The 54,482-nt window shown below is 67.2% G+C and carries 56 protein-coding genes, 1 tRNA gene and 1 riboswitch (1 of these 58 running past the window's edge); of the genes, 27 read left to right on the forward strand and 30 right to left on the reverse strand.

The window, feature by feature from the left end; translation table 11 throughout:
* Positions 1-103: 103 nt before the first annotated feature.
* Positions 104-1,081, forward strand: a complete 978-nt coding sequence (gene moaA, locus L1087_RS10120; RefSeq protein WP_038043234.1) for a GTP 3',8-cyclase MoaA — start codon at positions 104-106, stop codon at positions 1,079-1,081.
* Here the strand turns inward: moaA and L1087_RS10125 are convergent.
* The gene (locus L1087_RS10125; RefSeq protein ID WP_135260408.1) at positions 1,059-1,889 is read right to left on the reverse strand and encodes a DMT family transporter; all 831 of its coding nucleotides are present in this window, start codon (positions 1,887-1,889) and stop codon (positions 1,059-1,061) included. The two genes, moaA and L1087_RS10125, sit on opposite strands and share 23 nt — an antisense overlap.
* Before the next feature lie 17 nt (positions 1,890-1,906).
* Here L1087_RS10125 and L1087_RS10130 point away from each other — a divergent pair, with 17 nt between their 5' ends.
* Genes L1087_RS10130 through dusA form a run of 5 tightly spaced genes read left to right on the forward strand, consistent with a single transcriptional unit; the run spans position 1,907 to position 5,727 of the window.
* Positions 1,907-2,899 carry a polyprenyl synthetase family protein gene (locus tag L1087_RS10130; protein WP_234558778.1) on the forward strand — a complete coding sequence of 331 codons (993 nt, stop codon included), beginning with the start codon at positions 1,907-1,909 and terminating at the stop codon, positions 2,897-2,899.
* A gap of 7 nt (positions 2,900-2,906) precedes the next feature.
* Positions 2,907-3,098, forward strand: a complete 192-nt coding sequence (locus L1087_RS10135) for a hypothetical protein (RefSeq protein ID WP_015716379.1) — start codon at positions 2,907-2,909, stop codon at positions 3,096-3,098.
* Positions 3,086-3,682 carry a hypothetical protein gene (locus L1087_RS10140; protein ID WP_234558779.1) on the forward strand — a complete coding sequence of 199 codons (597 nt, stop codon included), beginning with the start codon at positions 3,086-3,088 and terminating at the stop codon, positions 3,680-3,682. The genes L1087_RS10135 and L1087_RS10140 overlap by 13 nt, the downstream gene beginning before the upstream one ends.
* Position 3,683: 1 nt before the next feature.
* Positions 3,684-4,703, forward strand: coding sequence for a 4-hydroxy-3-methylbut-2-enyl diphosphate reductase (gene ispH / locus L1087_RS10145; RefSeq protein WP_234558780.1), 1,020 nt, complete (start codon positions 3,684-3,686; stop codon positions 4,701-4,703).
* Entirely contained in the window at positions 4,696-5,727 is a 1,032-nt protein-coding gene (gene dusA, locus L1087_RS10150) for a tRNA dihydrouridine(20/20a) synthase DusA (RefSeq protein WP_234558782.1), read from the forward strand. Before ispH ends, dusA begins: the two co-directional genes overlap by 8 nt.
* Here the strand turns inward: dusA and L1087_RS10155 are convergent.
* From L1087_RS10155 to glgC, 6 genes are all read right to left on the reverse strand, one after another.
* Positions 5,620-6,249, reverse strand: coding sequence for a tetratricopeptide repeat protein (locus tag L1087_RS10155; protein WP_234558783.1), 630 nt, complete (start codon positions 6,247-6,249; stop codon positions 5,620-5,622). The two genes, dusA and L1087_RS10155, sit on opposite strands and share 108 nt — an antisense overlap.
* On the reverse strand, positions 6,246-7,574 hold the full coding sequence (locus L1087_RS10160; RefSeq protein WP_234558784.1) for a glycogen synthase: 1,329 nt from the start codon (positions 7,572-7,574) through the stop codon (positions 6,246-6,248). Before L1087_RS10160 ends, L1087_RS10155 begins: the two co-directional genes overlap by 4 nt.
* Before the next feature lie 288 nt (positions 7,575-7,862).
* Positions 7,863-8,234, reverse strand: a complete 372-nt coding sequence (locus L1087_RS10165) for a gamma-glutamylcyclotransferase family protein (protein ID WP_038040223.1) — start codon at positions 8,232-8,234, stop codon at positions 7,863-7,865.
* Positions 8,234-8,908: a response regulator transcription factor gene (locus tag L1087_RS10170; RefSeq protein ID WP_135260401.1), complete on the reverse strand. Its 675-nt coding sequence runs from the start codon at positions 8,906-8,908 to the stop codon at positions 8,234-8,236. The genes L1087_RS10165 and L1087_RS10170 overlap by 1 nt, the downstream gene beginning before the upstream one ends.
* 20 nt (positions 8,909-8,928) lie before the next feature.
* Positions 8,929-9,615: a SagB/ThcOx family dehydrogenase gene (locus tag L1087_RS10175; RefSeq protein WP_135260400.1), complete on the reverse strand. Its 687-nt coding sequence runs from the start codon at positions 9,613-9,615 to the stop codon at positions 8,929-8,931.
* Positions 9,616-9,617: 2 nt separating this feature from the next.
* Entirely contained in the window at positions 9,618-10,862 is a 1,245-nt protein-coding gene (gene glgC / locus L1087_RS10180) for a glucose-1-phosphate adenylyltransferase (RefSeq protein ID WP_234558785.1), read from the reverse strand.
* 70 nt (positions 10,863-10,932) lie between these two features.
* Here glgC and L1087_RS10185 point away from each other — a divergent pair, with 70 nt between their 5' ends.
* Complete coding sequence (locus L1087_RS10185) at positions 10,933-13,026, forward strand: AAA family ATPase (RefSeq protein WP_234558786.1); 2,094 nt, start codon at positions 10,933-10,935, stop codon at positions 13,024-13,026.
* A 73-nt stretch (positions 13,027-13,099) separates the two neighbouring features.
* On the opposite strand, the gene L1087_RS10190 is transcribed toward L1087_RS10185, so the two are convergent.
* Positions 13,100-15,406: a penicillin acylase family protein gene (locus L1087_RS10190; RefSeq protein WP_234558787.1), complete on the reverse strand. Its 2,307-nt coding sequence runs from the start codon at positions 15,404-15,406 to the stop codon at positions 13,100-13,102.
* A gap of 26 nt (positions 15,407-15,432) precedes the next feature.
* Between L1087_RS10190 and L1087_RS10195 the strand changes: the two genes are divergently transcribed.
* Genes L1087_RS10195 through L1087_RS10205 form a run of 3 tightly spaced genes read left to right on the forward strand, consistent with a single transcriptional unit; the run spans position 15,433 to position 17,128 of the window.
* Positions 15,433-15,906, forward strand: coding sequence for an AbrB family transcriptional regulator (locus L1087_RS10195; protein ID WP_234558788.1), 474 nt, complete (start codon positions 15,433-15,435; stop codon positions 15,904-15,906).
* A 9-nt stretch (positions 15,907-15,915) separates the two neighbouring features.
* Entirely contained in the window at positions 15,916-16,125 is a 210-nt protein-coding gene (locus tag L1087_RS10200; protein WP_234554474.1) for a CDGSH iron-sulfur domain-containing protein, read from the forward strand.
* Positions 16,126-16,168: 43 nt separating this feature from the next.
* Positions 16,169-17,128 (forward strand): aldo/keto reductase family protein, encoded by a 960-nt coding sequence (locus tag L1087_RS10205; protein WP_234558789.1) that lies wholly within the window; start codon positions 16,169-16,171, stop codon positions 17,126-17,128.
* A gap of 6 nt (positions 17,129-17,134) precedes the next feature.
* Here the strand turns inward: L1087_RS10205 and L1087_RS10210 are convergent, their stop codons facing one another.
* Positions 17,135-17,755, reverse strand: a complete 621-nt coding sequence (locus tag L1087_RS10210; protein ID WP_234558790.1) for a helix-turn-helix domain-containing protein — start codon at positions 17,753-17,755, stop codon at positions 17,135-17,137.
* 58 nt (positions 17,756-17,813) lie between these two features.
* Between L1087_RS10210 and L1087_RS10215 the strand changes: the two genes are divergently transcribed.
* The 7 genes from L1087_RS10215 (at position 17,814) to L1087_RS10245 (ending at position 22,293) form a co-directional block, all read left to right on the forward strand.
* The gene (locus L1087_RS10215; protein ID WP_234558855.1) at positions 17,814-19,058 is read left to right on the forward strand and encodes an MFS transporter; all 1,245 of its coding nucleotides are present in this window, start codon (positions 17,814-17,816) and stop codon (positions 19,056-19,058) included.
* Between the two features lie 9 nt (positions 19,059-19,067).
* Positions 19,068-20,426 carry an FAD-binding oxidoreductase gene (locus L1087_RS10220; protein WP_234558792.1) on the forward strand — a complete coding sequence of 453 codons (1,359 nt, stop codon included), beginning with the start codon at positions 19,068-19,070 and terminating at the stop codon, positions 20,424-20,426.
* Between the two features lie 27 nt (positions 20,427-20,453).
* Positions 20,454-20,530, forward strand: a tRNA-Met gene (locus tag L1087_RS10225).
* Positions 20,531-20,581: 51 nt separating this feature from the next.
* On the forward strand, positions 20,582-20,821 hold the full coding sequence (locus tag L1087_RS10230; protein ID WP_135260393.1) for a 4a-hydroxytetrahydrobiopterin dehydratase: 240 nt from the start codon (positions 20,582-20,584) through the stop codon (positions 20,819-20,821).
* A 12-nt stretch (positions 20,822-20,833) separates the two neighbouring features.
* Positions 20,834-21,211: an acyl-CoA thioesterase gene (locus L1087_RS10235; RefSeq protein ID WP_234558794.1), complete on the forward strand. Its 378-nt coding sequence runs from the start codon at positions 20,834-20,836 to the stop codon at positions 21,209-21,211.
* The gene (locus L1087_RS10240; protein WP_234554480.1) at positions 21,195-21,506 is read left to right on the forward strand and encodes a DCC1-like thiol-disulfide oxidoreductase family protein; all 312 of its coding nucleotides are present in this window, start codon (positions 21,195-21,197) and stop codon (positions 21,504-21,506) included. Before L1087_RS10235 ends, L1087_RS10240 begins: the two co-directional genes overlap by 17 nt.
* A complete protein-coding gene (locus tag L1087_RS10245; RefSeq protein WP_234558796.1) occupies positions 21,499-22,293 on the forward strand; it encodes a DNA-formamidopyrimidine glycosylase in 795 nt (264 codons plus the stop codon). Before L1087_RS10240 ends, L1087_RS10245 begins: the two co-directional genes overlap by 8 nt.
* Positions 22,294-22,316: 23 nt before the next feature.
* Here the strand turns inward: L1087_RS10245 and L1087_RS10250 are convergent, their stop codons facing one another.
* From L1087_RS10250 to L1087_RS10285, 8 genes are all read right to left on the reverse strand, one after another.
* Complete coding sequence (locus L1087_RS10250; RefSeq protein WP_234558798.1) at positions 22,317-23,798, reverse strand: ABC transporter permease; 1,482 nt, start codon at positions 23,796-23,798, stop codon at positions 22,317-22,319.
* A 71-nt stretch (positions 23,799-23,869) separates the two neighbouring features.
* Positions 23,870-24,904, reverse strand: a complete 1,035-nt coding sequence (locus tag L1087_RS10255) for a thiamine ABC transporter substrate-binding protein (protein WP_234558800.1) — start codon at positions 24,902-24,904, stop codon at positions 23,870-23,872.
* A gap of 33 nt (positions 24,905-24,937) precedes the next feature.
* A riboswitch (TPP riboswitch) is annotated at positions 24,938-25,031 on the reverse strand.
* Between the two features lie 41 nt (positions 25,032-25,072).
* Positions 25,073-25,927 (reverse strand): alpha/beta fold hydrolase, encoded by an 855-nt coding sequence (locus L1087_RS10260; protein ID WP_135260387.1) that lies wholly within the window; start codon positions 25,925-25,927, stop codon positions 25,073-25,075.
* Positions 25,897-26,136, reverse strand: coding sequence for a hypothetical protein (locus tag L1087_RS10265; RefSeq protein ID WP_234554484.1), 240 nt, complete (start codon positions 26,134-26,136; stop codon positions 25,897-25,899). The genes L1087_RS10260 and L1087_RS10265 overlap by 31 nt, the downstream gene beginning before the upstream one ends.
* Complete coding sequence (locus tag L1087_RS10270) at positions 26,133-26,711, reverse strand: fuculose-1-phosphate aldolase (RefSeq protein WP_135260385.1); 579 nt, start codon at positions 26,709-26,711, stop codon at positions 26,133-26,135. The genes L1087_RS10265 and L1087_RS10270 overlap by 4 nt, the downstream gene beginning before the upstream one ends.
* A 79-nt stretch (positions 26,712-26,790) precedes the next feature.
* On the reverse strand, positions 26,791-31,368 hold the full coding sequence (gene rpoC / locus L1087_RS10275; RefSeq protein WP_234558802.1) for a DNA-directed RNA polymerase subunit beta': 4,578 nt from the start codon (positions 31,366-31,368) through the stop codon (positions 26,791-26,793).
* A gap of 26 nt (positions 31,369-31,394) precedes the next feature.
* Positions 31,395-34,754 carry a DNA-directed RNA polymerase subunit beta gene (gene rpoB, locus L1087_RS10280; RefSeq protein WP_234558804.1) on the reverse strand — a complete coding sequence of 1,120 codons (3,360 nt, stop codon included), beginning with the start codon at positions 34,752-34,754 and terminating at the stop codon, positions 31,395-31,397.
* A 185-nt stretch (positions 34,755-34,939) separates the two neighbouring features.
* The gene (locus tag L1087_RS10285; RefSeq protein WP_234558805.1) at positions 34,940-35,578 is read right to left on the reverse strand and encodes an RNA-binding protein; all 639 of its coding nucleotides are present in this window, start codon (positions 35,576-35,578) and stop codon (positions 34,940-34,942) included.
* A gap of 25 nt (positions 35,579-35,603) precedes the next feature.
* Here L1087_RS10285 and L1087_RS10290 point away from each other — a divergent pair, with 25 nt between their 5' ends.
* Both L1087_RS10290 and hepT read left to right on the forward strand, forming a co-directional pair.
* Positions 35,604-36,098, forward strand: a complete 495-nt coding sequence (locus L1087_RS10290) for a nucleotidyltransferase domain-containing protein (protein WP_234558807.1) — start codon at positions 35,604-35,606, stop codon at positions 36,096-36,098.
* Positions 36,091-36,552, forward strand: a complete 462-nt coding sequence (hepT, locus tag L1087_RS10295; protein ID WP_084584750.1) for a type VII toxin-antitoxin system HepT family RNase toxin — start codon at positions 36,091-36,093, stop codon at positions 36,550-36,552. Before L1087_RS10290 ends, hepT begins: the two co-directional genes overlap by 8 nt.
* Here the strand turns inward: hepT and fabZ are convergent.
* The 7 genes from fabZ to L1087_RS10330 are packed head-to-tail and all read right to left on the reverse strand — an operon-like array spanning position 36,479 to position 43,192.
* A complete protein-coding gene (fabZ, locus tag L1087_RS10300; protein ID WP_038040269.1) occupies positions 36,479-36,910 on the reverse strand; it encodes a 3-hydroxyacyl-ACP dehydratase FabZ in 432 nt (143 codons plus the stop codon). The two genes, hepT and fabZ, sit on opposite strands and share 74 nt — an antisense overlap.
* 3 nt (positions 36,911-36,913) lie before the next feature.
* The gene (mreB, locus tag L1087_RS10305; protein WP_038040271.1) at positions 36,914-37,945 is read right to left on the reverse strand and encodes a rod shape-determining protein; all 1,032 of its coding nucleotides are present in this window, start codon (positions 37,943-37,945) and stop codon (positions 36,914-36,916) included.
* A 16-nt stretch (positions 37,946-37,961) separates the two neighbouring features.
* Positions 37,962-39,686, reverse strand: coding sequence for a ribonuclease Y (gene rny, locus L1087_RS10310; protein WP_234558857.1), 1,725 nt, complete (start codon positions 39,684-39,686; stop codon positions 37,962-37,964).
* Between the two features lie 6 nt (positions 39,687-39,692).
* Entirely contained in the window at positions 39,693-40,715 is a 1,023-nt protein-coding gene (gene recA / locus L1087_RS10315) for a recombinase RecA (protein ID WP_135260379.1), read from the reverse strand.
* Positions 40,666-41,259 (reverse strand): RNA 2',3'-cyclic phosphodiesterase, encoded by a 594-nt coding sequence (gene thpR, locus L1087_RS10320; protein WP_234558808.1) that lies wholly within the window; start codon positions 41,257-41,259, stop codon positions 40,666-40,668. Before thpR ends, recA begins: the two co-directional genes overlap by 50 nt.
* A complete protein-coding gene (locus tag L1087_RS10325) occupies positions 41,256-42,440 on the reverse strand; it encodes a CinA family nicotinamide mononucleotide deamidase-related protein (protein ID WP_234558810.1) in 1,185 nt (394 codons plus the stop codon). Before L1087_RS10325 ends, thpR begins: the two co-directional genes overlap by 4 nt.
* Entirely contained in the window at positions 42,413-43,192 is a 780-nt protein-coding gene (locus tag L1087_RS10330; RefSeq protein WP_234558812.1) for a YgfZ family protein, read from the reverse strand. The genes L1087_RS10325 and L1087_RS10330 overlap by 28 nt, the downstream gene beginning before the upstream one ends.
* Before the next feature lie 38 nt (positions 43,193-43,230).
* On the opposite strand from L1087_RS10330, the gene L1087_RS10335 reads away from it, so the two are divergent.
* Together L1087_RS10335 and L1087_RS10340 are read left to right on the forward strand one after the other, a co-directional pair.
* A complete protein-coding gene (locus L1087_RS10335; RefSeq protein WP_234558814.1) occupies positions 43,231-44,295 on the forward strand; it encodes an MFS transporter in 1,065 nt (354 codons plus the stop codon).
* A complete protein-coding gene (locus L1087_RS10340) occupies positions 44,273-44,899 on the forward strand; it encodes an HAD family hydrolase (protein WP_234558816.1) in 627 nt (208 codons plus the stop codon). Before L1087_RS10335 ends, L1087_RS10340 begins: the two co-directional genes overlap by 23 nt.
* Here the strand turns inward: L1087_RS10340 and L1087_RS10345 are convergent.
* Both L1087_RS10345 and L1087_RS10350 read right to left on the reverse strand, forming a co-directional pair.
* Positions 44,891-45,970 carry an enolase C-terminal domain-like protein gene (locus L1087_RS10345; RefSeq protein WP_234558818.1) on the reverse strand — a complete coding sequence of 360 codons (1,080 nt, stop codon included), beginning with the start codon at positions 45,968-45,970 and terminating at the stop codon, positions 44,891-44,893. The two genes, L1087_RS10340 and L1087_RS10345, sit on opposite strands and share 9 nt — an antisense overlap.
* A 111-nt stretch (positions 45,971-46,081) precedes the next feature.
* Positions 46,082-46,795 carry an AAA family ATPase gene (locus L1087_RS10350; RefSeq protein WP_234558820.1) on the reverse strand — a complete coding sequence of 238 codons (714 nt, stop codon included), beginning with the start codon at positions 46,793-46,795 and terminating at the stop codon, positions 46,082-46,084.
* A gap of 39 nt (positions 46,796-46,834) precedes the next feature.
* Here L1087_RS10350 and L1087_RS10355 point away from each other — a divergent pair, with 39 nt between their 5' ends.
* Together L1087_RS10355 and L1087_RS10360 are read left to right on the forward strand one after the other, a co-directional pair.
* Positions 46,835-47,326, forward strand: a complete 492-nt coding sequence (locus L1087_RS10355; RefSeq protein WP_234558822.1) for a bioflim formation protein — start codon at positions 46,835-46,837, stop codon at positions 47,324-47,326.
* Positions 47,327-47,329: 3 nt separating this feature from the next.
* Complete coding sequence (locus tag L1087_RS10360; protein ID WP_234558823.1) at positions 47,330-48,166, forward strand: carbohydrate ABC transporter permease; 837 nt, start codon at positions 47,330-47,332, stop codon at positions 48,164-48,166.
* Here L1087_RS10360 and mltG read toward each other — a convergent pair.
* Genes mltG through alaS form a run of 4 tightly spaced genes read right to left on the reverse strand, consistent with a single transcriptional unit; the run spans position 48,151 to position 52,915 of the window.
* Positions 48,151-49,164, reverse strand: coding sequence for an endolytic transglycosylase MltG (gene mltG / locus L1087_RS10365; protein ID WP_234558824.1), 1,014 nt, complete (start codon positions 49,162-49,164; stop codon positions 48,151-48,153). The genes L1087_RS10360 and mltG overlap by 16 nt on opposite strands.
* Positions 49,148-49,555 (reverse strand): Holliday junction resolvase RuvX, encoded by a 408-nt coding sequence (ruvX, locus tag L1087_RS10370; protein WP_234558825.1) that lies wholly within the window; start codon positions 49,553-49,555, stop codon positions 49,148-49,150. The genes mltG and ruvX overlap by 17 nt, the downstream gene beginning before the upstream one ends.
* Complete coding sequence (locus L1087_RS10375) at positions 49,536-50,219, reverse strand: hypothetical protein (protein WP_234558858.1); 684 nt, start codon at positions 50,217-50,219, stop codon at positions 49,536-49,538. Before L1087_RS10375 ends, ruvX begins: the two co-directional genes overlap by 20 nt.
* 47 nt (positions 50,220-50,266) lie before the next feature.
* On the reverse strand, positions 50,267-52,915 hold the full coding sequence (gene alaS / locus L1087_RS10380; protein WP_234558826.1) for an alanine--tRNA ligase: 2,649 nt from the start codon (positions 52,913-52,915) through the stop codon (positions 50,267-50,269).
* A gap of 76 nt (positions 52,916-52,991) precedes the next feature.
* On the opposite strand from alaS, the gene L1087_RS10385 reads away from it, so the two are divergent.
* The 4 genes from L1087_RS10385 to L1087_RS10400 form a co-directional block, all read left to right on the forward strand.
* On the forward strand, positions 52,992-53,210 hold the full coding sequence (locus L1087_RS10385; RefSeq protein WP_038040299.1) for a hypothetical protein: 219 nt from the start codon (positions 52,992-52,994) through the stop codon (positions 53,208-53,210).
* On the forward strand, positions 53,207-53,635 hold the full coding sequence (locus tag L1087_RS10390; RefSeq protein WP_234558827.1) for a putative toxin-antitoxin system toxin component, PIN family: 429 nt from the start codon (positions 53,207-53,209) through the stop codon (positions 53,633-53,635). Before L1087_RS10385 ends, L1087_RS10390 begins: the two co-directional genes overlap by 4 nt.
* Positions 53,636-53,642: 7 nt before the next feature.
* Complete coding sequence (locus tag L1087_RS10395; RefSeq protein ID WP_234558828.1) at positions 53,643-53,918, forward strand: NIPSNAP family containing protein; 276 nt, start codon at positions 53,643-53,645, stop codon at positions 53,916-53,918.
* A gap of 299 nt (positions 53,919-54,217) precedes the next feature.
* Positions 54,218-54,482, forward strand: partial view of an ABC transporter permease gene (locus L1087_RS10400; protein WP_234558829.1) — the beginning only. It continues 878 nt past the right edge of the window; the window shows 265 of its 1,143 coding nt (coding positions 1-265); its start codon is at positions 54,218-54,220; the stop codon falls past the right edge of the window.

Consider the following 54,482-nt stretch of genomic DNA (forward strand, 5'->3'; position numbering starts at 1 on the left):
CCCGCTCCACCTCCAGCCCCCAGGCTTATGCCTGGGGGTTTGTTTTTTTATCCCTTGCCCTCTGGCCGTAGGACGTAGTATGGTGGCCCAAAGGGGGAAAGGCATGAAGCTACTGGACAACTATGGGCGCGTTATCAAAGACCTTCGCATCTCCGTTACCCCCCGGTGCAACCTGCACTGCCTTTACTGCCACCCCCTGGGCCTGGAGATGGCCGAGCCCCCAGGCACCCTAACGGTGCAGGAGGTGGACCACTTCCTCGAGGCCGCCTCCCTTCTTGGCCTTTCCGCCGTGCGCTTCACGGGTGGGGAACCCTTGGTGCGCAAGGAGCTTCCCCAGATGATCGAGCGGGCCCGGAGCAAGGAGGGCATTGAGGACGTGGCCATCACCACCAACGGCCTCCTCTTCGCCAAAAGGGCCAAGGAGCTGGTACAAGCAGGCCTGAACCGGGTGAACATCTCCTTGGACGCCATCACCCCCGAGGTCTTCACCCGCATCACCCGGGGCGGGAAGGTGGAGCGGGTTTTGGAGGCCATAGAAACCGCCTTGGAGCTGGGCCTCCACCCGGTAAAGCTCAACGCCGTGATCATCCGGGGGATGAACGAGGAGGAGGTGGTGCCCCTGGCCCGCCTCTCCCTGGAGCGCCCTTTGCACGTGCGCTACATCGAGTACATGCACCTGGACAACTCCGACCCCGAGGAGTACCGCCGCCGCTTTGTGCCCGGGAAGGAGATCCGGGCGCGGATCGAGGCGGTCTTTGGCCCCTTGGAACCCGTCCCCCACGACCCCACCTCCCCAGCCCGGGTCTTCCGAATCCCGGGGGCGGTGGGCACCCTGGGGTTCATCAACCCCGTCACCGAGCCCTTTTGCAGCAACTGCTCCCGGCTCCGCCTCACCTCCGACAAAAAGCTTCGGCCTTGCCTGCTCACCGACCTGGAGATGGACATCTCCTGGGCCTTTGCCGCAGAGGAGCCGGTGGAGGCCTTGGTGGATGCCATCCTCATCGCCACCAACCGCAAGCCCGCCTTCGGCAACACTCTCCCCACCTTAAGGAAGCGGGTCATGCTGGGGATCGGCGGATAGCCTGGAAGGTGGCCAGGACCACTAGAAACGCCCCGAGGCCACCCAAAAAGCCCAGCCTTTCTCCCAAGACAGCGAAGGCAAAAAGGGTAGCCCAGACGGGTTCCAAGGTGTAAAGGATGGCCGCCTGGGGCGCAGGCACGTACCTCTGTCCCCAGGTCTGGAGCCAGGTGGTGAGGGCCGTGGCCACCACCCCCAGGTAAAGGACGGCACCCCAGGGTATCCCTTCCCATCTCACCCCCTCCCAAAGGGCCCAGGGCAGGGCAAGAAGCGCCGTGCCAAAGATCTGGACCGCCGTGAGGGGCAAGGAGGGGAAGGCCTTGGCGTGCACCTCGAGGCGCACGATGTATAGAGCGTAGGTGAATGCGGTGAGGAGGGTCCAGAGATCCCCCACGTTCAAGGGGGGCTGCCGGGGATCGTAGGAAAGAAACCCCACGCCCAAAAAGGCCAAAAGGGCCGCCAGCCACACGCTCCCCAGCCTCCGGCCCACCAGGCCCAGGATCAAGGGCACCAAGACCACGTTCAGGGCAGTGATAAAAGCGCTGCGGCTCGCCGAGGTGTACATGAGGCCAACCGCCTGGGAGGCATAGCCCAAAAGCAGCCAAAAGGCCAACTCCATCCCTGGCCCCCACACCCCTTTGGGGAGGCGCCAGGCCCAGGGCAGAAAGAAGAGGCTGGCCAGGAGGAAGCGCAGGAAGACCAGGAGGCTTGGGGCCATCTCCCCCACCGCCCCCTTGACCACCACAAAGGTGGTGCCCCAAAGAAGGGTGAGGAGGTTGAGGGCCAGGAGGCCCAAGGCGTAGCCGCGCATGGCCTAAAGTGTATAGCATGGTGCCCTCCCCCCAGGAAGTGAAGGATGCCCTCCGCGAAAGGCTCCTCGGCCACCTGACCCACCTCGATCCCGCTTACCAGGCGCTTCTTCAGGAATATCCCTCCCGAGGTGGAAAGATGCTCCGGGGGCTTTTGGTGGTCTATGCGGGGCTCGCTCATGGTGCTACCCTCGAGGCCAGCCTCTGGGCAGGCACCGCATTGGAACTTTTCCAAAACTGGGTGCTGATCCACGACGACATAGAGGACGGTTCTGAGGAACGCCGGGGAAAGCCCACCCTGCACCGCCTCTACCCTATGCCCCTGGCCCTGAATGCCGGGGATGCCCTGCACGGGGAGATGTGGGGGCTTTTGATCCGAGGTTTAAACGAAGGCCTCTTTGGACCGGAGGTGCTGGCCGAGTTCCACCAGGTGGTGCGCCGTACTGCCTACGGGCAACATATGGACCTCCTCTGGACCCTCTCCGACCGCCTGGACCTCACCCCTGAGGACTACTTCCGCATGGTGGCGCACAAGGCCGCCTATTACACCGCCGTGGCCCCCCTACGCCTGGGGGCTCTTCTGGCGGGCAGGGAGCCACCGGCCCTCTACGAGGAGGCCGGGCTCAAGCTGGGGGTGGCCTTCCAGATCATGGACGACGTCCTCAACCTCGAGGGGGACAAGGCCTACGGCAAGGAGCGGGCAGGGGACCTCTACGAGGGCAAGCGCACCCTGATCCTGATCCGCTACCTCGAGGAAGCCCCCAAGGAGGATCGCATCCGGGCCGAGGCCCTCTTAAGCCTTCCCCGGGAGGCCAAGCCCGAGGCCGAGGTGCGTTGGCTTTGGGAGAGGCTCCTGGCCTCCGGAGCCGTGGCCTGGGCCAAGGAGGAGGCCAAGAAACTTGCCCAAGGGGGCCTAGGTGCCCTTACTCCATACCTAGACACCCTCCCCGGACGGGAGGCCGCCTCCCATTTGCAAAACCTCCTCTCCGCCTTGGTGGAACGCAGGGCATAATGGGGCCATGCAAGGGGTTAGGTTCAAGGTGATCACCGCTAACGATCCCGATATCTTTCAGGAAAGGCTCAACCGCTTCGTGGAGGAGCTTCCCGAGGACGTGGTCCTGGTGGAGGTGAAGTTCTCCGTGGCCGAGGGATCCTCTCCCCTCTTCGCCGCCTTGGTGCACTACAAGGAAGTGGAGGCGTGGAAGGAGTAGAGGCCTTTCTCTTTTTCCTGGCCCTAAGGGGAGAAGCCAGGCGGGAGGAGGTGCGGGCCCGCTTCCCCAAGCTGGTTCCCTTGCTCAAGGCCTTGGACCAGGAAGTGGAAGCCCAAGGGGAAACCTTTCGTCTACGGAAACCCCTCCGCCTCTCCTGGTTCGCCCCCCTTTTCCAGCAGGAATACTCGTCCCTTCTGCCCGAGGAGGAGCGAACCCTGGCCCTGGAAAGGCTCCTCGAGGCCGCTCACCTTTCCGCGGAAGCGGGAGAGCCCCTAGTGGAAGGCGCTGGCCTGCTCCAAGCCGCCCGGGCCTTCCAGGAGGGAAGCCAAGCCCTGTTGGGAGGCGCCTACCGGGAGGCCCTCCACCGCTACGGGGAGGGCCTGGGGCTCCTGGAGAAAAGCGGCCTGGCCTTCCCCGCCACGGCCTTAGCCCTCCTGGCCCTGGCCCAGGAGGGCTTCCGCCCCGGGGGCAAGGGGCGGGAAACCGCCAGGAAGGCCTTGGAAAGGGCCAGGACCGCCTTCGCCCGGGAAATGGCCCAAAAGGTCCTATCCCAAGCCACAAAGGAAGCGGAAAAGGAGGCCTAGAATGGGGGCCATGGAGCTTAAGCGGGTGTACCTGGCCCGGCCCCGGGGTTTCTGCGCCGGGGTGGTGATGGCCATCGAGGCGGTGGAGCGCTGGGCGGAGGCCCTGAGGGCGGAGGGGGAGCTCGTGGTTTACCACGAGATCGTCCACAACCGCACCGTGGTGGAGCGCCTCCGGGCCAAAGGGGTGCACTTCGTGGAGGACCTTTCCGAGCTGGAGAGGCTCCGCCAGGAAAGGCCCCTGGCCGGCACCCTGGTCTTTTCCGCCCACGGCCACCCCCCAGCGGTGCGCCGCCAGGCGGCGGAGATGGGCCTGCGGATCCTGGACGCCACCTGTCCCCTGGTCACCAAGGTGCACACCGAGGCCAGGCGCTATGCCCAGGAAGGGTACTGGATCCTCCTGGTGGGGGATTCCGCCGATCATCAGGAGGTGAAGGGTACCTACGGGGAGGCCCCGGAGAGGACCATCCTGGTGGCGGTGCATACCCACGTGGGCAAGGATCCCCACCTGGCGGATCCGCGCACCGTGGAGGTGCCGGACCCGGAGAGGGTGGTGGTCCTCACCCAGACCACCTTGAGCGTGGACGACACCCTGGCCACCATTGAGATCCTGAAAAGGCGCTTCCCCAAGCTGGTGGTCCCCAAAAGGAAGGACCTTTGCTACGCCACGCAAAACCGCCAGGAGGCGGTGAAGCGCCTCGCCCCCAAGGTGGACCTCTTTCTGGTTCTCACCAGCCCCCACTCCTCCAACGGCATGCGCCTCCTAGAGCTGGCCCGAAGCCTCACGGGAAGGGCCTACCGGCTGGAGACCGCCAAGGACCTGAAGGAGGAGTGGCTCCGGGAGGCCAGGAGCGCGGGCATCACCTCCGCCGCCAGCACCCCCGAGGACCTGGTGCAGGAGCTGGTGGAGCTGCTTCGGGCAAAATACCCGGGCCTCGAGGTGATCGAGGAAGGGGAAGAAGAGGACATCGCCTTCCGCGAACCCAGGGTCCTGTCCCCGGAGGAGGTCTTGCAGGGTGTTTGACCACCGCCTGTCCGTGGCCCCCATGGTGGACCGGACGGATCGGCACTTCCGCTTTTTGGTCCGCCAGATCAGCCGCAAGGTGCGGCTTTACACGGAGATGACCGTGGACCAGGCGGTGCTTCGGGGAAAGGCGGAAAGGCTTCTTGCCTTCCACCCCGAGGAGCACCCCATCGCCCTGCAGCTGGCGGGCTCGGACCCCAAGGACCTGGCGGAAGCTGCCCGCATTGGGGAAGCCTTTGGCTACGATGAGGTGAACCTGAACCTGGGCTGCCCCTCGGAGAAGGCCCAGGAAGGCGGCTTCGGCGCCTGCCTCCTCCAAGACCCCAAGCGGGTAGCGGAGATCCTAAGGGCCATGGTGGGGGCGGTGCGGGTGCCGGTTTCCGCCAAGATGCGCCTGGGCCTCGAGGGCCAGGAAACCTACCCCCAGCTGGCCCGCATGGTGGAGCGCTTCGCCGAAGCTGGGGTGAGGGTGTTCATCGTCCACGCCCGGAGCGCCCTCCTGGCCTTCTCCGCGAAGGCCAACCGGGAGGTGCCCCCCCTGCGGCACAGCTGGGTGCACCAGCTCAAGCGGGACTTCCCCCACCTTACCCTGGTGCTGAACGGGGGGGTGCGCACCCTGGAGGAGGCCCTGGCCCACCTGGTGCGGGTGGACGGGGTGATGATGGGCCGGGCGGTCTACGAGGACCCCTTCGTCCTGGCGGAAGCCGACCGCCGGGTGTTCGGCCTGGAGCGGCGGCCAAGCCGCCTCGAGGTGGCCCGGCGCATGCGGGCCTACCTGGAGGAGGAGCTGGGAAAGGGCACGCCCCCATGGGCGGTCCTCCGGCACATGCTGAACCTCTTCCGGGGACAGAGGAGAGGGCGGCTTTGGCGGCGCCTCCTCTCCGAGGGGCGTTCCCCGGCGGCCCTGGACCAGGCCCTAAGGGCGCTGGAGGACGAAGAAGTAGAGGAAGGCGGCCAGGAGAAAGATCCATACCCAAAGGGGGATCCGCAGGCGGCGCTGGGGCCGGCCCGTGGCCGGGTCTAGGGGAGGCGGCGGGCGCATTTTGAGCCGGGTGGCCCGCTTCATGTGGGCCACCATCTTGTCCAGATCCCCCTTCCGCTTGTACAAGGCGGCCAGGTTCTCGTGGACCAGGGGGTCCTCCGGGGCCAGCTTCAGGGCCCGTTGGTAAAGGTCCAAGGCCGCCTCCAGCTCCCCCCTTTCCAGGTAAAGGTTGCCCAAGTTGGTGAGGGCCCGGTGGTGGTGGGGGTCCAGGGCAAGGGCCTTTTGAAAACGGGCCTCGGCCTCCTCCCTCCTCCCCTCCCCCACCGCCTTCACCCCGAGGACCACTTCCCTCTCCGCGGCAAAGAGGGGGTCTTCCAGGCGCTCAGGGGCTTCCTCTAGCAGGCTAAGCCCGGCCAGGAGCCTATCCCTAAGCTCCTCGGGGAAGCCCTCGGCATAGGCTCTAGCCTCCTGATACTCCTTGCGCCTTAGGAGCCGGAGAAAGTGGAGCAGGGCCTGGGCCTCCCCATCCCCCGCCAAGGCCTTGGCCTCGAGGTCCTTCATCATCCTCCCCAGCCTAAGGCCAAACGGTAGACCCGGTGGTAGGCCTCGGCGCTTTTAGCCCAGGAGAAGTCCTTTTCCATGCCCCTTAGGCCCAGCCCCTCTGCCCCCAGGTGGAAGAGGCGCAAGACCCCGTAGAGGAGGCCCTCGGGATGGTAACTCTGGAAGAGCACCCCCGTGTGGCCGTCCTCTATGGTGTCCTTCAGCCCCCCCACCGCCCGGGCCACGGGAGGGGTGCCGTAGCGCTGGGCGATCATCTGCACCAGGCCGCAGGGTTCAAAGCGGCTCGGCACCAAAAGGGCGTCTGCCCCCGCATAGGCCAGGCGGGCCAAGGCCTCGTCGTAGGCCTCCACAAAGCGCACGAAGCCGGGATTCTCCTCCTCCGCCTGCCTGAGGGCCTGCGCTATGCCCTCGTCCCCCACCCCTTGGACCAACAGGTAAAAGCCCAGCTCCCTCAAGTGGGGGATGGCCTTCAGGATGAGGTCTAAGCCCTTTTGTCCATCCAGCCGGCCCACATAAGCGAGGAGGGGCCCCTTAAGCCCCGTGCGCTCCCAAAGAGCCTTTTGCGCCAGGGCCTTCCCCCTTACATCCCCCCGGGAGTAAGGGGCGGGAAGGTGGGGGTCCTTGGCCGGGTCAAAGACCTCGAGGTCCAAGCCATTCAGGATGCCAAAAAGCTTGCCCGCATGCCGCCTCAGTACCCCATCCAGCCCCATGCCAAACTCCGGGGTCTGGATCTCTTCCGCATACGAGGGGCTCACCGTGGTGACGGCCCGGGCGAAGACGATGCCCCCCTTCATCAGGTTCACCTGGCCGTAGAACTCCAGGGCCTCCATGTGGAAAAGACTCCAGGGAAGTCCCGTCCAATGGAAGAAGAGGGCGGGGTCCACCAGGCCCTGGTGGGCCAGGTTGTGGATGGTGTAGACGACGGGCACCCTGGCGGTAAGGGACAGGAGGGCAGCGGTCCAGTCGTGGGCGTGGACCAGGTCAAACCCCAGGGCCACCCGGCCCGCCGCCACGGCAAAGCGGAGGTAGCGCTCCACGTCGTCGGGATAACCGTAGACCCGGTCCCGTTCAAACCCGGGCACGCCCAGAAGGAGAAACCGCACCCCTCCCTCCCACCGTTCCCCCAGGGGAGCCCTTTCCTCCTGTCCGGCGAAGGCATAGGCCACCTCCCCTACCCTCTGTGCCTTCACAAAGCGGTGCCAGGGAAGAAGCACCGTGACCCCTACCCCCAGGGGCCTTAAGGCCTTGGGCAAGGCCCCCACCACGTCGGCGAGCCCCCCCACCTTCACCAGGGGGTAGGCCTCGGGGGCCACCATGAGGACCTTCATGGCTGCACTATACCGCCGCCTCCTCTTCGCCCACCCCTTGCGAACCGGGGATGCCCTCCAGCTAAGTACCCCGTCGTGGCTTGCGCCACGACGGGGGGCCCAAAGAGGCCATGAGCACGCCACTTTGGCTTTGGCCGGTGGGGCAACCTTTGCGTGCGGGTACTTAGCTGCAACCTGGGTGACCAGCCGGGCCCGGCCCCAGGACCTTCCCTCTGTCACCCTGGATGCGCGCTTGGCAGGAGCAGCGCTGAGGGAGGGGTTTCCCGTCCTTCCCGGCCCGGGGGAAGCCTAGGCCGGCCACACCCCTTGGGGAAGCCAAACCGCCCCCTCGAGGTCCCCCAGGTAGAGGTAAGTCCAGGCGGAAAGGGGACCCTCCTCCGTTTCCACTAAAACCCGAACCCGCCGGTACTCCTCCCCCTCCTCCTCCAGCTCGTCCAATAGGGTGAGGGCCTCCTCCGGCACAAAGAGGACCTCCCCGTAGACCCTTCCCTCCCCGGGAACCATGCCAGGATAGGGGTAAGGACGGTCCCGCCCCTCGGCCAGGTGAAAAAGGCGAAAGCCCTCCACGTGCCCGGGCAGGGCCTTCACCACCAGCCCCTCCACCAAGGGGTAGTTCCGTTCCCCCCGCTTCAGGGTTCCATAGACGAACACCCGCTCCATCACTCGCCCACGAAGCGGTACCCCATCCCCACCACGGTTTCGATGAACCGGGGGGCGTGGGGGTCATCCTTGAGCTTTTTGCGGAGAAGGCGGATATAGGCGTCCACCACCCGCTCCGAACCCCCAAACTCGGGCCCCCAAACCCTTTCCAAAAGCTCCTCCCGAGTGTACACCCTCCCCGGGGTCTGGGCCAGAACGAAGAGGAGCTTGGTTTCGGTGGCGGAAAGCTTCAAGGGCTGACCGTCCAGGTAGGCCTTCCTGGCCTCCAGGTCCAGCTCCAGGGTACCGAAATACCGCTTCCCTTCCTTTCCGCTTCGGCGCAGGAGGGCCTTGATGCGGGCCAAAAGCTCCTTCAGGGAAAAGGGCTTGCCCAGATAATCGTCCGCCCCCTCCAATAGCCCCTCCACCCGGCTATCCTCGTCCGCCTTACCGGTGAGGAGCAAAACCGGGAGCAACGGATCCAGGTCTCGCAAGGATTTGAGGACCTCGAGGCCCTCCATATCGGGAAGCCCCCGGTCCAGGACCACCAGGTCCGGCCTGCCGGTATCCCAGACCTGTTGCAAGGCCTCCCTGCCCGTGCGGGCCCAGACCACCCCAAGCCCCTCCTTCTCCAAAAACCGCTTAACCAGCCCCCCCACCTGGGGATCGTCCTCCACCAAGAGAATCCGCGCCATAAATCCTTCCCCGAATACGCTTAACGTCCCAAAATCACCACCACCCCGGGGTATTCCCCCTCGGGCAACCGCAGGAGGTGAGCCACCATTTCATCATAAAAGGTTTCGGCCGGGTAGGCGGCCAGGCCCTGACCAATGGCGGAAAGGAGCACCAAGCCTGCGGCGTAGCCCGCCTCGAGGAGGGCATAACGGTATCCCCTGAGGCCGAAGAGGGCCTCGCTCCTTTCCGGAACCAGGGTGAAGACCAAAAGGGCCGCCGCCTGCTCGAGGCCAAGCCCCAAAAGCGCCTCGGACCAGGAGGCCTCCTCCACCCTGGCGGCGATCTGGAAGAGCTGGTGCTCCTTGGGGAAGTAGTGGTAGACCCCTGGGAAAACCCCTTCCACCCGGCGCACCACCAGGTAGGCCTCCACGGGATAAGCCTCCCCCGCCGAGGGAAAACCCCGCCTCCCCGAGCGCTCCGCCAAGGGATAGAGGATCTGGGAGAGATCCTTCAGGGTCAGGGCCGAGCCCACCTCGGGCAAGAGGGGCCTGAGCTGGGAAAGAACCCGGAACAAAGGCGGCCCTCCCTCCTCCCGGAAGGGAGGCAGGGCCTGGGTTTCTAGGGGATTGGCGTAAACCTTGGACTTGGGCTTCCGCTTTAGGGGAAGCTCCTCCCCCTGGCTCAAGCGGGAAAGGCGATAGAAAAGCTTACCCGGATGCTTCTCCATGGTTAAAAGCGGTACCCCTTGGGCACCACCACCACCCCCTCCGGGGTAACGGTGAAGCCCCGGGCGCGGTCGGCCTCGAGGTCGTAGCCGATCTCGGTGTGGGGGGGGATCTTCACGTCCTTGTCGATAATGGCGTTGCGGATCCTGCAGTAGCGGCCCACCTCCACGTCGTCAAAGAGGACGGAGCGCTCCACCAGGCTGTAGGAGTTCACCCGTACCCGGCGGAAGAGGACGGACTCCCGCACCGTCCCCCCGCTCACGATGACCCCACCGGCCAGGAGGCTGTTGAGGGCACGGCCCACCCTCTCCCCCGTTTCGTGGACGAACTTGGCGGGGGGACTGAAGAGGTTGGCGGTCCTGAGGGGCCACTCGGGGTTGAAGAGGTCGAACTCGGGGACCACCTTCACCAGGTCCATGCTGGCCTCAAAGTAGGCGTCCAGGGTGCCCACGTCCCGCCAGTACAGGTTGGGACCCTCCTGGCCGGGGATGGGGTTGCGGTGGAAGTCGTAGGCATAGACCCGGTAACCCTCCTTCAGGGCCCTGGGGATCACGTCCTTGCCGAAGTCGTGGCTGGAAGCCTCGTCCTTGGCATCCGCCTCCAGGAGCTCAAAGAGGGCCTCGGTGCGGAAGATGTAATTGCCCATGGAGGCCAGGGCCAGGTGGGGCTTGTTGGGAATGGGCTTGGGGTCTTTGGGCTTTTCCTGAAACTCGGTGATGCGCCACTCTGGGTCCACCTGCAAGACGCCGAAGCGGGAGGCTTCCTCCACGGGGACGGGATAGGCGGCGATGGTGATGTCCGCCCGCTTCTCGTAGTGGTACTCCACCATGTGGCGCACGTTCATCTTGAAGATGTGGTCCCCGCCGAAGATGGCCACGGCGGTGGGGGCATGGTTCTGCACCAGGTGCAGGTTCTGGTAGATGGCGTCCGCGGTACCCCGGTACCAAACGGGGCCGAGCTCCTCGTAGCGGTACATCTGGGCGGGCACCAGGAGGATGAAGTGGTCCTCCAGGAAGGCCCCGAAGCGCCAGTAGCGCTGGATGTGCTCGGTGAGGGACTGGGCCTTGAACTGGGTAAGCACGTAGATGGAGTAAATACCTGAGTTCACGAAGTTGTTCAGGACGAAATCAATAATCCGATACTTGGCCCCGAAGGGCACCGCGGGCTTGGCCCGCTTGGCGGTGAGGGGGTAGAGGCGGCTCCCCTGTCCCCCTGCCAGGATCATGCCCAGGACCTCCACCTTAACCATGAAATCCCTCCCTTGTCCGCTAGTTTACCCCAGGCCCCTCAGGGCGTGGGTCCGGGTATAGTGAGGCCCGATGCGGGTTAGCGCTCTTGCCTGGTTCACCCCGCTCACCGAGCCCAAGCCTGCCCCCCCCTTCTTCGGTCAGGAGCGGGCTTTAAAGGCCCTCGAGGCCGCCTTCCGCCAGGGCGGGCACGGCTACTTGGTGGGGCCAAGCGGCCTTGGCAAAAGAAAACGCCTCCTTGCTTACCTGCAGGACCGCCCCTTCCCCAAGGAGGAGCTGGTCTACCTGCCCCTCGGGGAGGAAGCCTTCCCCCTCCTCCTCCCCGAGGGGCAGGGCCGGGCCCTGGTGGAAGGGGTGGAGGCCCTCCTCGCCGAGTTCACCCCCGCCCTCTTCCGGGAGAAAGGTTTCCTCTACGCTAAAAGCCTGGTGGAGGCCCGCTACGAGAAGGAGGCCGAAGCCCTCCTGAAGACCCTGGCCCAAGAGGCGGAGGGCTACGGGTTTGCCCTCTTGGAGGGGGAAGAGGGCCTTAGGCTATCGGGAAAGGGTCCCATGCCCCCGGAGCTTTCCGCCAAGCTGGAGGAAACCGTCTTGGCCTACGTGGACGTGCGGCAACGGGCGGAGGCGGAGGTGGCCGCCTTGAGGCGGGGTTTTGCCGAGCGCTTCCTCCTGCCCAAGGCCCAGGAGCTCAAAAGGCGCTTCCCCCAGGCGGGCCGCTACCTGGACTGGGTCACGGAAACCCTGCTGCGGGCCGCCGCTTTGGAGGAGGCCCTCAAGCTGGAAAGGCTCCTGCCCCGGCTTCTGGTGGAGGGGGGAGAACGGGTGGTCTATGAGCCCAACCCCAGCCCGGAGAGGCTTTTCGGGCACCTGGAGTACGAGATGCAGGAGGGCCTCCTCTCCACCCATCTTGGGCTTTTGCGCCCCGGGGCCCTGCACCGGGCCACGGGAGGGGTCTTGGTCCTCGAGGCCCACCGGGTGTGGGAGCTCGGAAGCTACCCCCTCTTGAAGCGGGCCTTGGCCACGGGAGAGGTGGAACCCCTCTCCCCCCGGCCCGAGGTCAAGGGCCCCCGCCTCAAGCCCGCTCCCCTCAAGGCCCAGGTCTTCCTGGTGGGCCCCCCGGAGGTGATCGCCTTCCTGGAGGAGGACGAGGAATTCCTGGAGCTCTTCCCCTTCCGCGTGGAGTTCAGCCCGGAGATCCCCTACACCAAGGAGAACGTGGCCTACCTTGGGGGATTTCTAGAGGCCGAGGGCGTGGCCCTGACCCCTGAGGGCCTCTCCGCCCTGGCGGACGAGGCCCGGCGCTGGACCGGGCACAAGGAACGCCTGGACGCCAGGCTTTACCGCCTTCTGGACCTGGCCCGGGAGGCCCAAGCCCTCAAGCGCCCCCTGGACCGGGAGGCGGTGGAAAAGGCCCTCCGGGCCCGGGAGGAACGGTTCGGCCTGGAGGAGGAGCTTTACCTGAAGGACCTCGAGGAGGGGGTGGTGGCCCTCGAGGTCCAGGGTATGCGGGTGGGGGAGATCAACGGCCTGGTGGTGGTGGAAGGCCCCCTGCCCAGGGGGCGGCCCGTGCGCATCACCGCCCAAGCGGGCCCCGGGCGGGAGGGCATCCTCTCCATCGACCGGGAGGTGGGCCTGGGGGGCCAGGTCTTCCACAAGGCGGTCCTCACCCTGGCCGGGTACCTGCGGGGCACCTACGCCAGCCTGGGGGCCCTTTCCGCCACGGTGAGCCTGGTCTTTGAGCAGAGCTACGGGGGGATCGAGGGGGACTCGGCGGGGCTTGCCGAGCTTTTGGCGGTGCTCTCCGCCATCTCCGGCCTTCCCCTGAGGCAGGACCTGGCGGTCACCGGAAGCCTGGACCAAACGGGCCGGGTCTTGGCCGTGGGCCGGGTGGCGGAGAAGGTGGAAGGGTTTTACCGGGTCTGCCAGGCCCTGGGCCTTTCCGGAACCCAGGGGGTGGTGCTCCCCAAGGCCAATCTGCCCCACCTCACCCTGCGCAAAGAGGTGGTGGAGGCGGTGGAAAGGGGCCACTTCCACCTCTATGCCGTAGAGGAGGTGGACGAGGCCATCGAGCTCCTCTTCGGCCGCAAGGCCTACTGGGTGCACGAGAAGGTGCGGGAGGTGCTGGCCCACTTCCAAAGCCTGGAAAACGGCGAGGGCGAAAAGGGCTAAGTATCCACAAGCTGAAGCGGCGCGCCCATGCTTTTTGGGGTCCCCGCCGTGGCCTAGGGCCATGACGGGGCCTTTAGCGGCCGGGCTCCAGAAGGAGGGTTTTGCCCCCTTCCGCAAAGCGCATGGGCAGGTACGCCCCCCGCTGCCATAGGGGCAGGAGGTCGGCGTAGTGGGGGGAGAGGAAGTGCCCCGACTGGCCCATGGGGTGGATGAAGAGGGAAGCCTCTGGGTCGGATAGGTCCACGATCTGGCGGTAGCTGGGCCCGTGGGTCATCTGGAGGCTTTCGGGCACGAAGGGACCCACGTTCACCGTGTACCGGTCCCCGCCAAAGGGTACCCTCCGGTCCGTAAACCGCTTCAAGGGGGTATGGGTGAGGACCGCATGGGGGAAGGTGGCCCGGTGCACCTCACCCCAGGAACGGGCCCTTAGGGCCTCCTTCCGGTCCAGGGCTCTTTCCAGGGCCAAAGCAGCAAAGTCCAGGCAGGTCTCCCGGTACTCGGTCCCGGGCTGGTCGCAATTTGGGTCGCCTTCCCGCAGGGCCTTCAGGAGGTAGCGGGGCTCGTCCCAGTAGGCCTCGCCCACCTCCTTTTCCGGAAGCCGGGTGAGCTCGGTGTACCAGAGGGCGAAGACCAAGGCCTCCTCCGAGGCCCGATCCGCCACCCCGTCCCAGGCAAGGAGCCGCTCCCGCCAGGTCCGGCTCCGCTCGGAAAGGGGATTAATAAGCTCCAGGACCGGGCGGAAATCCCGGAAGAGGAGGCTCTTCTGATCCATCTGGATGGCCTTCATGTCCTCCAAGGAGAGCTTCTCCTTGGCCAAGAGCATTTCCCGGATGCGCTCCGCCCGGTAAGGCTCGGCCCAGTCGTAGGTGAGGGCGTAGGGGAAGCCCTTGGGGGTCACCTTGTGGTTGGCGGTGACCACGAAACCCTCCTTGGGGTTCAGCACCTTGGGCCACTCCTCGGGCTTGCGGTAGCCCTGCCAGTCCCAAGCCCCGTTCCCGGGCACGGGCACCATGCCCGTGTGTCCCTCCCTGCGGATGGGAAACTTTCCAGGGGCGATGTAGCCAATGTTGCCGTCCACATCCGCGTAGACGAAGTTCTGGCTGGGGGCGGAGTAGTGCCGCAGGGCTTCGGTGAACTCCTGCCAGTTGCGCGCCCGGTTCACCCCCAAAAAGGCCATGAGGATATGGTCCTCCTCGTCCAGGCTCACCCAGCGGAGGGCCATGGGGGTCTTGGGGGGGTCTTGCAGGGCGTCGGTGATGACGGGCCCGTAGTGGGTTTCCCGCACCCGGAGGACCACCTCCTTCCCCCCCCGCACCTGGATCCTCTCCTCCCGCACCCGGTAGGGCACCACCTGGCCCTTGTAGCGGTACCCCTTACCCTCCACGTCCTCGAGGAGGTAGAGGTCCTGCACGTCCGCCCCCACGTTGGTCACCCCCCAGGCGATGCGCTCGTTCCGGCCGATGACGATGCCAGGCACCCCAGGCAGGGTGGCCCCGATGACCCGGTACCCGGGGGCCTCGAGGGCCATCAGGAACCAGAGGCTTGGGGCCTGCAAGCCCAGGTGGGGGTCGTTCGCCAGGAAGGGCTTGCCGGTAGCGGTGCGGCTTCCCGAAACCACCCAGTTGTTGCTGGCCTCCAGGAAGCGGGGCGGGGCCAGTCGGAGGAGGGCCGCCGGGGCTTCCTCCCGCTTTAGGGGAAGCCCCAAGTCCTCCGCCTGCAGGATGGTGGGGGCGTCCTCCGGGTAAGGCGGCAGGAGCTCCAGAAGCCTTTCTGGGCTCATCCCCCGGGCCAGGAGGCGGTGGCGCAGAAGCTCCTCCTCCCAGTTCATGGAGAGGTCAAAGCTCATCATCTTGGCCCAGACCAGGACGTCCGGACCCGTCCAGGGCTCGGGGCGGAAGGAAAGGAGGCGGAACTCGGGGGGTAAGGGGGCCCCGCTTTCCAAGAAGGCGTTCACCCCGGCCACGTAGGCGTCCACCGCCCGCTTCTCCTCGGGGTAGAGGCGCTCGTAGGCGCTTTCCGCCGCCCGGTAGAAGCCCCAGGTGCGCAGGAAACGGTCTTGCGGCAGCACCGCCTCCCCCAACACCTCGGCAAGCCTTCCCTGCCCCACCCGGCGCTGGAACTCCATCTGCCAGAGCCTTTCCTGGGCGTGGACGAAGCCCTGGGCGAAGAAGAGGTCCTCGAGGCTCGCCGCCCGCACCCGCACCACCCCCCACCTGTCCCGCACCACCTCCACCGGGGTGGAAAGGCCCTTCAGGGCAATACGCCCCTCCACCTGGGGCAAGGAGGCCCGCAGGGTGAGGTAGACCCCCAACGCCGCCAGCAAGACCACCCCGAGCACCAGGCCAAGAAGCCAAGCCAGAAGCCGCAGAAGGCGTTTCATGGTTGGACGGAGTATACCATGGGGCCATGGAACTGCTGCGCGCCGCCCTAAGCGGCCTTCTGCTGGGCCTTTTCTTCCAGCGCCTGGGCCTGCCCGGGGGAGTGGTGGTGGGGGCCATGCTGGGCACGGGCCTCCACCAGCTCCTCCTGCCCCCCGCCCCCACCCCCCGGGGCCTGGACCTCCTGGTCCAGCTCCTGGCCGGGGTACTGGTGGGGCTTTCCTTCCGGCGGGAGCTTCTCTCCCCCCGCCTCCTGCCCTACGCCGTCCTGGCCGCCTTAGCCTTCTTGCTTTTGGCGGTGGCCTTAGCCCTCCTCTTCGCCCGGGCCCTGGGGCAGGAACCCAAGGCCCTCCTCTTTGCCCTCGCCCCAGGGGGGATTACCGGCATGGGCCCCCTGAGCCAGGCGGAGGGGGGAAGCGCAGCCCTGGTGGGGGTGTTCCACACGCTGCGGGTTTTCCTCCTCTTCCTGCTGGTGCCCCTTTTGGCCCGGCTTCTTCGGTAGTATGGGGGCATGCGGCTGGAGTTCTTGGAAAACGGACCCATTCGGGTGGAGGGGGAGCGCTTCACGTTGCGGGTGGGGGACAAGGAGGAAGTCTTGGAGAAACCCCGGGTCTTCCTCTGCCGTTGCGGGGCCTCGGGCAACAAGCCCTTCTGCGACGGCACCCACAAGCGCATCGGCTTCCAGGCTCCGGGAGGGGTCTTGGAGGTGGAAGGAGACTGACCCGCTGGTCAACTTGAGGCCAAGGGGGTAAACTCCGGTAGCCATGGGCGAGATGCGCTACCGGAAACTGGGCAAATGGGGGCTTAAGGTCTCGGAGATCTCCTTGGGGGCCTGGGTCACCTTCGGGGATGTGGTGAAGGACAAGGAAACCGTCCGGGAGATCGTAAAGATCGCCTACGAGGGCGGGGTCAACTTCTTCGACAACGCCGACGTCTACGCCAAGGGCCTGGCCGAGGAGGTCATGGGGGAGGTGCTCAAGGAGTTCCCCCGGCACACCCTGGTCCTCTCCACCAAGGCCTACTGGCCCATGTCGGAGGACCCCAACGACCGGGGACTAAGCCGGAAACACCTCCTGGAGAGCATCACCCAAAGCCTGAAGCGGCTAAAGACCGACTACGTGGACCTCTTCTTCGCCCACCGCTACGACCCCGAGGTGCCCATGGAGGAGATCGTCTACGCCATGCACACCATCGTGGAGAAGGGCTACGCCCTCTACTGGGGTACCTCGGAGTGGCCCGCCGCCCGCATCGCCGAGGCGGTGACCTTCGCCAGGGAAAACGGCCTCCACCCCCCGGTGGTGGAGCAACCCCAGTACTCCATGCTCTACCGGGAGCGGGTGGAAAACGAGATCCTCCCCGAGGCCGAGCGCTTCGGCCTGGGCCTGGTGGTCTGGAGCCCCTTGGCCATGGGAATGCTCACCGGGCGGTACGACCAGGGAATCCCCGAGGACAGCCGCTTCGCCCGCTACCCCCAGTTCGCCGAGCGCTTCCTCACAGAGGAAAACCGGAAGAAGGTGCTGAGGCTCAAGGCGGTGGCGGACGAGCTGGGCCTCACCCGGGCCCAGCTGGCCCTGGCCTGGGTGCTGAGGCTTCCCGGGATCTCTAGCGCCATCACCGGGGCGACCCGCCCAGAGCAGATCCGGGAGAGCCTGGGAGCGGCGGGGGTGGACCTGCCCCAGGAGGCCCTGGAGCGCATCGAGGCCATCCTGAAGGGGGAGGCGTAAGGGAACCTATTGGGGCGCTGGGGCCAAGCCCAGGTGGACCAGGTACCGGGCCTGGCCCTCCCCCTTCCTCGCCGGGGACAAGGCCGCGTAGCGGTGGTACAGGGCCAAGAGCTCCCGCTGCAGGGCCTTGGCTTCTTCCCGGCGCAAGTGGAGCCCGGCGCTCCAAAGGTTGACCAAGGGAGGGAAGTCCTCCGCCAAGAGGTCGGGTTCCGCCTCCCCGCCAAACTCCAAAAGGCCCTCTGCGTTCAGGAAGACCCGGAGGACGGCCCCGTAACCGGGGTCGTGGGCCTCCAGGGCCCTCGCCCATTCCTCCTGCCAGCTTCTGGCCCCCTCGAGGGCCCGCAAGACCCCCTCCGGCACCAGCTCCCGCGGGATGCGGAAGTCGGTGTCCACCGCCTGGTAAAGGCGCACGGGCCGCCCCCGCCTGGGCCGGATCCCGGCAGGGCGCAAAAGGCCCGCCCGCACCAAGAGGCCCACCCGGTAGTGGGCCCGCTGCAGGGAAAGGCCTTGGGCTAAGGCCAGGTCCTTCACGCTGGCGGGGCCTGCCATGAAGGGCTTCAGGGCCACGGCCATCTCCGGGTCCGCCAAGAGGCGGGCCGCCAGGGGGTTGTCCACGCGAAAGGGCATGGCTCTACTCTAAAGGCCGGCTTGCGCCTGGAGTAGCGGGGAAGGGAAAGTGGGCGCCGTGCAGGGCTTTGCCGCCTTCCGCCTCCTTTGGGTGGGCCAGGCCCTGGCCCTGGTGGGCCGGGAGATGACCTGGTTCGCCCTCACCCTCTACGCCTACCAGAAGACGGGCTTGGCCACCACCCTCTCCCTCCTGGGCTTCTTCCACTTCCTGCCCCTCATCCTCCTCTCCCCCTTGGCGGGGGCCCTGGTGGACCGCTACCCCAGGCGGTGGGCCATGCTGGCCGCGGACCTAGGCGGGGGGCTGGCCACGGGCTTCCTCCTCCTCATGCTCCTCCTGGGGCGGCTGGAGGTGGGCCACCTCTACCTGGTCTCCGCCGTTACCGGGGCCCTTTCCAGCCTCCACTGGCCTGCCCTCTCCGCCGCCCTTTCCGCCATGCTGGAGAAGAAGGACTACGCCCGGGCCAGCGGCATGATGAGCCTGGCGGAGTCCCTGGCGGGGGTGGGGGCCCCCATCCTGGCCGCTGCCCTTCTGAAGCCTTTGGGTCTAGGAGGGGTCTTCGCCCTGGACCTCCTGGGGGCGGGCGCCGCGGTCCTCACCCTCCTCCTGGTGCCAATCCCCAATCCCAGGCCGCAGGCAGGAAAGCGGGCCTCCCTCCTGGAGGAGGCCCTTTATGGCTTCCGCTTCATCCTGGAAAGGCCGCCCCTCCTGGGCCTTCAGCTCATGTTCTTCGGGGTGAACTTCCTCACCACCCTGGCGGCCACCGTCCTCCCCGCCATGGTCCTGGCCAAGACCGCCCTCTCCGAGGCCGCTTTGGCCCTGGTGCGCTCGGCCTCGGGCCTGGGCGGGGTGGCGGGAGGGCTTCTCCTCTCCCTCTGGGGCGGCCCCAGGAAGCGGGTGCACGGGGTCTTTTGGGGCATGGCCCTTTCCAGCCTGGCCCTGGCCCTGATGGGGCTTGCGGACAGCCCCCAGGCCTGGGCCGTTCTGGCCTTTTTGGAAAGTCTCTTCATACCCGTGCTCAACGGCTCCAACCAGGCCATCTGGCAGGCCAAGGTGCCCCTCGAGGTCCAGGGGAAGGTCTTCGCCGCCAGGCGCATGATCGCCTGGTTCGCCAACCCCCTGGCCATGCTCCTCTCGGGGCCCCTGGCGGATCGGGTCTTCGGCCCCCGCTACGGCCAAGGGGAGGGGATCGCCCTCATGCTCCTCCTCTTCGGCGGCCTGGGGGTGGCCCTGGGGCTTTCCGGCTACCTCCTTCCCCAGGTCCGGGAGGCGGAACGCCTTCTCCCCGACGCCAAGCCGGACTAAACTTCTAGCATGGGGAAGCTGGAAGCCCTAAAGCGCCTCCTCCCTGGAAAGGTGGATACCTCCCCCTCCGAGCGCCGCCGCCACGGGCGGGACGAGGGCTACCCCGAAGAGGGAGAGGTGCTGGCCGTGGTCTACCCGGAGGGCGTGGAGGACGTGCAAAAGGCCCTCCTTTGGGCCCGGGAGCAGAAGGTGGCGGTCATCCCCTTCGGGGCGGGGACCAGCCTGGAGGGCCACCTCCTGCCCTTGGGGGAGGCCATCAGCCTGGACTTCGCCCGCATGAACCGCCTCCTCGAGGTCCGGCCCGAGGACTTCCTTTGCGTGGTGGAGCCCGGCCTCACCCGCAAGGCCCTAAACGAGGCCCTGAAGGGCACGGGCCTCTTCTTCCCCGTGGACCCCGGGGCGGACGCTACCCTAGGCGGCATGGCCGCCACCAACGCCAGCGGCACCACCACGGTGCGCTACGGGGGGATGCGGCCAAACGTCCTCGCCCTCCAGGTGGTCCTGGCCAGCGGGGAGGTGCTGGAGCTCGGGCGAGGGGTGCGCAAGACCAGCGCCGGCTACGACCTCAAAGACCTCTTCATCGGCTCGGAGGGGACCTTGGGGGTCATCACCCGCCTCACCCTGCGCCTCCACCCCTTGCCGGAGCACGTGCACACCCTAAGGGTCTTCTTCCCCGGGGTGGAGGAGGCGGCTTTGGCCAGCTACCAGGTGATGGCCAGCGGGCTTCCCGTGGCCCGGCTGGAGCTTTTGGACGAGCTCGCCTTGAGGGCCCTGAACCGCTACCTAGGGGCGGGCTTCCCCGAGCGCCCCGCCCTTTTCCTGGAGTTCCACTCCTCCACAAAGGAGGCCCTCGAGGCGGAAAGCACCCTAGCCCTGGAGATGGTCAAGGAGGCAGGGGCTTTGGCGGTGGAGGCCGCCAAGACCGAGGAGGAGCGCAAAAGGCAGTGGGAGGCCCGCCACCAGGCCTACTGGGCCCTGGTCCACCTCTTTCCCGGCCACCGCTTCGCCATCACCGACGTGGCCGTGCCCCTTTCCCGCCTGCCGGAGATGGTCCGCTACGCCCAAGGGCTTCTTCGGGAAATGGGCCTCACCGGCAACATCCTGGGCCACGTGGGGGACGGGAACTTCCACACCCTGGTCCCCGTTTTGCCCGAGGACTACCCCAAGGCGGAGGCCTACGCCGAGGCCCTAGTGCGCCGCGCCCTAGAGCTTGGCGGCACCTGCACCGCCGAACACGGGGTGGGCCTCAGGAAGAAGAAGTACCTCCCCCTGGAGCATGGGCCTGCTTTGGATTGGATGCGAAAACTAAAGGCCCTCTTGGACCCCGAGGGCCTCCTGAACCCGGGCAAGGTGCTTGACACGCCCTAGGCCCTTCGCTATAGTTAAGGATGGCGACGCGGGGTGGAGCAGCCTGGTAGCTCGTCGGGCTCATAACCCGAAGGTCGCGGGTTCAAATCCCGCCCCCGCAACCAAAAGGAAGCCCGGACCCTTTAGGGTCCGGGCCTTTGCCTTACCCTTGGGGCATGGACTGGGAGGTGCACCAGAACCCCGAGCGCTTGGTCAAGACCTTCCGCTTCAAGAACTTCCTGGAGGCCCTGGCCTTCGCCCAAAAGGTGGGGGAGCTGGCCGAAAGGGAAAACCACCACCCCCGCCTCACCGTGGAGTGGGGGCGGGTCACGGTGGAGTGGTGGACCCACAGCCAGGGGGGCATCACCGAGAAGGACCGGGAGATGGCCCGCCTCACCGACCTGCTCCTGGGGTAGCCTGGGAGAGGTATGGAGGCACGCACCTTAGAGCTCGTCTTCCCCGAGCACACCAACCCCCTGGGCGCCGCCTTCGGCGGCTTCGTGCTGGGCCTCATGGACAAGGTGGGCTCCTACGCCGCCGCCCGCAGGGCCAAGAAGCCCGTGGTCACCGTGGCGGTGAGCAGCGTGGAGTTCAAGGTGCCCATCCGCACCGGGGACCTCCTGGAGGTGGTGGCCAAGGTGGTACGGGTGGGGCGCACCTCCTTGACCGTGGAGGTGGAGGTCTACAAGGAGCGCTTCGGCCAGGAAAACGGCCGGGTCCTGGCCACCAAGGGGGAACTCACCTACGTGGCGGTGAACGAGCGGGGCCAGCCCGTACCGGTGGACGAGCATGCGGGTGCTGATTGACGCTTCCTGCCCCTACTGCCGGGCCTTGGGCCGGGCCCTGAAGGGCTTGGACCTGCGGGGGACCCTCCAGGTGGAGCCCCTGCAGGAGGCCCAGGGCCTGGACCGGGAAGCCCTCCTTAAGGAGCTCCACGTCCTGGAAGGAAAGAGGGTCCACCGGGGCTACCGGGCCCTCCTGGCCCTGGCCCGGAGGCTACCCCTCCTTTGGCCCCTCTACCCCCTCCTCCTCCTGGGCCTAGCCTTCGGCCTGGGGCCAAAGCTCTACCAGGCCCTGGCGGCGAGGAGGCCCCGTGCCTGAGCTGCCCGAGGTGGAGACCACAAGGCGGCGCCTCGAGGCCCTCCTCCTCGGGCGGCGCTTCCTGGAGATCCGCCACGGGGACCTAAGGCGCTACCGCCACACGGAAAAGGCCCTGGGCAGGAGGGTGGAAGGCCTCCTGCGCCGAGGCAAGTTCCTCCTCTTCCCCCTCTCCGGAGGCCTGGAGATGGTGGTCCACCTGGGCATGACCGGGGGGTTTCGCCTGGAGCCAACCCCCCACACCCGGGTGGCCTTCCGCCTGGACCAAGGAGCGGTCTTCTTCCACGACCCCCGGCGCTTTGGGCGCATCTGGGTGGTGGAGAGGGGGGACTACCGGGAAATCCCCCTCCTCTCCCGCCTGGGCCCCGAGCCCCTCTCCGAGGCCTTCCGCTTCCCGGAGTTCTGGGAGGGCCTAAGGAGAAGCGCCAAGCCCCTCAAGGGCCTCCTCCTGGACCAGCGCCTGGCCGCCGGGGTGGGGAACATCTACGCCGACGAGGCCCTCTTTAGGGCCCGCCTCTCCCCCTTCCGCCGGGGGAGGGAGGTGAACCCAGAGGAGGCCCAAAGGCTCTTTCAGGCCCTGAGGGAGGTCTTGGGCGAGGCCGTGGCCTTAGGGGGAAGCACCCTTTCCGACCGCACCTACCAGCAGCCCGACGGCCTTCCAGGGAGCTTCCAAGCGCGCCATGCGGTCTACGGGCGCCAGGGCCTCCCCTGCCCCCGGTGCGGCACCCCCGTGGCCCGGGCGGTGGTGGCAGGAAGGGGCACCCACTTCTGCCCCCGGTGCCAGACCTGAGCCCTCCCCCCGCGGGGGGCGCATTAGCCCCACCGGCCCCGGCCCCGGTCCAGGAGGTAGAAGAGGAGGCCAGAAAGAAGAGCCAGCAGGGCGGCCAGGGCCAAGGCCTCCTTAAAGGGGGCCTCTCCCGGCCTCCCCAGGCGCTCGTAGATGGCCAGGGTCAGGGTGGTCCACTCCGGGCGCCAGAGCACCAGGGTGGCCCCAAACTCCCCCAGAATGACGGCCAGGGCCAGGGCAAGCCCGGATTGCAGGGCGGGAAAGACCAAGGGGATCTCCACCCGCAAGAAGGCCCTAAGGGGGGTGGCCCCCAGGACCCGGGCAGCCTGAAGGAGGTTTGGGGAAAGGCTCCTTAGGGCCGGAAGCAGGGCCCGGGCCAGAAGCGGGTAGGCCAAGAGGGCGTAGGCGGCGAGGAGCAGGGGCAAGGAGCCCCGCCAGGCGGGGTAGGCCAGCAAGTAGCCCAGGCCCACCGCCACCGGGCTCACCAGGAGGGGGAAAAGGCCCAGAAGGTCCAGAAGGCGGCTCCCCCGGGCGGCCACCGCGTAGGCCACCCCCAGGGGCAGGGCCAGGAGGAGGGCCAGGAGGGTAAAGCGGAGGCTGTTCCCCAAGGCCAGGGAAAGGGGGGTGAAGTCCTCCGAGGCCCAGGCGGAGGCCAAGGCCCTGGGGTCGGCCTGGAGGAAGAGGGCCCCTAGGGGGGCGAAGAGAAGGAGGAAAAAGATGGCAAGCCCCGCGGTCCAGGCCCAGGAGGCGGGCAAGAGCTCCCCCGGAGGCAGAGGGTAAGGGCGGAACCGCAGGTACAGGAGGACGGCCAGGCCCAGGGTGAGGATCTCCAGGAGCATGAGGGCGCTGGCCTCGGGGAAGGCCAGGCGGTAGGCCAGGAGGGTGTAGACCTCCACCTCGAGGGTGGCGTACCTGGGCCCTCCCAGGAGGAGGGGCACCCCGAAGGCAGAGAAAGCGTAAAGGAAGACCAGAAGCCCCGCCGAGGCCAAGGCCGGCAGGAGGAGGGGAAGCCCCACCCGGAGGAAGGCGCGAAAGGGGGTAGCCCCCAAGACCCGCGCGGCCCGCATGGGGCCCTCCAGGCGCACGGCCACGGGCAGAAGGATGCGAAGGGCAAGCCCCAGGTTATAGAAGACCGCAGCCAGGAAAAGGAGCGCCCGGGTGCCGTAAAGGTCCACCCCCAAAACCCCCCTGGGTCCGAGAAGGGCCATGAACCCCAGGGCCACCACGGGGGTAGGGAGGACAAAGGGCAAGGTGGAAAGGGCCAAAAAGGCCTCCCGCAGGGGAAAGCGCCTGCGGAAGAGAAAGGCCAGGGGAAGGGCTAAGGAGAGGGTGAAGAAGGCAGAAAGGAGCCCATACTCCAGGCTCCAGAGGTAGCGTTCCCAGTAATAGGGGTTTGCCAGGGCCTTGGCAAACCCCTCCCCCACCCCCAGGGCCAGGATGCGGGAGAGGGGATAGAAGAGGGCCAGGCCTAAGAAGGAGAGAACGAGGAGCCCTGCAAGCCTGGCCACGCCCTCCTACACCCCTTCCCCACGCCCCTTCGCCGGGGCCCCCACCCTGGCTTGGTCAAGGTGGGGCGGTATCACCGCCGCCCCCGGCGCACCGCCTCGGGGCTTTGCCCCTGGAGCACCACCTGGGTCCACTCCGCGATCCAGCGCTCCCGGTTCTGGGCCATGACCTTGGGGTCCAAGCGCACGCTCCCCACGGGCTCGGGGGCGAAGCGGAAGACCTCGGGGAGCTTGGCATCCCGGCGGGCCGGGTACATCCACATCTCCGTGGGGATGTTCTCCTGCACGGGCTTGGAGAGGAGCCAGTCCACCACCTTCTTGGCTCCTTCCAGGTTCTTGGTCCCCTTCAGGATCCCCACGAACTCCACCTGGAAGAAGGCCAGCTCGGGGAAGAGGTTCCCCGTGGGGGGTTCCTGGTACTTGCCCTCGGAATAGTAGACCTCGGCGGCGGGGCTCGTGGTGTAGGAGACCACCAGGGGCCGATCCCCCTTGTAGAGGGTGAAGTGGGTGTAGTAGGCCTCGCTCCAGCCCTTGGCCACCCGCACGCCCCCATCCCGGAGCTTGGCCCAGAAGTCCAGGTACCCGTCCTCCCCGAAGCGGGCCACCGTGGCCATGAGGAAGGCCAGGCCCGGGGAGCTGGTGGCGGGGTTTTGCACCACCAGGAGCCGGGCGTACTCGGGCCGGGCGAGGTCGGCGGGCGCCTTGGGCAAAGAGCGGTCCTTGAAGTGGGCCCGGTCGTAGTTCAGGCTCACCCAGCCGTAGTCCACGGGAAGGGCGCGAAAGCTGGGGTCCAGGAGCAAGGTGGCCTTCAGGTTCTGGATCTCAGGGCTACGGTAGGGGAGGAGGATGTCCGCCTCGAGGGCCCGGGAGAGGAAGGTGTTGTCAAAGCCGTAGATCACGTCGGCAATAGGAGCCCCCTTGGTGAGGATGGCCCGGTTCAGGGTCTCCCCCGCGTCCCCTCCCTTGAGGAAGCGGAGCTTCAGGCCGGTTTCCCGCTCAAACCGGGCGATGAGCCCCTTATCCAGGGAGAAGCTGGAGTGGGTGAGGACCGTGATCTCCTGGGCCCAACCAAGGGCCAAGAACACCAAAGCCGCCAGCAGTCGCAACATAAAAACCCCCTGCCACCGGGGTTTCGGAAAGTCTTCGGCTTTCCGTCACCTTCCCTACGCCGGCATTACCCGGATCAGGTTCCAAGGGTATCTCTCAGCCCCTAACGGGACACCCCCGGTGACGCCCTGAGTTTACCCCACCCTTCCCGGCCCTGGAAGGGCGGTCTTTCACACCCTCCAAGGAGAGGGAGCCAGCAGGCCCTCGAGGCTCTCGCGGAAGGCCTCGCCAAAAGCCTCCGGTTGGTCGATCCAGGGGTAGTGCCCAGCCCCAGGGATCACCCGGATGGGGGCTTTGAGGCGCCCCGCCACCTCCTCCGCGTAGGGGTAGCTGGTGCCGTCCTGCTCCCCCACCACCACCGCCACCTGCTTGGAGCTGGGGGAAAGGTAGGGGGTGTAGTCCAGCCGCCAAAGGCCGTTGCGCAGGAAGCCCCAGGCAGGGGTATCCGGCCCCAGGATGCCGGAGCCCTCCGCCACCCACTCGTACTCCAGGCGGCCATGGGGGGTGGGAAACATGAGGCGGTCGAAGAGGAGCTTGGGCTCCGCCTTCTCCAAGGCCGCCCTCAGGTTCGCCTCGGGGTCGGCCAAGGGCTCCAGCCCCGCCGCCTCCGCAAGCCTTGCGGAAAGCCAGGGGAAGCTCACCCAGGGGGAAAGGAGGACCGCCCCCAGGGCCTCCGGGTAGCGGCGGAGGAGCTCCAGGGCCACCAGGGCCCCAAAGCCGTGGGCCAGAAGATGAAACTGATCCAGTCCCAAGGCCTCGGCCAGGGCCACGGTATCCCCCACCAGGGCATCTATGGTAAAAAGCCTGGGGTCCTGGGGAAGCTCCAGGCTCCGCCCCGAACCCCGCTGGTCGAAGTAGATGACCCGAAAGCCCTCCAGGTAGTCCTGAAGCCCCTCCCTGAGGGCGTAGGCGTTGCCCCCAGGCCCCCCGTGGAGGACCAGGAGGGCCGGGGCATGCTCGTCCCCCACGTCCTCCACGTAGAGCTCCGCTTCCCCTACGGGGATGTAGCCGATTTCTTCCCGCATCCCCTATAGACTACCCCATCCTGAAGGGTAAAGGCCCAAACCTTAACCCCGGGCAGGGCCTGGGCCTTGGCGATGGCCTCCTCCCCGGCGCCGAACACCTCCAGGAGCCACACCCCTTCCCCCTCAAGAAGCCAAAAGGGATGAGGAAGTTCCCAGGCCAAGCGCAAAAGGACCTCCTTCTCCTTCCCCTCCACGAAAAGCACCCTCATCCCTTCCCCCAAAGGCGGTGGTAAAAGAGGATCTCCGCACTCTCCTCCAAGGTGGTGAGGAGGCTGTAGGCCTCGAGGAGGGCCTCCTCTAGGCGCTCCTTGAGGCCGATGGCGAAGGCCCCGTGGCCCCTTAGGAGGCAAACCCGGTGCTCCCTCAGGGCCTCAGCCACAGCCAAGGCCGCCTCCTCCGTGGCGGAAACGGTCCTTGGGGAGAGCACCGGCACCTCCTTTAGGTAGTACTGGCCCTCGAGGTCCAGGGGAACGATCCGGTCCAGGTGCAGGGAAAGGGCCACCGCTACCCGGGGGTGGGCGTGGACGATGGCCCGGGCCGGGGTCTTCCGGTAGACCTCCCGGTGGATCACGCTCTCCACGCTGGCCCCTTCAGGGAAGGGGCCCTCCAGGGGCACCTCCACCAGGTCCTCGGGGGTCAGGCGGGCCTTCTGCACCCCGCTTCGGGTGATGAGAAAGCCCTCCTTGGTGCGCACGGAAAAGTTGCCCGCGGTGGCGGAGATGAGGCGCTGGTGGAAGAGGTCCTCCCCCACCTGGCGAAAGGCGGTGTAGATCCGCGCCAGCATGGGCCTATTATGGTGCAAAAGCCCTTCTGGGGGCGACGCTTAGGAGCCCCCACCCTGGCATAGCCAGGGTGGGGTGGCCTTAGGCCTGCTTCCCAGGCTGCTCGCGGCGGCCAGGGCGGCGGAGGGCAGGCTCCTTCTCCTTGGCCTCCACCGCCTCCTTCCTGGCTTCCTCAATGGCCTTGAGGGTCTTCTTGTCCACCACCTGGGTAAAGCGCACGAAGTCGTTTCCGGTCCCCGCAGGGATCAGGCGGCCCAGGATGACGTTCTCCTTGAGGCCGATGAGCTCGTCCTTCTTGCCGGCGATGGCCGCCTCGGTGAGCACGTGGGTGGTGTTCTGGAAGCTGGCGGCGGAAAGCCAGCTCTTGGTGGAGAGGGCGCTCTTGGTGACCCCCATGAGGAGGGGCTTCCAGGCCACCGGGGTCTTGCCCTCGGCGATGAGCCGCTCGTTCAAGGCCTCCACGTCCCACCGCTCCAGGACCTGGCCCTCCAGCAGACGGCTATCCCCGGGGTCGGTGACCTCCACGTACTTGAGCATCTGCCGCACCACGATCTCGATGTGCTTGTCGTGGAGCTTCACCCCCTGGGCCCGGTAGACCTTCTGGATCTCGTCCACCAGGTAGCGTTCCACCGCCTCGGGGCCCTTGGCCTCCAAAAGCTGGTGGGGGTCCACGGCCCCGCGGGTCAAAGGCTGGCCTGCCTCCACGTAATCCCCATCCTTCACCACCAGGCGGGCATCCTTGGGAAGCTTGTACTCCTTGGAGAAGCCCTCGGATTCCACGAAGACGGAAAGCTTCTCCTCGGTTTCCTCAATGCGCACCACCCCGTCGATCTCGGAGATGACCGCCTTGGCCTTGGGCCTGCGGGCCTCAAAGAGCTCGATCACCCGGGGCAGACCCTGGGTGATGTCGGTACCCACCGCCACGCCACCCGTGTGGAAGGTGCGCATGGTGAGCTGGGTGCCGGGCTCGCCGATGGACTCCGCCGCCACCACCCCCACCGCTTCCCCGATGGACACCGGCCGGGCCATGGATAGGTCGTAGCCGTAGCACTTCTGGCACACCCCGTAGCGGGTCTGGCAGGTGAGGGGGCTACGCACGGGCACCTCCTTGATCTCCCCGGCCTCCGCCGCCTTGATGATGAGCCCCACGTCCTCGAGGGTCAGGTAGCGCCCTTCCTCCAGGCGCTGGCCCAAGACCTCCACCTCCCGGGCCAGCACCCGGCCATAAAGCCCGGACTCGATGTCCGAGCGCTTCCTGAGGCGCAGGGTGCGGGTCACCTCGTCGGGCTGGAAGAGGGGGACGGAGATGAAGTTGGTGGTGCCGCAGTCCGCCTCCCGCACCACGATCTCGTGGGCCACGTCCACCAGCTTCCGGGTAAGGTAGCCGGAGTCGGCGGTGCGGAGGGCGGTGTCCGCCCCACCCTTCCGGGCCCCGTGGCTGGAGATGAAGTACTCCAGCACGGTGAGGCCCTCCCGGAAGGAGGAGCGCACCGGCACCTCGAAGGTCTCCCCCGAGGGCTTTTGCATGAGGCCCCGCATGCCGCAGAGCTGGCGGATCTGCTGGGGGTTACCCCGGGCCCCGGACTGGGCCATCACGTAAAGGGGGTTGAAGGGGTAGTTCTCCTCGAAGTTCTTAAAGACCGCCTGGGTGACCTTCTCCGTGGTCTCGGTCCAGAGCTGGATCACCTGGTCGTAGCGCTCCCGGTCGGTGAGGAAGCCCATCTCGTAGGCCTGCTCGATCTGCCTAAGCTTCTTGTCGGCCTCCTCCAGGTACCTCTGCTTCTCGGGGGGGATGACGGCGTCGTCGATGCCGATGGTGATCCCGCTGGTGGTGGAGAGGGTGAAGCCGTAGTACTTGAGGGCGTCCAGGAGCCTTGCGGTCTTCTCAATCCCCAGGCGCAGGAAGGACTGGTAGACCAGGTCCTTCAGGGAGTTCTTCTCCTGGGGGACGTCCATCTGCAGAAGCTCCTGGGCCACCCGCTCATCCCCCACCGCTTCGCCCACGATGCGGGCGAAGAGGACCCGGCCTGGGCTGGTCTCCAAGCGCCGGCCCAGGTAGCGCACCGTGACCACGTCCTGGAGGTCCAGGTACCCATGGGCCACGGCCAAAAGGGCCTCGTCGGGGTTGGCGAAGACGAACTTGAGCCGGCCCACGCTGGTCTCCTTCCCCGCCACCCGGATGGGGGCGTTCAGGGCCACCTCGCCCCGCTCGTGGGCGGCCAGGGCCTCTTCGGGCGTGGCGAACTCCCGGCCTGCCCCCTTCTTCTCCCGGCGCACCTGGGTGATGTAGTAAAGCCCCAGGATGATGTCCCGGCTGGGCTTGGCTAGGGGCTCCCCGGAGGCCGGGGAGAGGAGGTTGTGGGCGGAGAGCATCTGGATGCGGGCCTCCGCCTGGGCGAAGGAGGAGAGGGGCACGTGCACCGCCATCTGGTCCCCGTCGAAGTCGGCGTTGAAGGCCTCGCAGACCAGGGGGTGGAGCTGGATGGACTGCCCTTCCACCAAAACCGGCTGGAAGGCCTGGATGCCCAGGCGGTGCAGGGTGGGGGCGCGGTTTAAGAGGACCACCTTGCCGTGGATGACCTCCTCCAGGGCATCCCACACCTCGTCCTTGATGTCCCGCTGCCTTTCCAGCATCCTGCGGGCCGCCTTCACGTTGGGGGCGATGCCCTTCTCCTCCATCTTCTTGAGGAGGAAGGGCTTGAAGAGCTCCAGGGCCATGCGCTTGGGCAGGCCGCACTGGTGGAGCTTGAGCTGGGGCCCCACCACGATCACGCTCCGGCCCGAGTAGTCCACCCGCTTGCCCAAGAGGTTCTGGCGGAAGCGGCCCTGCTTGCCGGAGAGGATGTCGGTGAGGCTCCTAAGGGGCCGTTCGGAGCCCGGGTTGGTGACGGGGGAGCCGCGGCGGCCGTTGTCGATCACCGCATCCACCGCCTCCTGGAGCATGCGCTTCTCGTTGCGGATGATGATCTCGGGAGCCCCCTGGGCCAAAAGCTTCTTCAAGCGGTTGTTGCGGTTGATGAGGCGGCGGTAGAGGTCGTTGAGGTCGCTGGTGGCGAAGCGCCCCCCGTCCACCTGCACCATGGGGCGGAGGTCCGGGGGGAGCACGGGCACCGCCTCGAGGATCATCCACTCCGGGCGGTTGCCGGAGTCCAGGAAGGCCCGCACCACCTCGAGGCGCTTCCTGGCCTTGGCCCGCCGGGCCCGGGAGGGGTGCTTCATCTCCTCCAGGAGCTCGGCCTCCAGCTTCTCCAGGTCCAGCTCCTTCAACAAGACCTGGATGGCCTCCGCCCCCATGCGGGCGTCGATGTCGTAGGACTCCACCACCCGCACCACGTTCCGGACCAGGTCCACCTCCACCCGGCCGTAGATCTCGCTCTTGACCCTGCCCCCGTCGGCCAGGGCATCCCCTGGGGCCACCCGGTCCCCGGTGGTTACCTCCACGTCCTCCTCAAAGGGGTAGAGGCGGGCTTTCATCACCACGATGCTGGCGGGCTCGTGCAGGTGGACGATCCCCTCGGCCTCGGCGATCACCTCCTCCTCGGGGTCGATGGCCGCCACCACCTTTTCCCCCGCTTGGACGTGGGCCCCTTCCGGCACCACCACGTTCATGTGGGGGGCCACCGCATAGTCCTTGGGCTCCGTCCACTCTAAGAAGAAGGTGAGGTAGACGGTGTCCCCTTCCTCCTCCGCCTCCACCTCCTTGGCGGTCATGTGGCGGGGCATGCGCAGAAGGCCCCGCCCCTCGGCCAGAGGCTGGCCCTTTTCCACTACCTCCCCGTGGACCACCAAGGGGGTCAACCCCACGGGCAGGAAGTAGCGGGCCACGGGCTCATCGTCCTTAAGGAGGGTGAGGAGGTGGCCCTCCTCGAGCTCCTTGAGCTCCACCACCCCCTCCTCCTCCGACCGGAAAAGGTAGGGCTCGGGGAGTTCCCCCAGGATCTCTCCCGGCCTATAGCCTTCCCTCTCCACCCAGGCGGAGAGGGGAAGGCGGAGGCCCGCCCGCTCCTTGCGCAGGTAGTCGATCCGCACCCGCCGGGGGAAGCGGTAGAGGGCCACCCCATCCATGCGGCTCACTACCCCGGGAGCCAGCTCCTGCCCCTTCACCACCTCCTCCCCGTCCTTGACCAGGGCATCCACCCCCTGGGGCAGGGGGTAGGTCTCCTGCTTGCCGTAGCGGAGCTCCCGGTACTCCTCGTCGGTGAGGAGCTGGCCCTTTTCCACCGGTACCCCGTTCAGCACCGCCCCCTTGGGGTCCAGGACGATGTACTTGCTGAAGTAGAGGACCTGCTCCAGCTCGGTGGCGGACAAGTCCAGGAGGGTGCCGATCTTGGAGGGCACATCCTTCACGAACCAGATGTGGGCCGCCGGGGTGGCCAGCTCGATATGCCCCATTCGGTAGCGGCGCACGATGCTCTTGGTGACCTCCACCCCGCAGCGCTCACACACCTTGCCCTCAAAGCGCTGCCGCTTGTACTTCCCGCAGGCGCACTCGTAGTCCTTGGTGGGGCCGAAGATGCGCTCGTCAAAAAGCCCATCCCGCTCCGGCTTCAGGGTGCGGTAGTTGATGGTCTCGGGCTTCTCCACCTCCCCGTAGCTCCAGGAGCGGATCTTCTCCGGGGAGGCCAGGGCGATGCGGACCTTGCGGACTTCCTTTTTCATTCTTCCTCCAGCTTTTTCAGCAAGCGCTACCGCTTGGACGCCAATCCCTCAAAGATGTCCACGGGGTTGTCCCGCTCGTCCAGGGTCTGCACGTCCAAGGCCAAGGCCTGAAGCTCCTTCACCAGCACCCGGAAGGACTCGGGCACGCTGGGTTCGGGCACGTCCTCCCCCTTGATGATGGCCTCGTAGGCGGCGTTGCGGCCCTCGATGTCGTCGGACTTCAGGGTGAGCATCTCCTGCAAGGTGTGGGCGGCCCCGTAGGCCTCGAGGGCCCACACCTCCATCTCCCCGAAGCGTTGGCCGCCGAACTGGGCCTTGCCGCCCAAGGGTTGCTGGGTGATCAGGGAGTAGGGGCCGGTGGAGCGGGCGTGCATCTTGTCCTCCACCATGTGGTAGAGCTTCATGATGAACATCTGCCCCACCACGATGGGGCCCTCGATGGGCTCGCCGGAGCGGCCGTCGTAAAGGACCACCTTGCCCTGGAGGAAAAGCTCCTTAAGCTGCTCCTCCGGGCTTTTGCCGGGGGTCACCAGGCCCAGCTTCTCCGCCCGGGCCAGGACCTCCAGCTCCCTCTTGTCCACCCCGAAGCCCTCCTCCTTCCGCTTGCCGAAGTAAAGGTCGAAGGCCTCGGCCAAAAGGGCCTTGATCTCGGGCTCCGTGGCCCCGTCGAAGACCGGGGAGATGTAGCGCTGGCCCAGGAAGAAGCCCGCCAGGCCCAGATGGGTTTCCAGGATCTGGCCCAGGTTCATACGGCTGGGCACACCCAGGGGGTTCAGGATGATGTCCACGGGGGTGCCGTCCGGCAGATGGGGCATGTCCTCCACCGGGAGGATCTTGGCCACCACCCCCTTGTTCCCGTGGCGGTTGGCCAGCTTATCCCCCACCTGGAGCTTGCGCTTTTGCGCCACGTAAACCCGCACCACCTCCCGCACCCCGGGCTTCAGCTCCACCCCGGGGTCCCCCCGGCGCAGGCGCAGGGTACCCACCACGATGCCCCCCTCGCCCGGGGGAACCCGCAAGGAGGTGTCCTTCACATCCCGGGCCTTATCCCCGAAGATGGAGCGCAGAAGCCTCTCCTCCGGGGAGGGCTCCTGCTCCCCCTTGAAGCTGGTGCGGCCCACCAGGATATCCCCGGGCTTCACCTCGGCCCCGATGCGCACCACCCCCTCCTCGTCCAGGTCCCTCAGGGCCGCCTCGGAGAGGTGGGGGATGTCCCGGGTGATCCGCTCCGGGCCCAGCTTGGTGTCCCGGGCCTCGATCTCGTAGCGCTCGATGTGGATGGAGGTGTAGAAGTCCCGCTTTAGAAGCTCCTCGCTGATGACGATGGCGTCCTCGAAGTTGTAGCCGTCAAAGGGCATGATGGCCACCAGGACGTTCTGCCCCAGGGCCAAAAAGCCCCCTTCGGAGGCCGGGCCATCCGCCAAGAGATCCCCCCTCTTCACCCTCTGGCCCACGGTCACCCGGGGACGCTGGTCCAGGGCGGTACCCTGGTTGGAGCGCACGAAGCGACGCAAGGTGTACTCCACCAAGCGGCCATCCTCGTAGCGCACGGCGATGCGGCGGCCATCCACCGCCACCACCTCCCCGTCCTCCTCCGCGTAGACCGCGGCCAGGGAGTCCCGCACCACCCGCTCCTCGAGGCCCGTCATCACCACCGGGGCCTGGGCCCGAATGAGGGGCACCGCCTGGGTCTGCATGTTGGAACCCATGAGGGCCCGGTTGGCGTCGTCGTGCTCCAGGAAGGGAATGAGGTTGGTGTTCACGGAGAAGACCTGCTTGGGGGAGACGTCCATGAACTCCACCTCCTCCGGGCCCACGATCACCGGCTCCCCCCGGCGCCTTGCCACCACCCGGTCGGTGGCGATGCGGTTCCCCTCGAGGGGGGTGTTGGCCTGGGCGATGGTGTACCGGTCCTCCTCGGTGGCGGTCATGTAGACCACCTCGTCGGTGACCACCCCGTTCTTCACCCGGCGGTAGGGGGTGCGGATGAAGCCCAGCCCGTCCACCCGGGCGTAGGCGGCCAAGGAGGTGATGAGGCCGATGTTGGCGCCTTCCGGGGTTTCCACCGGGCAGATGCGCCCGTAGTGGGTGCGGTGCACGTCCCGCACGTCAAATCCCGCCCGCTCCCGGGTGAGGCCCCCAGGACCCAGGGCGGAGATGCGCCTTTTGTGGCGCAAGGAGGAAAGGGGGTTGGTCTCGTCCTTGAACTGGGAGAGCTGGCTACGGCTGAAGAACTCCCGGATGGCCGCCTCGAGGGGCCGGTTGTTCACCAGCTTGGCCGGGGTAAGGGTATCGGCGGAGCCCATCACCATCCTCTCCCGCACCCCGCGGGCCAGGCGGCTTAGGCCCACCCGGAACTGGTCGGCCATGAGCTCCCCCACGGTGCGGATGCGGCGGTTGCCCAGGTGGTCGATGTCGTCCACCTCGTGGCCCGGCACCCCGGCGGTGAGGGCGAAGAGGTAGCGCAGGGTGGGGAGGAAGATCTCGTCCTTGAACTCCCCGTCCTCAAAGCGCGCCAGGGTGCGACCGGAAAGGCGCACGCCCAGCTTTTCCTCCGCTTTGTACCGCCCCGCCTCCCCCAGGTCATACCGCCTTGGGTCGGCCAAAAGGCCAAAGAGGTAGGCCAAGGCCTTGTCCTTCTTGGGAGGGTCCCCGGGACGGAGCAGGGTGAAGAGGCGCACCAAGGCCTCCTCCGGGCGCATGGAGAGCACCGCCTCGTCCAGAAGGCCCCCCAAAAGCTCCCCGTAGGCCCCAAGCTCCCGGTTCAGGGTCTCAGCGTCGTAACCCAGGACCCGGAGGAGGAGGATGAGGGGGAACTTGCGCTTGTTGACCTTCATGGAGACGGTGCCGTTCTGCTCCACCTCCAGGTCGATCCAGGGTCCCCGCTTGGGCAAGGGGATGATGCTGGCCACGTAACGCCCGGGACGGGCGGGGTCCGGGGTGAAGTAGACCCCCGGGGAGCGGTGGATCTGGGAAACGATCACCCGGTCGGCCCCGTTGATGATGAAGGAGCCGTCCTCGGTCATGAGGGGGATGTGGCCCAGGAAGACCTCATCCTCCTTGATGAGGCCCGTGTCCTTGTGGATGAGCTGGAGGCGGGCATAGAGGGGGGCCTGGTAGGTGAGGTCCTTCTCCCGGCACTCGTCCTGGGAGAAGGGGGGCTCCCCGATGCGGTACTCCAGGAAGTCCAGGACCATACCGCCCTTGCCCTTGTCCCCCTCCTCCACGGGGAAGGTCTCCTTGAAGGCCGCCTGGATGCCCACGTCCTCCCGCTTATCTGGGGGAACATCGGCCTGAAGGGCCCTCTTGTAGGACTCCACCTGGATTTCCGTCAAAGGGGGAAGGGGAATGACCTCTCGGATGCGACCGAACCGCTTAATCTCCATGCGTCACCTCTGGGAAAGCGGGCCGCCCGAGGTAAGCTAACAGGGTTCTTCCGCGGGACGTGGCGTCCCGCGGCGGCTGGCTCTTACCGTGCTCCCTTGGCCCGACCAAAGAGCACAAACCTTAGCCTAAAGGACCTCCCCAAGTCCCGTCAAGCCGAACGTGCCGACCCCGCTCCTTTTGGCCGCTAGCGCTCCACCTCCACCCTGATTTTATAGTTGCCCCGCCTCGTTTCGCCAAGCACCTCTAGAAGCCTCAGACTCCCCAGGCCCTCCGCCAAGAGGGTGTCCCCCGGGGCCATCTCGTCCTTGGGGGAGGCGGGCCGGCCCTTGAGCCGCACCTTCCCCGCCCTCACCCCCTGGGCGAAGTAGGTGCGGGAGACCCCAAAGCCCTTGGCCCCCACCGCATCCACCCTTAAGGAGGGCACCACCAGGGTGCGGACCCGCTCGCTCTTGGCCTTCAAAGCCCCTTCCGGCGGGGGCAGGAGGGCAAAGCCCGCCTCCTGGAGGGCCTTCTTCCCTTGAGGCAGAAGGGCTACCAGAAAGCCCCCCTCCCACGCCTCGAGGTCCCCCATGGCCTCCCCCAGGTCCGGGGGCTCCTTCTCCAGGAAAACCACCTCCACGGGGTCATGCACGAAGGGGATCTCCGCCGGGTAGAGGACGGCCACCTTCCGCTCCGCCAGGGGGAAGCCGCCGAAGAAGGCCACCCTAAGCCCCTCGGCCCGAGCCGCCTCCTCCAGGAGGGCCTGGGCCTCGAGGTCCAGGAAGCCGGTCTGCACCACCCGCCCGCCCCGGGCCCGTTTGAGGTAGGAGGAGAGGTCCGCCACGAGGAAAGATGATACCCTAAGGAGGGTGGAAAGGCTTAAGGAAGCCGTCCGCCTCCTGGTGGAGGAGCTCAATCCCCTCGGGGTCTACCTCTTTGGCTCGGGAGCCCAAGGCCTTCTGACCCCAGAAAACGATTTGGACCTGGCCATCTTAAGTAGCCGCACGCAAAGGTTGCCCCATCGGCCAAGGCCAAAGCGGCGCGCTCATGGCCTCTTTGGGGCCCCCGTCGTGGCGCAAGCCACGACGGGGTACTTAGGCATAGAGCCTTACCCTCCCGAACGGCTCTTTGCCCTGCGGGGGCCCCTGAGCCTCCTCCTGGGGCGGGAGGTAGACCTGGTGGACCTCCGGCAGGCCGCCCTGCCCCTTCAGGCCCAGGTGGCCGCCTTCGGCCAACCCCTCTACCGGGCGGGGCCGGAAGCCGAGCGCTTTTTGGACCTGGCGCTCAAGGCTTACGCCCGCCTCAACGAGGAAAGGGCTGCTCTCCTGCGGGACGTGCGCACCCGGGGACGGATCTATGGATGATGTCCTCCTTAATAAAGCCGCGACCATAGAACGCTGCTTGAAGCGCATAGAAGAGGAGTACCGGGGCCATGAGGAAGAGTTGGAAACCAACTACACCCGCCAGGACGCCATCGTGCTCAACCTGCTCCGGGCCTGCGAAGCAGCCATAGACATGGCCATGCATGTGGTGCGGCTTAAGCGGCTGGGTTTACCGCAAACCTCACGGGAAGCCTTCGCCCTGTTGGAAAAAGCTGGGCTCCTTTCCCCAAGCCTCTCCCAGCGGATGCAGGCCATGGTGGGCTTCCGCAACGTGGCGGTTCACGACTACCAAGCCCTTTCCCTGCCTATCCTGCACCGCATTCTCAAGGAGCGGCTTGGAGACTTCTTAGTTCAGCGAAACGCTACTCCGAACCCTCCCGGACCACGAAGCTTAAACGGGCGCTGGCCCTTTCCTCTCCCTCCACCAAGGCCCTGACCGCCACCTTGCCCAGGCCCCGGCGGAAGAGGAGGAGCTCGCCTTCCAGGATCAGGGTGTCCCCCGGCACCACGGGCTTTCTGAAGCGGGCCTCCTCCACCCCCACCAAAAAGACCAGCCCCCCGGGCCGGAAGCCCGGCTGCTTGGCGATGGTCCCCACCGCCGCCTGGGCCATGGCCTCGAGGATCAGCACCCCCGGCATGATGGGGTAGCCGGGGAAGTGCCCCTGGAAGTGGGGCTCGTTGAAGGTGACGTTTTTGAGGGCCCGAAAGGTTTTCTCGTCGGCGTGAAGGACCCGGTCGATGAGCAAAAAAGGGTAGCGATGGGGCAGGAGGGCAAGGATCTCCCCAATCTCCACGGCTCACCTCTTCAGGACGTCGTCCGAAGACAGGATGGTGTCCTCCAGCACGTGGAGCATCTCCAAGGCCCTACCCGTGCCTAGGGCCACCGCCTCGATGGGGTTTTCCGCCACCACCACCGGCACCCCCGTGGCCTCCTGCAGGGCCACGTCCAGGTTCTTAAGCAGGGCCCCACCCCCGGTGAGGAGGATGCCCCTCTCGTAAATATCCGAGGCCAGCTCGGGGGGCGTGGTTTCCAAAACCGCCTTCACCCCCTGGAAGATCTTGTCCAACGGTTCCTTGAGGGCCTCGGCCACGTCCTCGGCGGGAATCTCCGCCGTGCGGGGGAGGCCCGATATGAGGTCCCGGCCCCGCACCTCGGCCACCTCCTCCTCCTCCCCGGGAAGGATTTTGGCCCGTCCCAGCTGGATCTTGAGCTCCTCGGCGGTACGCTCCCCGATGAGGAGGTTGTACTTTTGCCGCACGTAGCGGATGATGGCCTGATCCATCTCGTTGCCGGCGATCCTAAGGCTCTCGGAGCGCACGATGCCCCCCAGGGAGATGACGGCGATGTCCGTGGAGCCTCCCCCGATGTCCACCACCATGCTGCCCGTGGGTTCGGCCACGTTGATCCCCGCCCCGATGGCCGCCGCTAAGGGCTCCTCGATGAGGTAGACCTTGTGGGCCATGGCGGACACCGCCTGCACCACCGCCCGCCGCTCCACGTCCGTGACCCCGGAGGGCACTCCCACCATGACCCGCGGCCGGAAGAAGCGGCTCATGGGGGAGAGCACCTTCTGCAGAAAGAGGAGGAGCATGCGCTCCGTGAGGGCGTAGTCGGCGATGACCCCGTCTTTGAGGGGCCTGACCGCCACGATGTTCCCCGGGGTGCGCCCCAGCATGCGGTAGGCCTCGGCCCCCACCGCTTTCACCTCCCGCTTCCCCTGCACCACCGCGATCACGGAGGGCTCGCGCAGCACGATGCCCTTCCCCCGCACGTAGATGAGGACGCTGGCCGTCCCCAGGTCAATCCCGATGTCCTCGCCCCTCAGCATATCGCCCCATTCTAGCCTACCGGGCGTACTCCACCGCCCGGGTCTCCCGCACCACGGTCACCTGCACCTGGCCCGGATAGTTCATCTCCCGCTCGATGCGTTTAGCGATTTCCCGTGCCAGAAGGGTGGCCTTGGCGTCCGTGATCTTGTCGGGCTTAACGATGACCCGCACCTCCCTTCCCGCCTGCACCGCGAAGGCCGTCTCCACCCCGGGGAAGGAAAGGGCGATGCGCTCCAGGGCCTCCAGGCGCTGCAGGTACTCCTCCAAGGACTCCCGCCTGGCCCCCGGCCGGGCGGCGGAAAGGGCGTCGGCGGCCGCCACCAACACCGCATACACGGTCTCGGCGTTTTCCGGGTCGTGGTGGTGGGCGATGCCGTCTATGACCTCCGCGGGTTCCCCGAAGCGGCGGGCCAGGGCGATGCCGATCTCCACGTGGCTCCCCTCCACCTCCCGGTCCACGCTCTTGCCGATGTCGTGCAAAAGCCCCGCCCGCCGGGCCAGGGCGCTGTCCAGGCCCAGCTCCGCCGCCATGATCCCCGTGAGGTGGGCCACCTGGACCGAGTGCTTCAGCACGTTCTGGCCGTAGCTGGAGCGGAAGTGGAGCCGCCCCAAGAGCTGGATGAGGCCGGGCTTCAGGCCCACCACCCCGGCCTCCAGGGCCGCCTCCTCCCCCCTTTCGTAGATGAAGGTCTTCATCTCCTGCTTGGCCTTCTCCACCACCTCCTCGATGCGGCTCGGGTGGATGCGCCCGTCCTTCAAGAGCTCCTCCAGGGCCATGCGGGCGATCTCCCGGCGGATGGGGTTGAAGGAGGAAAGCAAGACCGCCTCCGGGGTGTCGTCGATGATGAGGTCCACCCCGGTAAGGGCTTCAAAGGTGCGGATGTTCCGCCCCTCGCGCCCGATGATGCGCCCCTTCATGGCGTCGGAGGGGATGGGCACCACGGAAACCGCCAGTTGAGCAGCGGTCTCCGAGGCCTGGCGCTGCATGGCCTGGGCCAGGATCTTCTGCGCCTCCCGCCGGGCCTCGAGGCGCGCTCTTTCCAGAGCCGCCCGCACCCTTTGGGCCTTCTCCTCCTCCAGCTCCCGGTCCAGCCTCTCCAGGATGAGGCGCCGGGCTTCCTCCGGGGAGAGGCCTGCCACCTCGTGAAGCCTCCTTTCCACCTCACGTTCCTTCTCCTGCAGAAGGGCCTCCTGGGCCTTAAGCGCCTCCTCCCGCTTGGAAAGGGCTTCCTCCAGGGCATCCAGCTTGAGGGCCCGGGCGTCCAGGGCTTCACCCCGCTTGGAAAGCCTTTCCGCCTCCCGCCGGAGCTCCTCCCGCTCCCCCTTGAGGCGCTCCCTCTCCGCCTTCAGCTCCTCTTGCAAGGCCCTAAGCCTCTCCCGCTCGGCCTTAAGCTCCTCCCGCTCGCTCCTAAGGCGCTCTTCCGCCTCCTGCAAGCGCTTTTTGGCCTCGGCCTCCAAGGCCTCCGAGCGGCGCTTCAGCTCCGTCTCCAGCTCCTGGCGCAAGGCCTTGGCCCGCTCCTCGGCCTCCTGGCGCAGGGTCCTGGCCTCGGCCCGGGCGGCCTCGAGGATCTCCCTGGCCTCCTTGCGGGCGGCCTCGAGGGCCTCCCTGGCCTCTTCCCTGGCGGCCTCCAGGAGCCTTTTGGCCTCCTCCCCGGTCTGGTCCTCCCCCTTGCGCCTGAGCAACAGGGCCCCCGCCAGGACCAAGACCAGGAGAAGAAGCCCCAGGTCCAAAAGGGTCAGGGTCATCTACTCCTCCCCTTCCTCGCTTCCCGCAAGCACCACCTCGTGGGCCCTCTCCAGCACCTTGGCCCGGATCTCCTCCAGAAGCTCGGGCCGCTCCCTGAGGTACTCCGCCGCCTTCTCCCTCCCCTGGCCCAGGCGGATCTCCCCGTAGGAGAACCAGCTTCCCGCCTTCTCGATGACGTTCGCCGCCACGGCCACGTTCACCAGGTCCATGACCGGGTCCAGGCCCTTGCCGAAGTAGATCTCCAGCTCCGCCTCGCGGAAGGGTGGGGCCAGCTTGTTCTTCACCACCTTCACCTTCACCTTGATGCCTACGGCCTCGTTGCCCACCTTGATGGGCTGGCCGCTTTTGCGCACGTCCAGACGCACGCTGGAGTAGAACTTGAGGGCCCGGCCCCCGGGGGTGGTCTCGGGATTGCCGTACATCATCCCCACCTTCTCCCGGATCTGGTTGATGAAGATGGCGGCGGTGTTGCTCTTGGCAAGGACCGCGGTGAGCTTGCGCAGGGCTTGGCTCATGAGCCGGGCCTGGAGGCCCACGTGCTGGTCCCCCATCTCCCCCTCGATCTCCGCCTTGGGGACCAGGGCAGCCACCGAGTCCACCACGATCACGTCCACCGCCCCCGAGCGGGCCAGGAGCTCCACGATCTCCAAAGCCTGCTCCCCGGTATCCGGCTGGGACACCAGGAGGTCCTCCACGTTGACCCCCAGCTTCTGGGCGTAAAGCGGGTCCAGGGCGTGCTCCGCATCCACAAAGGCGGCCACTCCCCCCTGCTTCTGGGCCTGGGCGATGATGGTCAGGGCCAAGGTGGTCTTGCCCCCGGACTCGGGACCGTAGATCTCAATGACCCTTCCCCGGGGAATGCCCCCGATCCCCAAGGCCAGATCCAGGCCCAAGGAGCCTGTGGGGATCACGTCCACCTGGAGCTTGGGCATCTCCCCCAGGCGCATCACCGCGCCCTTGCCGAACTCCTTCTCAATGGTCTTGAGAGCGTTTTCCAGCGCTTTCCTCTTGTTCTCGTCCATGGTCACCTCGCAAAGGGAATTTTTCCAAAATGGTATAGACGGGCCCCTTGGGCTTAAGCTCCGAGCGGACCAGGGCAAACTCCGTCACCAGCCATTCCAAGCCAAAGACCACCGGGGGGACCCGGGGGGCCGGGGCCTTGCGCCGGGCCAGGGTAATGTGGGGCTTGAAAGGCTTATCACCGCCCGCCAGAAGCGCCTCCTCCCCCAGGAACTCCCGCACCCCCTCCCGAAGCCTTTGCGCCAACAGGGCAAACCCCTCTCCTTCCGCCTTGGCGAACCAGACCCTCGGGGTTCCCTCGTTGGGAAAGTAACCCGTGCCCCGGATGCGGGCGGTAAAGGGAGGATGGAGCCGGCCCAGCCGGTGGCCCAGGGCCAAAAGGTCCTCCAGGTCCTCCTCTGACCTTTCCCCCAGGAAGAGAAGGGTGACGTGGAGGTGGTGGGGCGCCACCTCCCTCCACCCCTTGTAGCGGGCCACCCGCTCCTGAGCCTCCACCAAGGCCCGCTTCACCTCTTCAGGAAGAAAAACCGCGTAGAAGAGCCTCATGTTAGGAGCAAGGCCAAGGCGGCATATACGCTTCGCAGCCGCACCACCTCGCGGTCCCCGGGAAAGCGGTAGCGACGCACCTCCGTCCCCTTAGGCCCCGCCAGGGCCACAAAGACCGTGCCCACAGGCTCACCCTCCAAGGGGTCCGGCCCCGCCACCCCGGTGGTGGCCAGGGCATACGTGGACCCGAAAAGCGCCCGGGCGGCCTCCGCCATGGCCTTGGCCGTCTCGGCGGAGACCGTCTTGGCGAGGAGTTCCTCCGGCACACCGAAGCGGGCCTTGGCCCCTACGGAATAGGATACCACGCCGCCCAGGTAGAACCGGCTCGCCCCCGGCACCCGGGTGATCTCCGCCCCCAGAAGCCCCCCGGTGAGGCTTTCCATGGTGGCGAGGGTGGCCCCTTCCAGCTCCAAACGGCGCCTCACCGCCTCCGCTAGGGTAAGCTCCCCCTCGCCCCAGACTTCCTTCAGAAGGCGCTTCTTGATCCTCTCGGAAAGGTCCGCCACCAGGTCCTCCCGGCCCCGCACCACCACCTCCACCCCATGGAGCTTGGGGTAGGTGCCCACCTCCACCTCCTCCTCCCGCTTGAAAAGCTCCCCCAGGCGCTCCACGATGTCCGACTCCCCAATGCCCCAGGTCTTCAGCACCCTTTCCGCGTAAGGGCGGCGGGGCAGGTCCAGCCGGGGGAGCACCTCCTGCCACATGGGCCGCCACTCCGGCGGAGGCCCGGGAAGGAGGATCAGGTCCCTGCCCTCCTTCCGCACCCACCAGCCGGGGGCGGTGCCCCGGGGGTTTTTGAGCCAGGTGGCCGAGGGGATCTTCAGGGCCTGCTTGCGGTTGGCCTCAGGCATGCTTCGGCCCCGGGCCAGGAAAAGGGCTTCGATCTCGGAAAGCACCGCCTCGTCCAGCTCCAAAGGCTCCCCCAAGGCCTCGGCCACCGCCTCCCGGGTCACGTCGTCCGGGGTGGGGCCGAGGCCCCCGGAGAGCACCACCAGTCTCGCCCGCTCCCAAGCGGCCCGCACCTCCCGCACCAGGGGCATGAGCTCATCCACCACCCTTAGGGTCCTCTCCACCTTGAGGGCGTAGGGCTTGAGGCTCCTTGCGATCTCCGCGGTGTTGGTGTCCAGGGTTTCCCCAAAGATGAGCTCCGTGCCTACGCCGATGATCTCCGCCCGCTCCATGTTGCCTCCTTGAAGGGAAGGGGCTCCAGAAGAAAGCGGCCCCCTTTCCCCTCCAGCTCTGCCCCGAAGGGCACCTCCTTGCGCACCACCGCCAGGCCCAGGAAGCCAAAGGGGGTTGGCAAAAGCCGCTTGGCCTCCCCCACCTTGCGGCCTTGCCAGTAAAGCTCTAGGGGAACTTCCGTCCCTGGGCCCAAGGCCCGGAGACCCACCAGGTGGTGGTGGACCTCCTTTCCCTCGGTGCGGGCCATGATCTCCTGGCCCACGTAGCACCCCTTGCCGTAGTCCACCAGGTGGAGAAGCCCCACGCTTTGGGGCAGCTCCCCACGGATGTCGGAAAGGAGGGGGAGGCCCTTTAGGAGGGTGTAGAGGGGGTAAAGTTCCAGGGGGTAGGCCCCCTCGCCGCTTTCCCCCACCTCCTCCCGCCCATCGGCGTAAACGCGCCGGTAAAGAGGAAGCTCCGCAAGCTCCACCTGGTCAAAGACGATGTAGCGCTTCAGGCGGGCCTTCAGCCCCTCGAGGCTCCCCCAGGGGGCTAGGAGGAAGCCCTCGGGGTGGGGGAAGAGGGTGGCCGCCTCCTCGATCTGGCCCCGGTGGTTGAGGAAGAGGGTCCCCGCCGGGCCCGAAAGCCGCCTCAGGTCCCGGGTGGCCTGGCCCTGGAGGAAGGAAAAGGCATCGGGCCCCCGCACCAGCAACACGCCCGGGAAGGCGAAATACCCCTCGCCCGCCAAGGCCTTTTCCAGGGCCCGCTCCATGCCTTCCATTATTGACCAAAGGGTCAGGAAGGGGGAGAATGGCGGACGTGCGCTTTTTCTGGGGCTCCTTCCTGTCGCTTTTCCTCGTGGGGGTGATCGTGGCCCTGCCCGGGGCGGCCCTCCCCCATTGGCGGGCCCGGTACGGGGTGGAGGACGAGGTGTCCTGGTTTTTCGCCGCCCTCCTCCTGGGCCTCCTCCTGGGGGTGCGCCTGGCCCAGGGGGAAAGGCGCCACCCACTTCTTCCCGCCGCCTTGGGGCTGGTGGGCCTGGCCCTATGGGGGGTGGCCCTGGCGCCTTTCTTTCCCCTGGTGGTGGCCCTGGCCTTCCTCCTGGGGCTTGGGGAAGGGGTGATGAACGTCCACGGCAACAGCCTGGTGGGCGAGCTTTTCCCGGAAAGGCGGGTGGCCCTCCTCAACCGGGTGAACGTGGCCTTCGGTCTGGGAGCGGTTTTCACCCCCTTCGCCCTCACCCTCCTGCCCTACACCGCGGTGCTCCTGCTGGCGGGCCTTCTGGCTGGGGCGGGGGCCCTCTTGCTGTGGAAGGCCCCGGCGGTGGCCCACATCCCTCAGGAGCGGGGGCGGGGGCTTTGGCCCTTTCTCCTGGCGGTGGCCCTTTACACGGGCCTCGAGGGCTCCTTGGCCACCTGGAACCGGGTCTGGCTGGAACGCCTGGGCCACGCCACCGCCACGGGGGGCGTGCTCCTCTCCCTCTACTGGCTCTTCCTGGCCCTGGGACGGCTTCTTTTGGCAGAGCGGGTGGCGCGAAGCCCCCTGACCGCCTTAAGGGGCCTCCTCGTGGGGGTTCTGGGGCTCCTCCTCCTCAACTTCCTCCCCCCCACCGCCCTGCTCTTTCCCCTGGCGGGCTTCTTGCTGGGCCCCCTCTTCTCCACCCTTTTCGCCCTGGTCCAGGCCCGCTTCGGCCACCGGGCCTTAGGGGGCCTCCTCTACGCCGGGGCCACGGGAGGCACCCTCATCCCCGCTCTCTTCGCCCTCCTACCCACGGGGGGCATCCCCGTGGGCCTCTTCGCCCTGGCCCTGGGGCTCTTCCTGCTGGTGGCCGGTTTGGAAGGGAGAAAAGCGCATGTTAAAGGCCCTCCTCTTTGACCTGGACGGCACCCTGGTCGACACCGATCCCCTGCACCGCCTGGCCTGGCAGGAGGTCCTGGCCCCCTTGGGCCTTCGGGTGGACGAAGCGTTCTACCGCAAGCGCATCTCGGGCAGGCTGAACCCGGAGATCGTCCGCGACCTCCTGGGGCTGGAAGGGGAAGCGGCCTGGCGGCTCATCGAGGCCAAGGAGGCCCGCTTCCGGGAGCTGGCCCAGGATCTAAAACCCACCCCGGGGCTCCACGAGCTCTTGGCCGAGGCCGAGGCCCAGGGCCTCACCTGGGGGGTGGTGACCAACGCCCCCAGGGCCAACGCCCACCACGTGCTTAGGGCTTTGGGCCTCCACCCGCCCCTCCTGGTCCTGGCGGAGGAGGTGGGCCGGGGCAAGCCCGACCCCCTGCCCTACCGGGTGGCCTTGGAGCGGCTGAGGATCCCCCCGGAGGAGGCCTTGGCCTTTGAGGACTCCCCTTCCGGGGTGAGGAGCGCCGTGGGGGCGGGGATTCCCACCTACGCCCTCCTCACGGGGCACGAGGAGAAAACCCTCCTCGAGGCGGGGGCTAAAGGAGTCCTCCGCCACTTCCACCAAGCCCTGGATTTACTCTAGGGCATACCGTCGGAAGGCTTCCTCGTCAAACCGCACCTCTACCAGATCCTCCCAGTAAAGCCACCCCTGGCGGAAGGTGGGGAAGTCCAAGAACCCTCCTTCCGCCTTCAGGTGGAAGGCCAGCTCGTTGGGCTCGGTCACCCCTTGCTGGAAGGCCAGGAGGGCGGACTGGTAAGCGCCAAAGGAGCTCTGCGCCTGGCTGCCCACCATGGCCCGCTTGCCCCTTTCCCGGGCCAGGGAAAGCATCTCCAGGGTCCAGGTGATGCCGGTGCGGGCGGGCTTGAGGTTCAGGACGTCGAAGGTGTCCAAGGCCAGCTCCCGGCGGAGGTCCTTGGGGGTCATGGCCGAGTCGTCGGCGATGAGGGGGAGGATTTTCTTCTCCCTGAGCTTCCTTCTAGCCTCCACCTCCTCGATGGGCAAGGGCTCCTCCACGTAGAGGAGGCCGAGCTCCTTCCAGGCCAGGAGGTAGCGCTCGGCGTCCTTGGGGGATAAGGTCTCGTTGGCGTCGGCGTAGAGCTCGGCGTCCGGGAAGGCCTCCTTGAGGCGAGCGATCCGCCGGGAGTCCCCCTCGAGGTCCCGGCCCACCTTCACCTTGAAGACCCGCACCCCCGCCCCGTAGGCCATGCGGGCATCGGCGAGCATCTCCTCTTCCGAGGCCATGCCCAGGAGGTAGGCCACCCGCACCCGGTGCTTGGCGGGCTTCAGGACCTGGTGGAGCTCCTCCCCCTCGCTCCTGGCCCAAGCCTCCCAGAGGGCGGTGTCCAGGGCCCCCTTAAGGGCATAGTTGCAGGGGAAGCCTTCCAAAACCGCGCGGATGGCCTCCTGGTCGTCGGCCTCGAGGCCCAAGAGCCTGGGCCTCAGATACTCTAGCCCCGCCCGCACGCTCCCCAGGGTCTCCCCGTAGATGGTGGGCCGTATGGCCACCTCCGCCCGGCCCAGGGCGCCGTCGGAAAGCTCCACCTCCAAAAGGGCGTGCTCCAGGGCGGCCATCTCCGAGGCCTTCCCCCAGCGCAAGGGGGCCTTCAGGGGGATGCGGAAAGGGATGAGACGAAGGTCCTTGATGGTCGCCATAAGGCCATTCTAAGCACCCACACGCAAAGGTTGCCCCATCGGCTAAAGCTGAAGGGGCGTGCCTATGGTCTCTTTGGGGCCCCCGTCGTGGCGCAAGCCACGACGGGGTACTTAGAAGCCCCGCTCCCGCAAAAAGGTCCGCACCGCCAAGACCTCCTCCTCCGGGGAAAGCCTTTCGGTATCTAGGACAAGGGCCTGGGGATGGCCCTCCAAAAGGCGCAAAGGGCCTAGGGGATCGTAGTTGCGCTTCTCCTCGGCCACGATCTTGAGCTTGGCCAAGACCTCTTCCAAGGGCGCCAGGGCCAGGGCCTCCTCCAACTCTTCGGGCGAGAGCACCCCCTCGGCCAAGGCCCTTAGCTCCGCCCTTTCCTCTGGGCGAAGCTCCACCCGGTCAAAGGCATCCCGGCGGGAGAGGAGCCTCTTGAGCCTAGTAGCCTCCCGGGCGTGGAGGACCACGAAAAGGGCCTTGGGCAGGTGCTCCAAGGCGTAGGCCACCTCCGCCTCCCCCCTCAGGCCGTCAAAGAGGAGGAGGGGGTGGGGTTCCGCATACCCCCGGGCCAGCACCTCCGCCACCCCTCCCGGGAACTCCTCCCGAAAGCGCCGGGTGAGGCGGAAGCGCTCCTCCCGGGGGATGGGGGGCTTGGCCCCGAAGCGGGGGAGGACGTAAAGGTCCACCAGTTCCCGGCGGTCGGGAAGGCGGGGTAGGCCCAGGGCCTCCACCAGCGTGCTCTTCCCCACCCCGGTGAGGCCCACCAGGATGACAAGGGAAGTCTCGCGAACGGGGAGCAAACCCTCTTCCTCAAACAGGGCAAAGCGCACGGCCATGACGCCATGCTAACCGGCCTCTGTTAGGATGGGAGGGGTATGAAGCGGACCCTAGCTCTTCTAGCCCTGCTCCTAGGCTTCTCCCTGGCACAGGCCCCGGCCTACCCGGAAAACGCCCTGGGCCTCGGCTACGCCCCCGAGCGGGGGGTCTACCTGCAAGGAAGCCTCCTTCTGCCCTTCAGCCCTCTGGGCATCGACACCGGCCTGGACGCCCAGGTGCTCCTTTCGCAAAACCCCGAGGTCTACGCCCTCCTCAAGGCCAACCTCTTCCCCGGCCTGGTCCTCATGGACCTCTACACCTCGGTGGGCCTGGGCCTGGACCTGCGCTACCCCTTCGGGGTGCACCTGGGGCCGGTGGTGAGCCTCGAGGTGCCGGGAGGAGCCCTTTCCGCCTACGGGGGACTCGGCTACCAAAGTGGGTTCCACTTGGCCTGGGGAGCGGGGTTTAGGCTCTATCTGGAGCCCCTAGCCCTGGAGGTTTCCGCCTCTGATCGGTATCCCTTCCTCTTAAGCCTCCTCTACCTTTGGTAACCCGTGCGCCGCCTGCCCCTTTTCCTCTTCTCCCTCCCCGCCCTCCTCACCCTGGGCCTTTTCGTCCTCTACCCCTTCCTGGACGTCCTCCGCTTCTCCACCTGGGAGTGGTCGGGGCTTTCCGAGCCCCGGCCCGTGGGCCTGAAGAACTACCAGGACCTCCTTCAAGACCCTGCCTTCTGGGGAAGCCTCCGGGTGACCCTTAAATTCATGCTCCTGGCCCTACCCCTCTTCGTGGGGCTTTCCGTTGGCCTAGCGGTGGCCCTGGAGGGGGCCCCCTACGAGCGCTTCGCCAAGAGCCTCCTCTTCCTCCCGGGCCTCGTCACCTTGGGCGGGGCCACCCTAAGCTGGTACACCCTCTTCACCCCGGAATACGGGGCCCTGGCCCAGTTCCTGCCCATTCCCCCCTGGGACCGGGAGGGGTTTTGGGCCTTGGTGATGGTGGTCCTCTTCACCCTGTGGCGGCACCTGGGGTACGGGGTTCTGGTGGCCTCGGCCCGGCTCAAGGCCATCCCCAAAACGCTTTTGGAAGCTGCATACGTGGATGGGGCCGGACCTTGGGAAGCCTTCCGCCACGTGGTCCTTCCCCTCATGCGCCCGGCGGTGACCTTTTTGGTGGTGGTGGGCACCATCCTCTCCCTGCAGTCTTACGCTGCGGTCTTCCTCCTCACCCGGGGCGGGCCCTACGGGGCCACCCGGGTGCTGGGCTACTACCTTTACGAATCGGGGTTTGAGAACTTCCGCCTGGGCTACGCCGCCGCCGTCACCGTGGTGATCCTCCTCCTCACCCTCCTCTTCGCCTACGCCCAGCTAAGGCTTCTGCGTCACGGGGAAGAGTAGCGGTAGCGGGCCAGGTCCTGCAGGTGCCCCTCAAAGTCAGCGTTCAGGAAAAGCCTGCCCTTGGCGTGGAAGAAGTAGAGGTACGGGCGCCCTTTGGGATCGGTGCGCACCGGGTTGAGCACCGCCAGGAGGGCCGCCCGTCCGGGGTTGCCGATGGGCCCTGGGGGGAGGCCAGGGTAGCGGTAGGTGTTGTAGGGGGAGTCCACCCCGAAGTCCCCCGCCCTGCGGGAAAGCTCAGAAAGGCGCTTGCCCAGGGCATAGGCCACGGTGGGGTCCGCCTGGAGGGGCATGCCCCGTTCCAAACGGTTCAGGAAGACTCCAGCGATCTTGGGCATCTCCTCTGGGCTTCCCGCCTCCGCCTGCACGATGGAGGCTAGGGTCACCCAAGCGTGCACGGAAAGGCCTTGCTCCTCAAGCAGGCGCCGCACCGGAGGGGTGAGCTCGGCGGCGAAGCGGCTGAGCATGGCCCGCACCACCTCTTCGGGACCCACCAAGAGGTCAAAGGTATAGGTGGCGGGGAAGAGGTAGCCCTCGAGGGTGGGCCCCTCCACAAAGGAGGGCCTGACCGCCCCCGGCTCCCGGACGAGGCGCAAAAACCCCTCCCCGTCCAAGCCCGCCTGGGAAAGCCTTCGGGCGTAGTCCACCCCCCTCTCCCCCTCGGGGAAGGTGAGGGTCACCGTGAGGGGGCGCTCCCCCCCGGTGAGGGCCCGGGCCAGGCGGAAGGCCCCTTCCCCCTCGAGGCGGTAAACCCCGGGGACCAGCTTCTTGGCCCGGCCGGAAAAGCGGAGGTAGGCGGAAAAGAGGTACCCGGAGCGCAAAAGCCCGGCCTCTTCCAGAATCCTGGCCACCTCCTGGCCCGTGGCCCCCTTGGGGATGCGCACGGTGGCCTCCTTTCCCGTGGGACCCAAAAGCCAGAGGGCGTAGAAGAGGAGGAGGGCGAAGGTGAGGAAGAGGACCACCACTCCCCGCCAAAGCCAGGTCCTAGAGCCTTCCCGCAAGATAGCCCTCCAAGAGGATCACCGCGCTCATCTCGTCCAACCGGCCCTTCTCCCGGCGGATCCGTTTGGGGGCATGTTTCAGGCGCCGGGCTGCTGCCTGGGTGGTGTAGCGCTCGTCCACAAGCTCCACCTCCACCCCCTTAGCCCTCAGCGCCTCCACCAGGGGAAGGACCCGCTTGGCCTGGGCGCTTTCCCTGAGGTCGGTGCGCAGGGGAAGGCCCACCAAGAGCTTCCCTAATCCCTCCCGGCGCACAAAGTCCAGGAGGGCCGCCACATCCTCCTCCAGGCTCCTCCGCACCAGATACCCCCGGCCAAAGGCGAAGGGGCTCCCCTCCTCCCCCACCGCCAGGCCGATCCGGGCCTCCCCCACGTCAAGCGCGCCCACCCGCATACTGCACGCTGCGGTCCGCCAAGGCCACCCCCAGGTAGAGAAGGAAGACCCCTAGGGCCCTTCCCGCCTCCTCGAGGCCCACCACCCCGAAGCGGTTCAGGGTGCTGGTGGAGGCCAGCACCAAAGCGGCCAGGAAGATGAGGGCCGTGCCCTGGGCCCTGAGGGGGTTCCTGCGCCAGAAGAGCAGGGTGGTATAGAGGGCCACCCCCGCCATGAGGAGGGTGCCCAGGAGGTTGAAGGGGATGGTCCAGAGGCGGGGGGAGGTGAGGCTGGGCTCGGGGAAGGCCGCCCCCGAAGGGGTGTAGGGGGCGGGCAGGCGGGCGAAGTCCAGGGGGGCGGAGGCCACCAGGAAAAGCCCGTAGAGGATGAAGGGGACAAGCCCCAAAAGCAGGGCGCGGGCCGCCTTGGGGTTCAGGAGGGCCAGGCTTCCCAGGCCCAGGAAGGTCACCCCGTGCATGGCCCCGGCCAGGTACCAGAGGCGGTAGAGGAAGGGGTCCCAGGCCCCGAGGAGCTTGGCCATTAGCTCCGCGGAGACTGCCAGGGCGAAGAGGAGGAGGCCCAGGGCGTAGAGGGCGTTGTGGAGGGCGGGCCGCCTGCGGTACCGGGCGAAGGTGAGGCCGAAAAGGGCCCAGGAGAGGGCCACCGCTATCAGGCTCAAGAACAGGGTCATGCGGCCATTTTACCCTCAGGGGTACCCGGGATGGGTGTCCTTTAGGGGAGGATTTCGGGAAGGGCCTGGCGGGCCTTTTCCGGGTCCAGACCCGCCCCCTGGGCCAAGGCCCCCCGGCCGCCCCCCCGGCCCCCGGCCCGCTCGGTGAGGGCGCGGAAGAGGGTGCCCGCCTCGAGGCCCCCTTCCTGGGCCCTTGGGGAAAGCTTCAGCACCGCCTGACCCCCGCCCAGGACCAAGGCCACGTCCGCACCCCTTTGCACCAGGTCGTCTGCCGCCTGGCGCAAAGCGGCCACGTCCACCCCGGAAAGCTCCACCACCCCGTAGCGCAGGCCGCCCTTTTCCGCCAGGGCCACCTCCTTCTTGAGCTCCGACTGCACCAGCCGGGCCTTGAGGCTTTCCACCTCCTTCTCCTTCTGGCGGAGCTCATGCAGAAGTTTCTCCAGCCGCTCCTCCAGGGCGGCCTCCCCCACGGAAAGCCTCTCCGCCAAGGCCTTCAGGCGGTTCAAGCCCCCCCGGGCAAAGCGGATGGCCGCCTCCCCGGCCACCGCCTCGAGGCGCCGCACCCCGGCGGAGACCGCCTCCTCCTTCTGGATGAGGAAGGCCCCGATCTCCCCCGTGCGCCGCACGTGGGTGCCCCCGCAGAGCTCCTTGGACTCCACCCCCGGCAGGGGGCTTCCCTCCACCCGCACCACCCGGACCACCTCCCCGTACTTCTCCCCGAAGAGGGCCATGGCCCCTTCCCGCTTGGCCTCCTCCAGGGGCATGTAGCGCCAGGTGACGGGGAAATCGGCCACGATCCAGCGGTTCACCAAAAGCTCAATGCGCTCCAACTCCTCCGGGGTGAGGGCCTCGGGGTGGGTGAAGTCAAAGCGCAGGCGGTCGGGGGCCACCAGGCTCCCCGCCTGGCGCACGTGGGGGCCCAAGACCGCCCTTAAAGCGGCGTGCAGGAGGTGGGTGGCGGTGTGGTGGCGCTCGGTGTCCCGGCGGGCAGGGTCCACCACCGCCCGCACCCGCTCCCCCACCCGCAAGACCCCCTCCTCCACCTTGGCCTTGTGCAGGAAAAGGCCCCGCTCGGTCTTCTGGGTGGTCTCCACCTTGGCCCGGCCCCCCGGCCACTCCAAGTGGCCAAAGTCCCCGATCTGCCCGCCCCCTTCCGCGTAGAAGGGGGTCCGGTCCAACACCACCTGCACCTCGGTGCCGGGCCCGGCCTCGGGAAGGCTCTGGTCCCCCGCCAGGAGGGCGAGGACGGTGCCCTCGGCCTCGAGGGCCCCGTAGCCCAGAAACTCCGTGGCCCCCTTCTCGGCGTAGAGCTCCTCCAGCACCTGGGCGCTCTTCTTGAAGATCTCCCGCTCGAAGGCCATGGCCGCCCGGGAACGCTCTTGCTGCTCCTCCATGGCCTTCTGAAAGCCCTCGGTGTCCACCCCAAACCCCCGCTCCGCGGCGATCTCCACCGTGAGGTCCAGGGGGAAACCGTAGGTGTCGTAGAGGCGGAAGGCCTCCCCCCCCGGCAGGGCCTCCCCCGGCTTGAGGCCCGAAAGAAGGGCGTCCAGCCGCTTAAGGCCCCCCTCCAGGGTCTCCAGGAAGCGCTCCTCCTCGAGGCGGATCTGCCTTTCCACCGCGGGCAGGTTCTCCCGCATCTCCGGGTAGAAGTCCCCCAGGACCTCGGCCACCACCGGGGCCAGGCGGTGGAGGAAGGGCTCCTGCAGGCCCAGGAGGTAGCCGTGCCTCAGGGCGCGCCTGAGGAGGCGGCGGATCACGTAGCCCCGCCCGGTGTTGGCGAAGACCACCCCGTCGGAGAGGGCCGCCACCACCGCCCGGATGTGGTCGGCGATCACCCGGTGGCTCACCGAGGCCTTCCCCTGGTAGGGCTTGCCGCTATAGAGGGCCACCCGCTCGATGATGGGGTAGAAGGTGTCCGTGCGGTAGAAGTCCTCCACATCCTGCAGGATGGCCGCCACCCGGTAGAGGCCCATGCCGGTGTCGATGTTCTTCTGGGGCAGGGGCTTGAGGATGCCGGGGCCAGGGATGGGGCCTTGGCGGTCGTACTGGGTGAAGACCAGGTTCCAGATCTCCACGAAGCGGTCCCCGCTTCCCGTGTTGGGCCCGGTCTCATCCGGGGTGCCGAAGGCAGGCCCCCGGTCGTAGAAGATCTCCGAGCAGGGGCCGGAAGGCCCGTTGGGCCCGTGGGTGATGGCCCCGCCCGGCCAGTAGTTCTCCTCCTCGCCGAAGCGGCCGATCCTTTCCTCGGGCACCCCCACCAGGTCCCGCCAGATGGCGTAGGCCTCGTCGTCGTCCTCATAAACCGTGACCCAGAGCCTCTCCGGGTCCAGGCCCAGCCACTTGGGATCGGTGAGGAACTCCCAGGCCCAGAGGATGGCCTCCTTCTTGAAGTAATCCCCGAAGGAGAAGTTGCCCAGCATCTCGAAGAAGGTGTTGTGCCGCCCCGTACGGCCCACGTTCTCAATGTCCCCCACCCGCAGGCACTTCTGGCAGGTGGTGACCCGCCGCCACTCCTTGCCCCCGAAGATGGGCTTGGCCCCTAGGAAGTAGGGCTTTAAGGGGGCCATGCCCGCGGAGGTGAAGAGCAAGGAAGGGTCGTTCTCGGGGATGAGGCTGAAGGAGGGCAGGCGCAGGTGCCCCTTGCCCTCAAAGAAGGCGAGGTACTTCTCGCGGATCTCGGCGGTGCGCATGCCTCTGATTATAGGGGCTCAACGCGCCGGTCTTCACCCCTTTGACGTCAAACCCTCATACCGTCAAAATGGTGGCATGGCCAGGCGCAAGACCACCCTGTACCTGGAGGAAGAGGTGCTCCGGGCCGCCAAAGTGCGGGCAGCAAGCCTGGGCCTAAGGGAGTCGGAGCTGGTGGAGCGGGCCTTGCGCCACTACCTGGGCCTGGAACGCCTCGAGGCCCTTCTCAAAGGCCCCCTCTCCGAGGAAGAGGCCCTGAAGCTGGCCTATCAGGAGCTCCACGCCTCCCGGGGATGATCCGCGCGGTCCTTGACCCGGGGGTGCTGGTGGCGGCCCTTCTTTCCTCCCAGGGGGCCCCGGCGCAACTTGTGCGCCTCTTGGTGAAAGGGCGTTTCCAGCTCGTCCTTTCCCCCAAGCTTCTCGAGGAAACCGAGCGGGTCCTAAAAAGACCCAAGTTCCGAGACCACGTGAACCTCGAGGAGGTCCAGGACTATCTGGCCTTCTTGGTCCGCTGGGGAGAGCTGGTCCCCGACCCTCCGGAAAGCCCGGGCCTATGCCCCGACCCCGGGGACGACTACGTGGTGGCCTTGGCGCGGGCCTCGAGGGCCAGGGTCCTGGTATCAGGGGATGGGCACCTGCTGGGGCTTTCCCATCCCGAACCCCCTGTGCTCACCCCCAGGGCCTTTCTGGAGCTTCTGGAATCCCTCGGGCCTCAGGCATAATGGGGCCATGACCGTCCAGATGCGCCGCTACCGGCTTAAGGAAGGCACCCGAGAAGCTTTCCAAAAGGTTTTCCTAGAGGTCATCGTCCCCCTGCGCCAGGCCATGGGCTTCAGGGTGCTTGGGGCCTACTGGCTCTCGGACCGGGACTTCCTCTGGTTCGTGGGGCACGAGAACTTCGCCGAGGCGGAGAAGGCTTACTACGAGCACCCCGAACGGAGGAAGGTGGACCCCCGGGTGTTCCTGGAAGAGATGGAAACCCGCTTCGTGGAGAGGCTCCTCTAACCTCTACCCGCCCGGGTGGGGGGGCTGCCCCTCCTTCCCCTCCCGAAACCCGGGGCCATGCCCCACCGGCCCCGCGCGGGCCCCGTGGGGGGGCACGATACCCCGTGCGTGCTGTTGAACCCTTCCCTCGCCTTCACCTGGCGGAGGTCTTGGATACCCTTTCACCGGGGCCCCCACGCGGACAAAGTCCGCATGGGGTGGTATCACCGGGGCCCCCAGGGGGACTTTGTCCCCGTGGGGTGGTGTGACCTGTGCTCCCCCCCACACCCGGCCCGCTCCCAAGGGGTAAGCTTGGCCCTGTGGAGATCTTCCACCTGGTCCTACGCAACCTCCTGGCCCGCCCCGTGCGGAGCCTCCTCACCCTCCTCGGGGTCCTCATCGCCACCAGCAGCATGGTCCTCTTTCTCTCCTTCGGGGAGGGCTTAAGGCGCTCCCTCTTCCAGGAGCTTTCCCGGGTGGGCCCCGCCATCCAGGTGGTGCCGGAAGGCACGGAGGGCCTGGGTTTCGGCGCTTACCCGGAGATCACCCCCGCGCAGCTCCAAGCCCTGGAGGAGGCGGGCCGGG

This window comes from Thermus tengchongensis (assembly GCF_021462405.1).
Lineage (GTDB): Bacteria > Deinococcota > Deinococci > Deinococcales > Thermaceae > Thermus > Thermus tengchongensis.

Coding starts and splice junctions, on each gene's coding strand:
- moaA (WP_038043234.1), top strand. CDS start 104: ATGAAGCTACTGGACAACTATGGGCGCGTTATCAAAGACCTTCGCATC.
- rpoC (WP_234558802.1), bottom strand. CDS start 31,368: ATGAAAAAGGAAGTCCGCAAGGTCCGCATCGCCCTGGCCTCCCCGGAG.
- mreB (WP_038040271.1), bottom strand. CDS start 37,945: ATGCTGAGGGGCGAGGACATCGGGATTGACCTGGGGACGGCCAGCGTC.
- L1087_RS10175 (WP_135260400.1), bottom strand. CDS start 9,615: ATGGAGAAGCATCCGGGTAAGCTTTTCTATCGCCTTTCCCGCTTGAGC.
- L1087_RS10340 (WP_234558816.1), top strand. CDS start 44,273: ATGTTAAAGGCCCTCCTCTTTGACCTGGACGGCACCCTGGTCGACACC.
- L1087_RS10195 (WP_234558788.1), top strand. CDS start 15,433: ATGGAACTGCTGCGCGCCGCCCTAAGCGGCCTTCTGCTGGGCCTTTTC.
- rpoB (WP_234558804.1), bottom strand. CDS start 34,754: ATGGAGATTAAGCGGTTCGGTCGCATCCGAGAGGTCATTCCCCTTCCC.
- alaS (WP_234558826.1), bottom strand. CDS start 52,915: ATGCGCACCGCCGAGATCCGCGAGAAGTACCTCGCCTTCTTTGAGGGC.
- L1087_RS10240 (WP_234554480.1), top strand. CDS start 21,195: ATGCGGGTGCTGATTGACGCTTCCTGCCCCTACTGCCGGGCCTTGGGC.
- glgC (WP_234558785.1), bottom strand. CDS start 10,862: ATGGTTAAGGTGGAGGTCCTGGGCATGATCCTGGCAGGGGGACAGGGG.
- L1087_RS10330 (WP_234558812.1), bottom strand. CDS start 43,192: ATGGAGCGGGCCCTGGAAAAGGCCTTGGCGGGCGAGGGGTATTTCGCC.
- L1087_RS10325 (WP_234558810.1), bottom strand. CDS start 42,440: ATGGAGCGGGCGGAGATCATCGGCGTAGGCACGGAGCTCATCTTTGGG.
- L1087_RS10355 (WP_234558822.1), top strand. CDS start 46,835: ATGAAGCGGACCCTAGCTCTTCTAGCCCTGCTCCTAGGCTTCTCCCTG.
- hepT (WP_084584750.1), top strand. CDS start 36,091: ATGGATGATGTCCTCCTTAATAAAGCCGCGACCATAGAACGCTGCTTG.
- L1087_RS10230 (WP_135260393.1), top strand. CDS start 20,582: ATGGACTGGGAGGTGCACCAGAACCCCGAGCGCTTGGTCAAGACCTTC.
- L1087_RS10125 (WP_135260408.1), bottom strand. CDS start 1,889: ATGCGCGGCTACGCCTTGGGCCTCCTGGCCCTCAACCTCCTCACCCTT.
- L1087_RS10135 (WP_015716379.1), top strand. CDS start 2,907: ATGCAAGGGGTTAGGTTCAAGGTGATCACCGCTAACGATCCCGATATC.
- recA (WP_135260379.1), bottom strand. CDS start 40,715: ATGGACGAGAACAAGAGGAAAGCGCTGGAAAACGCTCTCAAGACCATT.
- L1087_RS10170 (WP_135260401.1), bottom strand. CDS start 8,908: ATGGCGCGGATTCTCTTGGTGGAGGACGATCCCCAGGTGGGGGGGCTG.
- ruvX (WP_234558825.1), bottom strand. CDS start 49,555: ATGCGGGTGGGCGCGCTTGACGTGGGGGAGGCCCGGATCGGCCTGGCG.
- thpR (WP_234558808.1), bottom strand. CDS start 41,259: ATGAGGCTCTTCTACGCGGTTTTTCTTCCTGAAGAGGTGAAGCGGGCC.
- L1087_RS10220 (WP_234558792.1), top strand. CDS start 19,068: ATGGGGAAGCTGGAAGCCCTAAAGCGCCTCCTCCCTGGAAAGGTGGAT.
- L1087_RS10390 (WP_234558827.1), top strand. CDS start 53,207: ATGATCCGCGCGGTCCTTGACCCGGGGGTGCTGGTGGCGGCCCTTCTT.
- L1087_RS10385 (WP_038040299.1), top strand. CDS start 52,992: ATGGCCAGGCGCAAGACCACCCTGTACCTGGAGGAAGAGGTGCTCCGG.
- L1087_RS10260 (WP_135260387.1), bottom strand. CDS start 25,927: ATGCGGGAAGAAATCGGCTACATCCCCGTAGGGGAAGCGGAGCTCTAC.
- L1087_RS10185 (WP_234558786.1), top strand. CDS start 10,933: ATGCGGGTTAGCGCTCTTGCCTGGTTCACCCCGCTCACCGAGCCCAAG.
- L1087_RS10200 (WP_234554474.1), top strand. CDS start 15,916: ATGCGGCTGGAGTTCTTGGAAAACGGACCCATTCGGGTGGAGGGGGAG.
- ispH (WP_234558780.1), top strand. CDS start 3,684: ATGGGGGCCATGGAGCTTAAGCGGGTGTACCTGGCCCGGCCCCGGGGT.
- L1087_RS10265 (WP_234554484.1), bottom strand. CDS start 26,136: ATGAGGGTGCTTTTCGTGGAGGGGAAGGAGAAGGAGGTCCTTTTGCGC.
- L1087_RS10155 (WP_234558783.1), bottom strand. CDS start 6,249: ATGATGAAGGACCTCGAGGCCAAGGCCTTGGCGGGGGATGGGGAGGCC.
- L1087_RS10395 (WP_234558828.1), top strand. CDS start 53,643: ATGACCGTCCAGATGCGCCGCTACCGGCTTAAGGAAGGCACCCGAGAA.
- L1087_RS10130 (WP_234558778.1), top strand. CDS start 1,907: ATGGTGCCCTCCCCCCAGGAAGTGAAGGATGCCCTCCGCGAAAGGCTC.
- L1087_RS10235 (WP_234558794.1), top strand. CDS start 20,834: ATGGAGGCACGCACCTTAGAGCTCGTCTTCCCCGAGCACACCAACCCC.
- L1087_RS10165 (WP_038040223.1), bottom strand. CDS start 8,234: ATGGAGCGGGTGTTCGTCTATGGAACCCTGAAGCGGGGGGAACGGAAC.
- L1087_RS10160 (WP_234558784.1), bottom strand. CDS start 7,574: ATGAAGGTCCTCATGGTGGCCCCCGAGGCCTACCCCCTGGTGAAGGTG.
- L1087_RS10205 (WP_234558789.1), top strand. CDS start 16,169: ATGGGCGAGATGCGCTACCGGAAACTGGGCAAATGGGGGCTTAAGGTC.
- L1087_RS10255 (WP_234558800.1), bottom strand. CDS start 24,904: ATGTTGCGACTGCTGGCGGCTTTGGTGTTCTTGGCCCTTGGTTGGGCC.
- L1087_RS10345 (WP_234558818.1), bottom strand. CDS start 45,970: ATGGCGACCATCAAGGACCTTCGTCTCATCCCTTTCCGCATCCCCCTG.
- L1087_RS10210 (WP_234558790.1), bottom strand. CDS start 17,755: ATGCCCTTTCGCGTGGACAACCCCCTGGCGGCCCGCCTCTTGGCGGAC.
- L1087_RS10190 (WP_234558787.1), bottom strand. CDS start 15,406: ATGAAACGCCTTCTGCGGCTTCTGGCTTGGCTTCTTGGCCTGGTGCTC.
- L1087_RS10335 (WP_234558814.1), top strand. CDS start 43,231: ATGGCGGACGTGCGCTTTTTCTGGGGCTCCTTCCTGTCGCTTTTCCTC.
- L1087_RS10350 (WP_234558820.1), bottom strand. CDS start 46,795: ATGGCCGTGCGCTTTGCCCTGTTTGAGGAAGAGGGTTTGCTCCCCGTT.
- L1087_RS10270 (WP_135260385.1), bottom strand. CDS start 26,711: ATGCTGGCGCGGATCTACACCGCCTTTCGCCAGGTGGGGGAGGACCTC.